Genomic DNA, 57,671 nt, shown 5'->3' with positions numbered 1-57,671 from the left:
TCGGTCATCTTCTTGGCCGCGGCTGCGAAGGCGGACCGATCGGTCGGGACCGCGTCGACGCCCGCCTGGTGGGCGATGTCGAGGTTGACGAACAGCGGGTAGACGAATGTGGCCAACGGAAGCATGACGGCGTGGCCGTCGACCTTCACGATATCGGCGATCTGGCTGCGGTCATAGTGGGTCTGGTCCATCAGAGCGTCGAGGGACGTGATGGCGCCCTGCTTGGCGAGCCCGTTCACCCACGATCCGTCAAGGCCCACGACGTCGCTCAGCGTGCCGGACGCGGCGCCGACCACGATCTGGTCATGCGTCGTGGCGTAGGGGCCGCTCACGAGCGTCACCTTGATGTCGGGGTTCGCTTTTTCGAAATCGTCCATGATGCGGCGCAGCGATCCCGCCAGCATCTCGGGTTCCCACCACTGTATGAACTCGATGGTCGTTTGGGCGAAGGCCACGCCGGAGCAAAGAGCCCACATCGCTGCGGCCGCCGCCGCGGCCCGAAGCTGCGTCAGAGCTGACATCGTCTCTCCCTATCGAATTTTGTTGTCTTTGATGCATCCTGTCGGACGCTCATTGCAGTAGGCTGAACCGTTTGAAGACTGTCAATCCGCAATCGCTGAAAGGAGAACGAAGGTGTGAGGCTTTAAATTTTTGCACTCGCAACGCGTTGTTAAGTTTGGACAAAAGGCTGAATGGCCGAGACGCCCAGCCTTCGATGTCCCGTTTGGGGCTTCCGCATTCGCAAGAGTTCGAAATACCCGTTCCGAGTCCGGCGACGCGCCAAGCGGAAAGGCCGTGCACTCACCGCGGATGGCCGCTCGTTCCGGCCCCGACGGCGCGCCGGAGCGGTGTCGGGACCGGCGCGTCCGGACCGGCCATCAAAGCCAGGCATTGCGCCCGATCGGGCAGCGGCTTGCGGCCGCCGCGGCCTGTCACGGCGATAGCTGACGCCGTGCTCGCGAAAAGGGCGGCCTCGAGAGGCGCCGCCGAGGCTGCGAGGCAGACCGCGTAGGCACCGTGGAAACAATCGCCTGCACCGGTCGTGTCCACCGTGTTTACGGCGTGCGCGGGGATGTGCCAGTCCGTATCGTCGCCCTTCTGCCTGACATAGGCGCCTCGCCCTCCGTCGGTCAGCACGACGGCGCCCCGGCTGTCGGACCACAGGTGGTCGAGCATCGCGGGCACGCCAGGGGCGCCCGTGACCTCCTCGGCGAAGCGCATGGGCAGCACGAGATGATCCGCGAGGCTCAGAAGCCGGTCTGTGGCGGCACCAGTGCTCCATTCCACGTCGGCCACGACGGCCAGCCCGAGGCGGCGCGCCTGCGCGACGACGTCGAGGGCGTGTACAGCGTAACCGTCGACGAGGAGCACCCGGGCGGACGCGAGGGTCGCGTCGGGCATCGCATCCGACGTCCCTTGGGGCACGTCGTCATCGTAGGCGATGAAGCGGTTGCCGTCCTGGTCGACAATGATCGTGGAGCGGATGGGCGAGGCATCCGGGCGGCAGGGCGCGAAGGCGACGTCGACGCCGTGCCGCCGCAGTTCGGCGGCGCTGAGATCCCGGTCGTCGGGGTTCCTCAACCAACCGATGAAGCCGGCTCGGCCGCCCAGCCTCGCCGCGGCGACGAGCGCCGTCGCGACGTTGCCGCCGTGGTCCTGCTCTCGGCGGACGACCTTGCCCTTTCCAGCGTCCAGACCGCGATCAACGTAGATGATGTCGTCGACCGCGATGGCCCCAAAGCCGAGGATCTGCAGATCGTGCGCCACTCGTTCAAAGCCCGGCCGACTTCAACGCCTCTTCGGGAGGCATGAGGTCGTGGATCACGTTGCGGAAGGCCAGCGCCGCCTTCGTCGTGTCGCCGTGGCCCCACAGGTTGCGTCCCACGACCGCGCCCCGGGCACCCGCCCGCAACGCTTCGGCCGTCTGGCTGAGCGCGCCGAGCAGGTTCTCCGTCTTCGGGCCGCCCGCGATCACCACCGGGATGGGGCAACTGGCCACCGTGTCCCTGAAAGAGGCGAAATCGCCCGTGTAGCCGACCTTGATGACGTCGACGCCGGCCTCGAAGCCGATGCGCACCGCATAAGCGATCTCGTCGGGCGTGAAAACGATCTTGGGAACGCCGGAAACGTCGCGCGGATAGACGTGGGCGATGACCGGCATCTCGAAGCGGGCGGCAGCATTGACGCTGTCGGTGAGCCAGCGGATGTAGCCTCCCTCGGTGGCCCCCCTGACCGGGATGGCGACCGCGAGCGCGTCGGCGCCGTAGCGCACCGCGTCCTCCGGCGTGGCGATGAGCTCGCGGATGCGGTCATCGGCCGTGAAGCAGCCGGCCTGGATGACCAGGGCTGCCTTGCCGGCGTAGTCCGCCCAAAGGTGGCGCGCCGCGCCGGGCTGGATGCTGACGTAATCCGGCCTGCCCGCCATGACCCGCTTCAGCGCATCGGGCAGATCGGCCAAGCCGCCTTCCCGCACGTTGCCGTAGCCGACGAAGTGGTCCACGGCGCCGCCGAACAACCGCCCCGACGGATGCGAGAAGAGGCGCGACAAGCGCACTTTCGTTCCAAGACTCATGACACCTATGCCTCATCAGCTCCACTCTCCAGAGCTAACGCAAGTCCGCGGAAGCTACAACGTTTCGATCTCTTTCGTTTCGGACTCGTCTATGACAGGATACCCACCGCAGGAGACCCGAGGGGAGGGCAAGCCCACGCTTCGCGGTCGCGTTTCCGATGACCTCGGGGCTCCGGCGGGTCCTGTATCCAACTGTGCGGAGGTGTGCGTGCTCGCAGATCAACGGCGTCACAACATCCTCATGACATTGCAGCGGACGGGCCAAGCCCGCACCAAGGAGTTGGCCCGGACGTTCGGGGTGTCCGAGGTGACCATCCGGTCCGATCTCGAGATCTTGACGGCCAAGAAGCGGCTTATGAAGACGCATGGCGGTGCCGTCGCCTTGCCGCCGGACTCCGCCGCTGCCGCGTTCGAGGAGCGCATGAGCCGGAACTTCGAAGCCAAGCGCCGCATCGCGCAGGCGGCCGCTGCCGAGATCGTCGACAACCAGTCCATCGTGTTCGACGGTGGCTCGACGTTGCTGCAGTTGGCCATGCAGATGCATCCCGTCAGCAACGTGGTCGTGGCGACAAACAGCATGAACGTGGCGCAGCACATCATGTATAGGCCTGGGCTCGACGTCCACATGATCGGCGGCCGCGTGTTCGCCAACACGGTCACGACCATCGTGTCGGACACCGATCGGGCCGTCGGCGGTCTCGTCGCACACCAAGCCTTCCTGGGCGCGCACGGGATCGACCAGGCCTTCGACGTCGTCGACACATCGGAAGACGTCGCGCGCGCCAAGCGGAATCTCGTCCGCATGGCGCGGCGCGTCGTCATGCTGGCGGATTCGAGCAAGTGGGACTTCGAAGCGCCTTCGAAGGCGTTCGCGCTGTCCCGAGTCGACCTGATCATCACCGACAGCGGCCTGCCGCAGCCGATCCGCGCCCGACTGAAGAAGCTCGGCGTCGAGGTCCGCTATGTTTGACAGCGAAACCGCGACGAGATCGAACTCAACCGATCCAGGCTGCTCGGTCCGGCTGTTGCGGCTTAGGCAGCTTCGATTCTGCCAGTTGCACCCTTCGCTGACGCGAACGTGGCGTGAGCAGCGGCCTCGAACGCGCGCGGCGTCATCGCCACCCGCTTTTGCCCGCGGGGCAGTCGCTATGGCCGCCGGGGTCCAGAGCCGCCTGCGACGCGGCGCGGCAACGAAGACCTTTTGCAAAGCGACCGATCTGGCTCAGACTGCGGTCAGCCGAAACCGGTGCCAGCGAAAGAAGGCTTCCGATGGCCCGCAGGCTCTCGGTGGAAGGAGGACGTTATGTCGATCGCGCTCGGGGATGCTAAAAGCGTCGGCGTCGATGCGAAGCGCTTGGGCCGGCTTGACGCTCTCATGCAGGGTTACATCGACCGTGGCGTCTACGCGGGCATCGCCACGATGGTGGCGCGGCGCGGCACCGTGGTTCAGGCCGGTATCTACGGCTGGAGCGACCGCGAGGCCGGGACGCCGATGGCGGCCGACACGATATTCCGCCTCTATTCGATGACGAAGCCGATCGTCTGCACGGCACTGATGACGCTGGTCGAGGAAGGCCGGCTCACCCTCGCCGATCCGGTGGCGAAGTACCTCCCCGCCTTCGCGGCCGTGAAGGTGCGCGCGGATGACGGGAACCTCGTCGCCCCGGCCCGGCCGATGACCGTCGGCGACCTCATGGCCCATACGAGCGGCCTGACCTACCACTTCCTCGGCGACTCGCCCGTGTCGGAGATGTACAAAGACGCCCTGATCCTACGCGCCGACGTGCCACTGTCGGAGGCCATCGACGATCTCGCGCGTTTCCCGCTCGCGGCCCATCCCGGCTCGCGCTGGATCTACAGCCTGGGCATCGACGTCGCAGCCCGCGTAGTCGAGGTCGTCTCGGGCCAGCCGCTCGGGGACCTACTGAACGAACGCCTGTTCGAGCCACTCGGTATGCTCGACACCGGCTTCGGCGTGGCGGATGACGCGCGCGGGCGCTTGGCCGCCATGTACGGTCGCCCGGACCTCTTCCGCGCCGGCGTCACCTCGCCCAGTTGTCTCGCGGCCTGGGCCGAGGGCGAAAACCGGAGGGTCGACGTGTCCCGGACCTACCCGAGCGATCAGGCCAGACTTTTCCAACGCGGCGGCCACAGCCTGTTCGGCACGACCGGCGATTACTTCCGTTTCGCGCAGATGCTGTGCAACAGTGGCATCTTCGAGGGTCGGCGCGTCATCGGCCGCAAGACGCTGGCGCTGATGCATGCGAACCGCATCCCTGCCTCGCTGCTTCCGCTCGAAATCGGTGGCCTCCCGCTCTCGGGCTACGGCTTCGGGCTGGGCTCGCGGGTGGCGCTGGACGTCGCCGCCACGGCGGCGCCGGGATCCATCGGCGAGTTCGGCTGGGCGGGCGCGGCCAAGACCCACTATTGGGTGGATCCAGAGGAGGAAGTCGTTGGCCTTTTCATGACGCAGTCGCTCATGAGCTTCGACGCGCCCGAACTCGCGATGCGCGCAGTCGTCTATGCGGCGCTGGAGTGACCCCGGATCTGTCGCTGGAACTGCTCAGGGACGCATTCGGGCTGTCGCGGGCGAGCGTCCACAGGCTTTTCGCGCCCTACGGCGGGATCACGTTGTGGATGAGGAGCCGCCGCTTCCGCCGCGCCTTCTTCGATCTGGCGAACCCCGATCTGAGCGTCAAGGAGATCTTCCGGCGCTGGCAGTTCAGCGCAAAGGACCGCCTCGCCCTCACCTCCGAATCCGCCGACGGCCTGCGCCCGACGGTCGCCAACCACGACGCAGGGTCAGGGGCGTGCCGCCCCGTCGGCCGGTGGGTCGAACGCGGCCGTCGCGACGGCCGAGGCCATCTCCGGCGAGCGCAGGTATGTGATCGTCCCGCGCGCCGCCTCGGGTTGCGCCGCGTGGACCGCCACCGCGGCTGCGCAGACAGTGCGGAGCTGGAGCGCGTCGGGGAGCGGGCCGACGAGCACCGCGCCGACGACCGGCCCGATCTCGCTGATTTGCCCCATCGCGACCGCGACTTCGCCTCGCGCCAAGGCTTCCACGGCGGCCGTCCCGTCGGGGAACAGCCTGACACGCGGTCGCAAGCGTTCGGCCAGACCCATGTCGCCGAGAAGTTTGGCGAAGAAGATCCCCGTGGTGGCACCTGAGGCGGGGTCGGCGAGCCCGATGGCGGGAGCGGCCAGGAGCGCCGCCCGGGTATCGGCCTCCGTGGCGATCGCGGGCCGCGGCGCGCCGATCCTGACGGCGAAGCCGAGCCGCAGCGTGCCGAGCGTTCTCCGTCCCTGCGCCTCGACCAGCTTCTGGTTGACGAACTCGTCGAGGCGCGCCGGCGCCAGCACGACGAGGTCGACGGGGCACTCACCCATCACGCGGTCGTGGACGGCGCCGGCCGTGCCGAACGTCGCCGACGGGTGTTCGCCGACCGCGGTCTCCGACAGGGCGACCGCGGCATCGAGCGGGGCCTTGATCGGTCAGGGACGGCGCAGCGTGTCGTGGGCTAAGCCGGCGACGGATGCGCTCGCCAAGTCGGCGCCCGGAGCGCTGCCGTCCCGCAACGTCTCGAGGCGGCGGTTGCGGCTCTCGATCCCAAAGAACAGCACGACGACGCTCTGGATCACGAGAAGCCCGATCATCAAGTCGAGCACGCCGGCGACGCCGTAGGCGTTGAACAGCCACACCACGAGGAAGGGGGTCACTACGGTGGCGCCGCGGCCGAGCGTGTTGCAGAGCCCCGACGCACGGAGGCGGACCTCGGTGGGGAACAATTCGGGGATGTAGATGCCGAACAGCAGCGCCACGAGCACGTAGATCGGGATCGTCAGCGCGAAGCCGACCAGGGTCAACGCGACCGGATCGGACACCGCCGGGTAGACGACGGCCAGCGCGGCGGCGATGAGCGAGGCGCCGATGATGGTCGGCTTGCGCCCCCAGCGGTCGGCGGTCAGCGCCCCGATGCCGGACCCGACCGGGGCACCCAAGCCCATCAGCAGCGCGAAGCCGGACGACTGGGCGACGCTCAGCCCCTGCTTGACGAAGAAGGTTGGAAGCCAGGCGACGAAGCCGTAGAGCACCGTGTTGATAACGACGAGGCACAGGCACCCGACCAGCAGCCGCGACAGCAGCGGCGGCGCGAACAGGGCGCCGAGACCCACAGGCGCCGCGGGCGGCGGGACGGGGGCGGGCTGCGGCAGCGGGCCCGTCGCCGCCTCGGCCTCGCGCTCGATGGTGGCGAGCAGGGCTTCGGCCTCGGCGTCGCGGCCGACGGACTCGAGCCAGCGGGGCGACTCGGGCAGGCTCTTCCGGGCGTACCAGACGAGCAGGCCGCCGAGCCCGCCGATGACGAACATGGCGCGCCAGCCGAAGGCCGGGATGACGAGCCAGCCGACGAGCGAGGCGATGGGCAAGCCCGTCACCACGAACACCGCCATCAGGCCGAGCCAGCGGCCGCGCGACTGGGCCGGCACGAACTCGGTCAGCGTCGAGTAACCGACCACGTTCTCGGCCCCGAGCCCGATGCCGATGACGAAGCGCAGCGCGATCAGCACTTCCATGTTGGGCGCGAAGGCGGCCGCCAGCGAGGCGAGGCCGAAGACGAGCAGGTTGGCCTGATAGGTGAAGCGACGACCGTACCGGTCACCGAGGAAGCCGGTCAGGAAGGAGCCGGCCATCATGCCCACGAAGGTGGCCGACACGAACAGGGCGTTCTGCCCCATGGTCGAGAACCCACCCTTCAACGTGGCGCCCAGCACGGTGCCGGCCGTGTAGATGTCGAAGCCGTCGAAGAACATGCCGACGCCGATGAGCCAGATGATCCTGTAGTGGAACCGGCCGATGGGCAGCCTGTCCAGGCGGCCGCCCGCGTTCACCGCGTCCGTCATGACGCTGTCCTCCCGTTGAGATGATGTGGAGGAACCCCGTCTTGGCGCGGGTCGTCCGTCCGGTCGGCGTGCCGAGCGGCGCGGGAGAATGGCCCCGCGCCGCGATGGATCAGTTCAAGCGGCCCTGTCCCGCCGTGTCGCGGTACCAGTCGAAGTCGCGGCGGTCGGCGGTGCCGAGCATCACGCTCTTGACCTCGAAGTGGTCGTCGAAGCTTTCCGTGCCGAACTCCCGACCGATGCCGCTGTCGCCGACACCGCCCCAGGGGGAGGCGGGGTCGAGGCGATGGTGGTCGTTGATCCACACGATGCCGGCCTTGACCGCGCCGGCGACGCGATGGGCCCGGGCGACGTCGCGTGTCCGCACCGCGGCGGCCAGGCCGAAGGGCGAGTCGTTGGCGAGGCGCAGCGCTTCCTCCTCGGTCTCGAAGCGCGTCACCGAGGTGAAGGGCCCGAACACCTCCTCCTGGAAGATGCGCATGGTCGCCGACACGTCGGCGAAGACCGTGGGCTCGACGAAGTAGCCGCCCTCGTTGCCCGGGACGGTCGCGGCGACGCCGCCGGCCACCAGCCGCGCGCCCTCCCCGTTGCCGATGCCCGCGTAGCTCAGCACGCGGTCGCGCTGCTTGGCCGAGATGACGGGGCCGAGCTGGGTGGCGGGGTCGAAGGGATCGCCGATGCGGATCGACTTGGCCTTGGCTGCGAGCTTCTCGACGAACTCGTCGTAGACCGAGGCCTGGACGATGTGGCGGCTCGCGCAGACGCAGGTCTGGCCCGCCCCGATGAAGGCGCCGAAGGCCGCGTAGTTCACCGCTTGGTCGACGTCGAAGTCGTCGAAGACCATGACCGGGGTCTTGCCGCCGAGTTCCATCGTCTGGTGGGCGAAGACGCGCGCCGCCGCAGCGCCGGCGATGCGCCCCGCCTCGGTGCCACCGGTCAGCACGAGCTTATTGATGTCGGGGTGCTCGGCCAGGTGCTTGCCGGTGGTGGGCCCGAGCCCCAACACCACGTTGAACACGCCCTTCGGCAGGCCCGCCTCGCTGAAGATCTCCGCGAGCTTGAGCGTGGTCAGCGGCGTGTACTCGGACGGCTTCACCACGGTGGTGCAGCCCGAGGCCAGCACGGCCGCCAGCGACTTGCACATGATCATCAGCGGGTGGTTGAACGGCGTGCAGTTCGCCACGACGCCGATGGGCTTGCGCAACGTGTAGTTCAGGTAGGGCCCCTCGACCGGGATGACGCTGTCGCGGCGCGCGAGGGCGAGACCGGCGAAGTAGCGGAAGAAGTCGGGCAGGCGGGCGAGTTGGGCGCGGGTCTCGTTGACGGGCCGGCCGTTGTTGAGCGTTTCCAGCCGGTAGAGCGCGTCGAGGTTGGCCTCGAAGGCATCAGCCATACGGTTTACCAGGCGGGCGCGGGCGCGGATGTCCATGCCGCCCCACTCGCGCCCCTCGAAGGCGGCCCGCGCGCTCTTCATCGCGCGGTCGACGTCGGCCGGCCCGCTGTTCGGAATCCTGGCGATGACGACGCCGGTCGCCGGGTTGCAGACGTCGATCATCTCGCCCGTGCCGGCCTCGACCTCGGCTCCATCCACGAAGTTGCCGTGCTCCTCGACCCGTCCGGCCGCTTTGTCGAGCGCGTTCATGCTGTCCTCCCTGGTCTTCTTCGAGCGTCCCGCGGCTGCGCGGGACGCAGTTGTCTCAGTTCACGATGGCGGCGCGCGACAGCGCCGCCAGAATCCGCTTCTCCGCCTTGGCGACGTGCTCGCGCACGAGGCGGGCGGCGGTGCGGGCGTCGCGCGCCTGCACGGCGTCGATGATGGCGACGTGCTCGGCGACGAGTTGGGCCGGGTCGCGGCCCCGGATGCCAGACAGGCTCGCCCGCGTCAGCCGGTCCGATTGCTCGATGAGCTCGCGCGCCGCGCGGGCCATCCGGCGGTTTCCGCTCGCGGCGGCAAGGGCGGCGTGGAAATCCCGGTTGTAAGCGATGAAGGCGTCGTGTTCGCTGTCGTCCGTGAAGCTCCGGAAGGCGTCGAGCCCGTCGAGCATCTCCGCCGAGGCAGCCTCGCAGGCTTCGGCGACGCAAGCGGGCTCCAGCGCCTGGCGGAAGCGCAGCAGGTCGCGCGCATCCGAAACCGACACGGCGTTCACCCGGTAGCCCTGCCGCGGCAGCACCGTGACGAGCCGCTCCTGTTCGAGCCGCAGCAGCGCTTCGCGGACGGGTTGGCGGCTGACCTCGAAGCGTGCCGCGAGATCGGCCTCCCGCATGTCCTCCCCCGGCGCCAAGCGGCAGAGCAGGATTTCGGACCGGATGGCGGCATAGACGTTGTCGCGGAGGGAGGCTGGCTTGTCGTTCATGCACGCCAAAAATGCCATCTCTGAAATATCACGTCAACCGAAATGCGCGCCTATCGCATCGTATGTTTCCGTCCTATCGTCGGTGAAGCGACGGTTCCCTGTCGATCAGGAGAGTGGAATGGACGAGGTTCTTGCGCGGGGCACGGTGTCGGTGTCGATCACCGGCGAGGGACCGCCGCTGTGGCTGTTCCACTCGCTCCTCGCGGATCGGGACAGCTTCGCCGCCGTGTGCGGCCCCCTGTCCGAGCGGTTCGCCGTCCACCTGCCCGAGTTGCCCGGCTTCGGCGCCTCCTCACCCGTTCCGGGCGGCCTGGCCGCCGTCGCCGACCGCATGGCCGAGGCGTTGCGGGACCGGGGCGGCGAAGCGCCCCTCGTGCTGGGGAACGGCTACGGGGGATTCGTGGCGTTGCAGATGGCCATCCGGCATCCCGGCCTCGTGCGTGGCCTCGTGCTGGCCGACTGTGGAGCCTGCTTCTCCGAACCCGGGCGTCAGGCCTTCCGCGCGATGGCGGCCGGCGTCGATGCGGGGGGGCCGGCGAAGATTGCCGACATCGCCATGCGCCGGCTCTTCGCGCCGGAGTTCCAGCAGGCGCACCCGGAGCTGAGGGCGGAGCGGCACGCCGCCTTCCTCCGCACGGCCCCGGACGTGCTCACCGCCGCCTGCCACGCCTTGGCGACGCTCGACCTCAGGGCGGATGTCGGGCAGGTCCGCGTCCCTGTCCTCGTCCTGGTCGGCGAGCAGGACGAGGCGACGCCGCCGGCCATGTCCCGGGAGCTCGCCGCGTTGCTGCCGGACGCCCGGCTGGTTGTGCTCGACGGCTGTGCCCACGTGCCCCAACTCCAGGACCCGGCAGCTTTCCTCGCCACGGTCGAGCCCTTTCTTGCGGGGCTTTGAGCGGGCCCGACGCCGGTCGCGTCCTGATGCGAGTAGAGGCAGCGAGAAACGGCCGCTCAGGAGATCTGCACGACGGGCTGACTGCGGCGAAGTTGGGTCGACAGCGGTGCGGCGAGTGCCAAACTGGCCCAGGTCTGCGGGCAAGGGCGCTTCAGCAGCGGTCCGTCGGATAGGATGTCGGATCCGAAACGCGGAGTCGAGGACGGCGGCCGTCCTCCGGTTCCGGTCGAGGGTCGGTTTTCAGCGACAATGTCGAGACAGTCGGTCGGACGCTTCGATCAGTCGTCGGAGCAGTTCGAGCCGCCGGGCTTCGGGCTGGTCGGCCGGGACGACGAAACAGAGCGTCGCGACCGCTTCGCCTCGCGGGTTGCGGACCGGAGCCGCCAAGCAGCATGTGAACCGATCCGACAGGCCGAGGGTGACGCAGTAGCCATCGTCGCGGGACTTCGCGACATCGGTCAGGAAGTCTTGCGGGTCGATCACGCGGCCGTCGGGTAGCGTATAGTCGTCGGCCGGAATGAGTGCGGAGATCTGCTCCGGGGAGCTGTGGCCGAGCAGCAGGCGGCCGGAAGCCGTCCAGGGCAGCGGCACCGGCACACCGATGTCCGTCGTGATGCGGAAGAGGCTGGGGCCGCTGCGGCTGTCCAGCACGACGTATTTGTCGTGCCGCAGCGCACAAAGCTGCGCCGTCGCGTCTGATCCGGCGGCGAGTGTTTCCAGCAGAGGGCGGGCATGTCGCTGCAGCGGGTTCGTTTCGGCATAGGCGGTGCCGTAGAGCTGCATCGCGCGGCCGAAGAACACCGATCCGTCGTCGTCCATGACCTCCAGCAGGTCCGCGGCGACGAGCCGGTTGACGAGGTTGTAGAGCGTCGAGCGCGGCGCCTCCAGCCGCCGTGCCAGCTCGCCGATGCGGATCGGCTCGCGGCTCCGCAACAGCTCCTCGAAGATGTCGACGACGCGGTCGACGCCGCTCTGGCGCTCACCGGAGGACACCGCCGCCTTCGGCGCGAGCTTGCTCAATCCGTCACCCGTGCGCGCAACATTGATGCTTGACCGGCCGAACCGACACGACCTAAGCTGGGTTTGTCCAATATATGGGACGCCCGTCCGGTCAGCAAGACAGGTCGGGCGCGTTCCGCCTGAGGGAGTCGAACGATGCGCGGAGCCTCCAAGACCTTGTCCACCATGGCGGGCGCTTTCGCCCTGTCCCTGTCCTTCATCGCGAGCGCGCAGGCCGATGGCAAGCTCCAGGAGGTGCTGTCGCGCGGCAGGCTCATCGTCGGAACGGGCAGCACCAACCCGCCCTGGGGGTTTCAGGACAAGAGCGGCAAGCTCGCCGGCTTCGACATCGACCTCGCCCGCATCATCGCCAAGGGCCTGTTCAACGACCCCAGCAAGGTGGAGTTCGTGACGCAGTCGTCCGACGCCCGCATCCCCAACATCACGACGGGCCAGGTCGACATGACCTGCCAGGCGATGACCGTGACGGCGCCACGGGCTCAGCAGGTGGCCTTCACCGTCCCTTATTACCGCGAAGGCGTCGGCCTGCTCCTCAAGAAGGGCGGCAAGTACGCGGACTACGCCGCCCTCAAGGCGGCGGGGTCCGCCGTCACGGTGTCGGTGCTGCAGAACGTGTATGCCGAGGAGATGGTGCATCAGGCGCTGCCGGACGCCAAGGTCGACCAGTTCGACAACGTCGGGCTGATGTACCAGGCGCTCAATTCCGGCCGCTCCGACGCCGCCGCCACCGATGCGTCGTCGCTGCGCTGGTTCATGAAGCAGAACCCCGACAAATACGCCGATGCCGGCTACGGCTGGAATCCCCAGAACTATTCCTGCGCGGTGAAGCAGGGGGACGCCGACTGGCTGCGGTTCGTCGACACCGCCATCGAGCAGGCGCTGACCGGTGTCGACTTCGGGGACTACGGGACCGCCTACGAGACCTGGTTCGGCGTCACGCCGCCCGCGCCGGCGATCGGCTTCCCGCGGTAGGCCTGGCGAGGCCGGGGCCGACCCGATGGGCTACACCCTGAACTTCGCGGTGGTCTGGACCAACCTGCCCAGGCTCCTCGGTGGACTGCTCCTCGGCCTCGAACTCGCCGTGGCGTCGCTCGCGATCGGCACCCTGATCGGGGTGGCGGGAGGTTTCCTCAGCGTCGGCCCGTCCCGCGCCGGCCGCCTGCTCGCCTCCTTCTACGTGGCCGTGGTGCGCAACACGCCCATCCTCGTCATCGTGCTGATGCTCTACTTCGCGCTGCCGGACCTCGGCGTGCGGCTCGACAAGGAGCCGAGCTTCGTCACCGCCCTGTCGCTCTACGCGGGCGCCTACCTCACCGAGGTGTTCCGGGCGGGGCTGGTCTCGGTGCCACCGGGCCTTTCGGAGGCCGGCAAGGCCATCGGGCTGACGCGCCTGGGGATCGCCGTGCACGTCGTCGGCCCGGTGATGCTGCGCAACGTGCTGCCGGCGCTCGGCAGCACCTTCATCTCGCTGTTCAAGGACACTTCGATCGCCGCCGCCATCGCGGTGCCGGAGCTCACCTTCCAGGCGCGTCGCATCAACGTCGAAAGCTTCCGCGTCGTCGAGGCCTGGACGGTGGCGAGCGCCCTCTACATCGCGACCTGCTTCGCCATCGCGGCCGCGTTGCGCGGCCTCGAACGCCGCTTTCCCAAGTTCTGACGGCCGCCATGGACGAGTTCCTCACCGAAGCCTGGGACGCCCGCGACGTCATCGTCGGCGGCCTTCTGCAGACGCTGTCGATCTCCGCGCTCTCCATCCTGCTGGGAACGGCGCTGGGCACCGCGGTGGGGGTCGGCCTCGTCTATGGCGGTTTGCCGCTGCGCCTCGTCGCGCGCGCCTATGCCGACGTGATGCGAGGCACGCCGGTCCTCGTGCTCGTGCTGGCGGCCTTCTACATGCCGTCCGTGCTCGGCCTGCACCTCCAGCCCTTTTCGGCCGGCGTGCTGGCGCTGACGCTCTTCTGCGGCGCCCACATCGGGGAGATCGTGCGCGGCGCCCTTCAGGCGATCCCGCGCGGTCAGAGCGAAGCCGCCAAGGCGGTCGGCCTGACCTTCTACGGCGTGCTCCTCCACGTGCTGCTGCCGCAGGCGCTTCGCAGCCTGCTGCCGCCCTGGATCAATACCTGCGTCGAGATGGTGAAGGCCTCGACGCTTCTGTCGGTCATCGGCGTCGGGGAGCTGCTGCTGCGGACGCAGGAGATCATCGGCCGCAACTTCCTGACCCTGCAGTTCTACCTCCTCGCCGGCGCCGTCTACCTGGTGGTCAACTTCGCCATCGAGCGGGCCGGCAAAGCCTTGGAGCGCCGCGTTGCCTTCCGCTGACACCCCGGCCGCGGCCCGGCCCCTCCTTCGGATCCAGGGCCTGCACAAGCGCTTCGGCGCCACCGAGATCCTCAAGGGCGTCGACCTCGACGTCCACCGCGGCGAGGTCGTCTCGATCATCGGTTCGAGCGGTTCGGGCAAGACCACCCTGCTGCGCTGCGTGAACCTCCTCGAGGAGTTCGAAGGCGGCGAGGTGGTGCTCGACGGCGAGGCGGTCGGCTATCGCCGCAGCGGCGACAAGCGGATCCGCCTCAAGGACCGTGAACTCGCCCGCCAGCGCGCCATGACCGGCATGGTCTTCCAAAGCTTCAACCTGTTCCCGCACCTGTCGGCGGCCGGCAACGTCATGCTGGGCCTGCGCAAGGTGCGGGGGATGGGACGAGCCGAGGCCCGTGCCGTCGCGGAGCGCTGGCTCGGGCGCGTGGGCCTGGCCGAGCGCGCCGACCACGCCCCGAGCCAGCTCTCGGGCGGCCAGCAGCAGCGCGTCGCCATCGCCCGGGCCCTCGCCATGGAGCCCAAGCTCGTGCTGCTCGACGAGATCACCTCGGCGCTCGACCCCGAACTCGTCGGCGAGGTGCTGGCGACCGTGAAGGCCCTCGCGGTCGAAGGCGCCACCCTTCTGCTCGTCACCCACGAGATGCGCTTCGCCCGCGACGTGTCGAACACCGTCGTCTTCATGGAGAAGGGCCTCGTGGCCGAGCAGGGGCCGCCGAAAGCGGTCTTCGGCGCGCCGAAGCACCCGCGCCTCGTCGAATTCCTGCGCGGCACGCGGGACCGTTGAACGGACGTCGCGCATCTTCGCCCGGCACCGAGATCGAAAGTGAGACAGAAGATGATGATCCAGCGTTACCAGGCGGGCAGCCGCATGTCGCAGGCGGTGTCGGCGAACGGCTTCGTCTTCGTGGCGGGCCAGGTCGCCGACGACCGCAAGGCCGGCATCGCGGGCCAGACCCGCGACGTGCTGGCAAAGATCGACGCCCTGCTGGCCGAAGCCGGGACGACGCGGGCGAAGCTCGTCGCCGTCAACGTCTTCCTGCCGCACATCACCGACTTCGACGCCATGAACGAGGTCTACGATGCCTGGCTGGATCCGGCCAACCCGCCGGCCCGCGCCTGCGTCGAGGCCCGCCTCGCCGATCCCGACCTCCGCGTCGAGATGACGGCCGTGGCGGTGCTCTGACACGGCCGAAACGGCGGCTCGACGACGGCGCGAGCCGTCCCGAGCCGCATCAGGGGCCGCGTCGCCCCGCGACACCGACACCGACACCTTGGGGGAAACCACCATGACAAGGCTGACCGAGATTTCGCGCCGGGCATTCGGGACCGGCCTCGTCGGGGCGGCGACCCTGGCGGCCGCCGGCCGCGCCTGGGCGCAGGCGCCCGCCGGCGGCGTGTTGCAGGTGGCCACGATCGGCGAGCCGGGCACCCTCGACCCCACGGTGGCGACGTCGGACCTCGTCAGCATCATCACCCAACACGTCTTCGAAACGCTGTTCTGCTTCGACGACGCCTGGCAGGTCCGCCCGCTCCTGGCCGATGGCCTGCCGACGGTATCGCCCGACGCCCGGCGCTACGCCGTCAGGCTGCGGTCGGGCGTCCGCTTCCACGACGGCACCCCGATGACGTCGGACGATGCCGTGGCGTCGCTGGAGCGCTGGCTGAAGCTGTCGCCGCGCGGCAAGCAGGCGGCCCCGTCCATCGCCGGGATCGCGGCCGACGGGCCGCTCGGCCTCACGATCACGCTGAGCCGCCCCTATGCGCCGCTGCTCGCCCTGCTGGCGATGAACAACGGCGCCGCCGCCATCCTGCCGAAGGCAGTGGCGAGTGCGGCGGCGATGGGCGACCCCGTCGGCACCGGCCCCTACCGCTTCGTGGAGCACAAGCCCGATCAGTATATCCGCCTCGCCCGCTTCGACGGCTACGCGTCGCCGCCCGGCACCCCGAGCGGCTACGCGGGCGAGCGCCGCGCGATCGTCGGCGAGATCCGTTTCGTGCCGGTGCCGAACCCGACGACCCGCGTCGACGGCATGTTGTCCGGCCAATACCAGTTCGCCGATTCGCTGGCACCCGAGATGCTGCCGCGCTTCGAGGGGCAGGCCGCCGTCGCCCCCATCACGGTGAAGCCCTTCGGCTTCCCGCTCATGATCTTCAACGAGCGCGCCGGGCCGATGACGGACCCGACCGTGCGCCGCGCCGCCCAGGCGGCCCTGTCCTGCTCGGACATGCTGGCGGCCGGCTTCGGCGACCCGGCCTTCTTCGACGCCCAGGGCTCCCTTTACCCCAAGGGCACGCCCTATCACGACGAGGCGGGTGTCACGGCCTACAACCTGAACGACCCGGCCAAGGCGGGCGACCTCCTGAAGCAGGCGGGCTACAAGAAGCAGCCCATCCGCATCATGACGTCGCAGCAATACGACTTCCTGTACAAGATGAGCCTCGTGGCCCAGCAGAACCTGCAGGACGCCGGGTTCGAGGTCGACCTTCAGGTGCTCGACTGGGCGACGCTGCTCAGCCGCCGCGGCGACGAGAAGAGCTGGGACGCCTTCTTCACCTACCACACCTTCGTGCCGGAGCCGTCGCTGATCACGGTGCTGAACCCGAGCTACCCCGGCTGGTGGGACACGCCGGCGAAGCATGCCGCACTCGACGCCTTCAACGGCGAGACCGATCCCGCGAAGCGCGTCGCGGACTGGAAGACGATCCAGGCACTGTTCTACGCCGAGGCGCCGTCGATCAAGGTCGGCGACTTCTACAATCTCGCGGCCCGGTCGACGCGCGTGACGGGCTATACGACGGTGCCCTGGCCGTTCTTCTGGAACGTCGGCCTCGCGGCCTGAAGCGGGGCGCGCCCGTGCACTCCTTCCTGCTGCGCCGCGCCGGGGGCCTCCTGGTGGTGATGGTGCTGGTCGCCCTCATCGTGTTCGTGATCGTCCGCGTCGTGCCCGGCGACCCCGCATCCGTGATGCTGGGCTCGGCGGCGACGCCGGACGACGTCGCGGCGCTGCGCACGCGGCTCGGGCTCGACCAGCCGCTGCTCGTGCAGTTCCTGCTGTACTGCAAGCAGATCGCCAGCCTGGACCTCGGGCAGTCGATCTTCCTGAACCGTCCGGTCTCGCAGGCCATCGCCGAGCGGGCCGGATTGACGAGCCTCCTCACCCTCATGTCGGCCGCCATCGCCATCGCGATCGGGGTGCCGGTGGGCGTGATCTCGGCCGTGCGGCGCGGCCGGCCCACGGACCACGTCGCCACCGCGGGGGCGATGCTCTTCGCATCGCTGCCGAGCTTCTGGGTGGGGCTGACGCTGATCGAAGCGCTGGCCGTGCGTCACGCCTGGTTCCCGGTCGCCGGCTGGGGCGACCCCGGCGACGGGCTCGGCGCCCACGTCTATCACCTCGTCCTGCCCGCGGTGGCGCTCGGCCTGCCGAACTCGGCCCTCATCATCCGCTTCACCCGCACCAGCATGCTCGACGTGCTGGGCGAGGACTATGTCCGCACCGCGCGGGCCAAGGGCGTGCGGCCCTGGCACGTCGTCACCCGCCACGCGCTGCGCAACGCCCTGATCCCGGTGCTGACCGTGATCGGCCTGATGGTCGCGACGCTGATCGGCGGCGCGATCGTGACCGAAACGGTGTTCGGCCTTCCGGGCGTGGGCAACCTCATCGTGTCGGCCGTGCTGCGCCGCGATTATCCCGTAATCCAGGGCGCGCTGCTGGTGATCTCCGGCCTCTACGTGCTCATCAACCTCGCCGTCGACCTCCTCTACACCCTCGTCGACCCGCGGGTGCGCCCATGACGGACGATCCTTCGATGCGCGTCGAGCCCGCGGTGCCGGCCGACCCGCCCGTCCTTTCGGGGCCGCGCCCGCGATCCCCCCGCCGCCTGCTGCTCGGCCGCCTGCTGCGCCGCCCGACCGCGCTCTGTGCCATGGCGATCCTCGCGCTCGTGGTGCTGGCCGCCGCCTTCGCCCAGACGCTCGCCCCCTATGCGCCGTCGCGGATGGACATCGCCCACCGCCTCGCGGCCCCCGATGCCCGCCACCTCCTCGGCTCCGACGATTTCGGCCGCGACGTGTTGAGCCGGTTGCTGTTCGGCGCCCGGCTGTCCCTCGCCGTCGGCGCCCTGGTGGTGATGCTGGCGACCGCGCTCGGCCTCGCCATCGGGATCACGGCCGGCTTCGTGCGGCGCCTCGACGCCGCGCTGATGCGCTTCACCGACGCCCTGATGGCCTTCCCCGACATCCTGCTCGCCATCGCGCTCGTGGCCGGGCTCGGTCCCTCGCTCTTCGACGTCGTTCTGGCGCTCGGCATCGTGTACACGCCGCGCGTCGCCCGCATCGTGCGCGGCGCCACGCTGGTGCTGCGCGAACTGCCCTTCATCGAGGCGGCCCGGTCGATGGGCGCTTCCACGCCCCGCATCATGGCGACCCACCTCCTGCCGAACCTGACGTCGGCGCTGATCGTGCAGGGGACGTTCATCTTCGGTTACGCCATCCTGACCGAGGCGGCGCTGTCCTTTCTCGGCACCGGCGTCCCGCCCACCACGCCCACCTGGGGCAACATGATGGCGGGCGCGCAGGCCTACATGGGCCGCGCCGACTGGCTCATCTTCGTGCCCGGCGCCGCCATCGTGCTCACGGTTCTGTCGCTGCAGATCCTCGGCGACGGGCTGCGCGACGCCCTCGACCCCAAGCTGCAGAGGCTGATGTGACCGAGAGCCTGATCCGCCGCGCCCGCGTCATCGACGGCACCGGCGCACCCTGGTTCCGCGCCGACGTGCGGATCGCCGCGGGGCGCATCGCCGCCGTCGGTCCCGACCTGCCGGTGGCAGGCGCGCGGGTGGTCGAGGCCGGGGACCGTTATCTCGCGCCCGGCTTCATCGACGCGCATTGCCACGACGACGCGGCCTTCCTGCGCGAGCCGACGCGGCCCGAGAAAGTGCTGCAGGGCGTGACCACGGTCGTGGTGGGCAACTGCTCCTTCTCGCTCTATCCGGCGCGGCCCGCCTCGGCCGAGGCGCTGCGCCTCCACTTCTCGGGCCTGCTCGGCGAAACCGCGCCCGACGAGGTCTTCGACAGCCTCGACGCCTACCGGTCCACCCTGCACGGGCGCGGCATCGGCCCGAACCTCGTGTCTCTCGTCGGCCACGCTGCCCTGCGCCTCGCCGCCATGGGATACGACGACCGGCCCGCGACACCGGCCGAGGTCGCCGCCATGGTGGCGCTGCTCGACGCCCAGCTCGCCGCCGGTGCCGCCGGCCTGTCGCTCGGGCTCGTCTACCCGCCGAGCGCCTATGCGGAGGCGCCCGAGATGACGGCGCTAGCCGAAACCGTCCGGCGGCACGGCCGCGTGCTCGCCGCCCATGTCCGCTCCTATGAGGCGGGTCTGGTCGGCGCCGTGGACGAGTTCCTGGGCCTGCTGCGCGCGTCCGGCGCCGCGGGCCTGCTGAGCCACCTGCAGTCGGCCGGGCGCCCCAACTGGGGCGGCGTGCCGAAGGCGATCGCACGCCTGGAAGCGGCGCGCGCCGAGGGGCTCGACGTGTCTTTCGACATGTACCCTTATCCGGCGGGCAGCTCCTACATGCTGCAACTGCTGCCGCCGGAAGCTCAGGCCGGCGGGCTCGCGCCGCTCCTGGCCCGCCTGCACGATCCAGCGGAGCGGGCGGCCTTGCGCGACTGGGTGGAGCGCGGCCCCGCCGACCCTCACGCGGCGCAGTCGAAGATCTCGCTCATCGGCTGGGCCAACGTGCTGGTTTCGGGGGTGGGCGCCCCCGGCCTGAAGCGCTTCGAAGGCCTGCGGATGGATGCCGCGGCGGCCGAGGCGGGCCTCGACCCCTTCGACCTCATGGTGCGGTTCGTCGAGGACGATGCCGGGCAGACCGCCATCGTGATGTTCCAGCTCGACGAGGCCGACCTCCGCGCCGCCTGCACCCATTGCCTCCACATGTTCGGCTCGGACGGGCTGCCGCGGCCCGGCACGCGGCCCCATCCCCGCGCCTACGGCACCTTTCCGCGCGTGATCGGCAAGCTCGCCCGCGCCGACGGCTGGTTCGGCCTGGAAGAAGGCGTGCGGCGCATGACGTCGATGCCGGCCGGGCGCTTCGGCCTCGCGGACCGCGGGGTGCTGCGCCCCGGCCTCGCGGCCGACCTCGTGCTCTTCGCCGACGACACGATCGACCGCGCCACCTTCGCCGACCCGGTGCAGATGCCCCACGGCATCACCGACGTCTGGGTGGCGGGTGAGGCCGTCGTGGAGGACGGCGCCGTCACGGGCCGGCTGCCGGGACGCGTGCTCTGCGGCCCCCCCTCCATCACCGGCTGAGGAGCCGCCCCATGCAGATCGCCGACCTCGAAACGCCCGTCCCCGTGATCGACCTCGACCGGGTCGACCGCAACCTCGAAGCCATGCAGGACTATTGCGACCGGCACGGGTTGAGGCTCCGGCCCCACATCAAGACCCACAAGCTGCCGCATCTGGCGCGCCGTCAGGTGGAACTCGGCGCCGTCGGCATCACCTGCCAGAAGCTCGGCGAGGCCGAGGTGATGGCCGACGCCGGCCTCGACGATATCCTCATCTCCTACCCGCTGATCGGCCCAGCCAAGGCGCTGCGCTTGGCGGGGCTGGCCCGGCGGGCACGCATGAGCGTCGCCGTCGACAGCGGGATGGCGCTCGACACGGCCGCGGCCGCAGCGGCGGCTTCGGGTGCCGAGATCGGCGTGCTCGTCGAGTTCGAGAGCGGCGCGAACCGCGTGGGTGTGGGCACGGTTGCGGAAGCGCTGGACCTCGCGCGCCGGGCCGCCGCGCCCCCGGGCCTGCGCTTCGACGGGCTGATGACCTATCCGCTCGGAGCCGCCGCGGCGGGCTTCATCGCCGAAAGCCACGCGGCCTTCGCGCTCGCCGGCATCGAGATCCGCACCGTGTCGGGCGGCGGCACGCCGACGGCCTGGACCGCGCACGAGACGCTGGGCCTGACGGAGCTCAGGGTGGGCACCTATGTGTACCACGATCGCGCGACGGTCGCGGCCGGAGCGGCCGCGCTCGACGACTGCGCACTCCAGCTGATCGCCACCGTGGTGAGCCGCCCGACGCCCGACCGGGCTGTCATCGACGCAGGCTCGAAGAGCCTATCGAGCGACCTCCTGGCGCCGGAAGCGGGCCGTGGCTACGGGCTACTTCTGGACTATCCTGATGCCGTCATCGTCCGGCTCAACGAGGAGCACGGCACCGTGGACCTGTCGGGGTCTGCGCGGAAGCCTGCCCTCGGCGAGCGACTGCGTATCCTCCCAAATCACGTCTGCGTCGTTTCGAATCTGCATGATGCCGTCGCGACAGCGCGGAACGGTCGCGTGGTGGGCGCCGTACCGATCGCCGCACGGGGGCGGACGACGTGACGGGACGGATGTCGCGCCCCTGTCGGCGCCTGTCGCCGTCGTGTTCCGACCTGCCGGGCCGACGTTGAAAACGGTCGGGAAGCGGAACAGCTGCTTCGGATTTCTTCGGTCACGATTGCAAACGTCTGACAGCCCCATCGGGAGTTCCTGCGAGCGAGCCGGCACTACTCACAGCGTGCAATCGAGGCCGGCCATCTCTTGAAGGGCGTCGTAGGCGGCCAGAACCGTTTCCATCTGGGCTCGATGAGCCGCCTGGAATGGCTCGCCCTGAATGGTTTCGTCAGGGTATTCGGTGATCAGGGTCAAAGGCACTGCCTGCCTTTCGTCGACGGTGAACAGGCAGGGAAAGCCGTTGACCGCCTCGAAGCCGGGCTCGCCGGACTGCGCACGGTAGAGCGAGAGCTGCCGCTCGGTGAAGGACAGGAGGTTTGGCACGCGGGCGAGGCGCCTGGTCACGCGCTCGACCAGATCGCGGGCTCGGCCCTCCCAGCCGACATGGTAGCGCAGGATGAGGAAAAAGCCCTTCGGCAGGGTCCACAGGGCGAAGCCGTGCGGCACGTAGCCCGACAGCGGCCGCGTCCACTCGTGCGCCGGATAGCCGTGGAGATTGACGTGAAGGAGCGCCTTCGTCCGCCGCATGGCCTCCACGCGGACGGCCCGCTCGCCGGGATCGTCGTCGGGCCGGTATTCCAGGTCATCGCCGAGCGCCGTGTAGCGGGCGGCGTGGTGCATGTGCGACGGGTTGCTCCGGCACAGGCGCAGGTGCAGCGCCTGCCCGTCCGGGTTTTCCAGGGGCGAGAGCGTGAAATGAGCCTCGCTCCGTCCAGCGAGCAGGGCCCCCGCCCGCAGCGCGCCGACGATGCCGCTCGGCTCGTTCGCGTGCTGACCGCCCGAGATCATCATCCCGCGATCTCGCCCGCGCCGGTGGCGGGCTGAAACGGGGCGCCCGGCGAGAGAGCGCGCTTCGAAGGCCTCGCCGCCGATGGCCTCCAACGCCCGGTGGACGGCAGCGGCCGAGAGCGGCGCCTGCGCTTCCTCGACCGCGCCGTCCCACCCCTCGAGCTCCTCGACCGACAACGGCCGCGTCTCGATGCGCAGGTGGGAATCGCCCGGCGCGTGGCGGATGTCGGGCACGATCTGCCCGGGACGCATGCCGCGCGCGCCCCGTTCCAGCCCCGCCTCGGCGCCGAAGACCTCAAGCAGCGTGAAGTATAGGTCCTCGTGCAGCGCTTCCAGCAGGCTCAGTGTTTCTTCGCCGACGGGGAGCCGCTGCTCGGCGAAGGGCAGCGTCGCCGAAAGGCTCAACTCGCCGAAGAACGGGCCGTTCCCGTGCCAGCCCTGCGCGCCCACGGCTTCGACCGCGGCGGCAAAGACCGCCTCGAAGTCCGTCTCGAGCCTGTCGCCGTCCTCCGGCGCGCCCGCTCCCACGCGGAGCCAGCCGGTGGGCGACAGGACGGGCTCGTCGACCGCATCGGCGTGGAGCCGGTTCGGCGCGAACACATCGAGTTCCCGTCGCCGCCCGTCCTTCCAGGCGAGATCGACGTGATAGGAGAGAACCGCGGTCGCGACAGGCTCGAAGGCGATCTCGGCGTCCGCGACCAGGGCGGCGAGCGGATAGGTTTCCAGGCGGAAGCGGTTCGGCGCGACCGCCGCCGGATGAACGGGATAGCGCACCCGCACGCTCGCCAACCCGTCCCGGTCGACCTCTTCGAGGAAGGCATGCAGGAGCGGCTTGTAGGCGCTGCGCAGCCGCGCCCTGATGCCGAACCCGGCGAGGCGTGCCTCGGCGGCGCGGCGGGCGGGCGCGTCGTCGAAGGTCCAGGCCTGGAGTTCGGTGCCGCGCGCCTCGTCCCGGCAGAAGCGGAGCAGGAGCGCGTCCAGCGTGCGGGGGAAGCGCTTGTCGAGGATGAGCGTCATCGCGCGGTTCTTCCGATGTCGGGATCGTCCCTCGGGTCGTCGTCGAGGGGGGCGAGCTTGAGCACGATGGACGGGAGGCCGGCGTGGGGCTGTCGGATGCCTCACGGCCGGGCAAGCCGCCGGGAGGCGCTCAGAACACGACGTAGGTCATGAGGACGATGTTGAAGGCCAGGATCAGCACGCCCGTCAGGGCCTGCACCTTGATGACCGCCCAGCGGTCGGGCAACTCCAGCAGCGCGACCGGCACGATGTTGAAGTTGGCCGCCATCGGCGTCATCAGCGTGCCGCAGAATCCCGACAGCATGCCGAGCGCCGACATGGTGACCGGGTTGCCGCCGAACTGGTGCACGATCAGCGGCAGGCCGACGCCCGCCGTCATCACCGGGAAGGCCGCGAAAGCGTTGCCCATGACGATCGTGAACAGCGCCATGCCGACCGCGTAGGCGACGACCGCAGCGGTGCCGCTCGTCATGGGTACGGTGCTGGTCACGAGACTCGCGACGACCTTGCCCACCCCCGACAGGACGAAGACGGCCCCGAGCGCGGCCAGCATCTGGGGCAGCGCGGCGGCCCAGCTCACCGCGTCGATCAGTCGGCGTCCTTCCCGGAGCGGGGTTCCGACAGGCGGCCGCAGCAGGGCGAAGGCGACCGCGAGGGCTGCCAGCACGCCGAGGGCGAGCGAGATCAGCGTCACCTGCGCGGGATCGACCAGCGGCCGTCCCGCCACGATGACGCCCTTCAGCGCCAACGTGCCGATGACCGTCACGGCGGGGATGACCAGCGCCGGGACGAACAGCAGGTTGCCGAAGCGCCTCGACCCGTCGAGCCGCTGTTCGGGCGTCGAGGTCCGCGTGGCGCCCGGCTTCAGGCCTCCGAAGCCTGCCAGGATCACCATGGCGAGCACCAGAATGCCGTTCACGACGTCGGGCAGGTAGGAGCCGGCGATGAACGTCACCGCATAGGCGCCCCAGAAGGACGCGCTGCGCCACCGCCGAGGGTTGGAGCGGTCGAACAGGTGCTGGAGCGCGTAGGCCCCGAACATCAGGCCGGTCAGGATGTAGACGGATTCGAGGCCGATCACGCTTGTTTCCCCCTGCAACGGGCGAGGCGACGGTCGAGCAGCATCAGACGCGCGCCGTGCACCAGGAAGGCGAAGACCGCGGTCGGGATGGCCCAGACCGACAGGTCGAGCGGCTGCACCTGGATGCCGTTGTCGGCCAGCACGGCCTTGATCAGCAGCAGCGAGCCGATGGCGATGAAGATGTCCTCGCCGAAGAACACCCCGATGTTGTCGACCGCCGCCGCATGGGCGCGGATGAGGTGTGCGGTGTCCTCCGGCAGGGGGCCGTGCCGTTCCTCGGCTGCTTCCGCCATGGGGGCGATCAGCGGGCGCACCATCTGGGCCTGGCCGCCGAGCGAGGTCAGGCCTAAAGCGGCGGTGGATTGGCGCACCAGCAGGTAGGCCAGGAGCAGGCGGCCCGCCGTGGCGGCGTGCATCCGTCCGATCAGCGCTTGTGCGCGCTCGCGCAGGCCGGTGTGCTCCAGCACGCCGATCACCGGCAGCACGAGCCACACGATGCCGACGAAGCGGTTGGCCACGAAGGCCTTGCCGAAGGCGGACAGGATCGCGATCGGGTCGAGGCCGGCGGCGAGGCCGGTCACGAGGCCCGCGACGGTCACGACGAGCAGCGGGTTCAGCCCTATGAGGAACCCGACGATGATGACGAGGACACCGGATAAGACGAGCATGCGGCGGTTCTCCCGAACGGGCCGGTGGGGTGCGGTTCAGACGGTGGCGGCGGCCCTGGCCGCCTGTCCGTAAGTTCCCGAAAGCTGCCGGAGCAGGGCCGCGACCCTCGACAGGTCGGCCTCGGACGCGGTGGTGGCCTTGACGGCCTCGACGAGGATGGCTTCGCGGACCTCGCCGTAGCGGGCGCACAGGTCGATGCCGGTTTGCGTGATCGAGACCACCTTCTCCTTGCCGCTACGCCTGGTCGCGACGAGGCCGAGACCCTCGAGTTTGCGCACCGAGTAGGTCGCGAGGTGTGTCTCCTCGATGTCGAGCACGAGGGCGATGTCGGCGAGGCGCTTGGGCCGGTCCCGATGTCTGACGGTGTGCAGGATCAGGACGTCGGTCGGGGAAAGCTGCGACATTCCGGCGGCCGCCATGCAGCGGGCCATCCAGCGATGGTAGGCCGCGACGAACAGCGTGACGCTGAACTCGACCTCCGACAGCGCCGGAAGGCTCCCGCTCGCCAGATGCGCCGACGAGACGAGCAGCGGCGCGACTTCGGCGGCGGCGGTCGGCTTCTTGGACATGCGTGCCCTCCGTCATTGCGATGGATCGTAGCCGACACGCAAAGGCAGTGCCAACATTTGATTGACGATTCATCGATGTTTTGTTGACGTGGCGCGCCGGAAACGGGCGTCTCCCCTTCCGGCACTGAAACGACGTGGGAGCGTGTCGATGGGTGAGTCTGCTTGGCAGTTCTGGATCGACCGGGGCGGTACCTTCACCGACGTGGTCGCACGGGCGCCGGACGGCGCGCTGTCCACCCACAAGCTCCTGAGCGAGAACCCCGAGCGCTACCGAGACGCGGCGGTCGCGGGCATTCGTCGGGTGCTCGGGCTGACCCCGGGCGCGCCCATCCCTCCCGGCACGATCGACGCGGTGCGGATGGGCACGACGGTGGCCACCAACGCCCTGCTGGAGCGCAAGGGCGAGCGCACGCTGCTCGTCGTCAACCGCGGCTTCGCCGATGCGCTGCGCATCGGGCCGCAGAGCCGGCCGCGCCTGTTCGACCTCGACATCCGGCTGTCGACCCTGCTCCACGAGCGCGTGGTGGAAGTTTCAGGCCGCGTCGGCGTCGGCGGTGACGAGGTCGAGCCGCTCGACGAGGATGGGGCCCGGGACGCCTTCGCGCGCGCCGTCGCCGACGGCATCTCGTCCTGCGCGATCGCCCTGATCCACAGCTGGCGCCACCCGGAGCACGAGCGGAGGCTCGTCGCCATCGCCCGCGAGGCCGGCTTCGCCCAGGTGTCGGCGAGCCACGAGGTCAGCCCGCTCCTGCGCCTCGTCCCTCGCGCCGACACGGCGGTGGTGGACGCTTACCTGTCGCCCATCCTGCGCCGCTACGTCGAGCAGGTCGCCTCGGAACTCGGCGACACGCGCCTCTACTTCATGCAGTCGCACGGCGGCCTCGCCGAGGCCCGCGCCTTCGGCGGCAAGGACGCCATCCTGTCCGGCCCGGCGGGGGGCATCGTCGGCGCGGCCCGCACGGCCGCCATGGCCGGCATCGACCACGTGGTCGGCTTCGACATGGGCGGCACCTCGACCGACGTGGCGCTCTACGCCGGCGCCTACGAGCGAAGCTTCGAGACCGAGGTGGCGGGGGTGCGCGTCCGGGCGCCCATGATGGACATCAACACGGTGGCGGCGGGGGGCGGCTCGGTGCTGCACTTCGACGGCGCGCGTTTCCGCGTCGGCCCGGACAGCGCCGGTGCCAACCCCGGCCCCTCCGCCTACCGTCGCGGCGGCCCGCTCACCGTCACCGACGCCAACATCTGCCTCGGCAAGATCCAGCCGCGGCACTTCCCGGCCATCTTCGGGCAGAACGGCGACCTGCCGCTCGACGCCGAGGTCGTGAGCACCCGCTTCGCCGCGCTGGCCGAAAAAGTGGGTGCGGCGAGCGGCCGCGACCCGGATCCCCGCGAGGTCGCCGAAGGCTTCGTGCGCATCGCCGTCGCCAACATGGCATCGGCGGTCAAACAGGTGTCGACCCGGAAGGGGCACGACCTGTCGCGCTTCGCCCTGCAGTGCTTCGGCGGCGCCGGTGGGCAACACGCCTGCCAGGTGGCCGATGAACTCGGCATGGATCGCGTGCTGCTCCATCCCTTCGCGGGCGTGCTGTCGGCCTACGGCATGGGCCTCGCCGACCAGACGGTGCTGCGCGAGCGCTCCGTCGAGTTCCCCTTCACCGGCGACGTCCTGCCCATGCTGCGACGCGAGGCCGTCCGGCTCGGGGACGAGGCGGTATCCTCCCTCGTCGCTCAGGGCGCGCGGCAGGACGACATCGTCACCTCCACCTCCGTGCACCTGCGCTATGCCGGCACGGAAGCGGCCTTGCCGATCGCCCTCGCCCCCTTCGACGACATGGTGGACGCTTTCACCCGCGCCCACCGCTCGCGCTTCGGCTTCGCCACGCCGGGCCGCGACCTCGTGGCCGACACCGTCGCGGTCGAGGCGACCTCGGCGGGAGAGGCCGTCAGCGAAGCGGAACTGCCGGTCCGCTCCGGCGCTCCGCTCGCACCGGTCGACGAGGTCGACCTGTGGACGGCCGGGCGGGCTTGGCGGGCGCCGGTGTTCGATCGAGGCGCGTTGCTCGCCGGCGACCGGATCGCGGGGCCGGCGCTCGTGCTTGAAAGCATCGGCACCATCGTGGTGGAGCCGGGTTGGACAGCGGAGACGACGAGGCTCGGCCACGTCGTCCTGAACCGCACATCGCCCCGCGCCGCGCAGGCGGTGGCCGGCGCCGAGGCCGCCGACCCGGTGCTGCTCGAAGTTTTCAACAACCTCTTCATGCATGTCGCCGAACAGACCGGGCTCGTGCTGCAGAACACCTCGCAGAGCGTCAACATCAAGGAACGGCTCGACTTCTCCTGCGCGATCTTCGACGCCGAGGGCGGCCTCGTCGCGAACGCGCCCCACGTGCCCGTCCACCTCGGCGCCATGGGCGAAAGCGTGCAAACGGTGCTCCGCAAACGGGGCGGACGCCTGCGCCCCGGCGACGTCGTGGCGCTGAACGACCCCTACGCGGGCGGCACGCACCTGCCCGACATCACCGTGATCACCCCCGTGTTCGACCCCGACGGGCGGGACGTCCGTTTCTTTGTCGGCTCACGTGGGCATCATGCCGACGTCGGCGGGCTCACGCCCGGCTCCACCCCGCCCGAGTCGCGAACGTTGGAAGACGAGGGCGTCGTCATCGACGACTTCCTGCTGTGTTCCGAGGGAGAGTTCCGCGAGGACGCGTTCCGCGCCTTGCTGGCCTCTGCCCGCCATCCGGCCCGCTCGCCCGACGTCAACATCGCGGACATCAAGGCGCAGGTGGCCGCCAACGAGAAGGGGGTCACCGAACTCGGCCTCGTGGTGAAGCGCTACGGCTGGGAAACCGTGCAGGCCTACATGGGTCACGTGATGGACAATGCGGAGGAAGGCGTCCGCCGCGTAATCGACCGCTTGGCGGGCGGCAGCTTCGCCTACCGGATGGACGACGGCGCGACCCTGAGCGTCGACGTGTCGGTGGACAGGGCCGCCCGCACCGCGACCGTGGATTTCACCGGCACGTCGCCGCAGGACGCCGGCAACTTCAACGCGCCCCCCGCCGTCGTCCGCGCCGTCGTGCTCTACTGCTTTCGCTGCCTCGTCGGGGCCGACATCCCGCTCAACGACGGTTGCCTGAAGCCGATCCGCATCGTGATCCCGGAGGGCACGTTCCTGTCTCCACGGCCCGGGGCTGCCGTGGTGGCGGGAAACACCGAGGTGAGCCAGGCCGTGTGCAACGCGCTGTTCGGCGCCCTCGGGACGCTCGCCTGCAGCCAGGGGACCATGAACAACTTCCTGTTCGGCGACGCCACCTGCCAATATTACGAGACGATCTGCGGTGGCGCTGGGGCGGGACCGGACTTTGACGGTCAGTCGGCTGTGCACACGCACATGACCAACACCCGCATGACCGACCCCGAGGTGCTGGAGTTGCGCTACCCTGTCCGATTGGAAGAATTCTCCATCCGCCGCGGCTCGGGCGGCGCGGGCCGGCACCGGGGCGGGGACGGCGCGGTACGCCGGCTGCGCTTTCTCGAACCGATGACGGCCGTGATCGTGTCGTCCCGGCGCTCGGTCGCGCCCTTCGGTCTCGACGGTGGCGCGGACGGCGCCCCCGGCCTGCAATGGGTCGAGCGGGCGGACGGGACGCGCGAGGACGTGGCGGGCCGCTCGCGCGCCGACCTCGCCTCCGGGGACGTCTTCGCCATCGCCACGCCAGGCGCCGGCGGCTTCGGTCGACCCTGAAGGTGCAGTTTGGCGGTTCGCCGGCATAAGCTGGCGTCCCTGCCTGGGAAGTCTGCCTACCGCTGGCGGCGTGCGCGAACGTTTGAGCATTCCGCCGCCGATCGATCGAAGCGCGGCAGGTCTTCTCTGGCCCGACCCGCCATCAGAGTCGTGTCCTCCCACGGAGTCGACTCAGCCCATCGTCTCCTAACGGCGAGGCAGGGTGGGGAGCGGAACGGCTATTTTCGATCAGGAGCGGGCGAAAGGAAACCTTGCCACCGGCGCTATCAGGTCGCTTCTGTCATAAAAGCTTTCGCACAATGATCCCCTTCGGCGACAGACCTTGGCGACGCCGACCTGCCCCGACGGCAACAAGCCCGCCGGTCCGGCAGCATAAAGTCAGAGACCAAGCGAGATAACGAGGCCGCCTCACAGCGGATCCATGGCCAGAGCAGGATGGCGAAGAAGCCGCCTCTGCCTGCCGCGAAAGTGCTTTGGAGATTGCGAGGCCGCAAAGCCACAGGGCATACGCTCCTGGACTTCAGGCTCTTGTCCGATGTATCGCTGCGCTCCGCCGGCAACGTCCGGATGGAAGCAGAAGACCAGACACACAGGGGAAGCGCTCCATGGACCGTCGTTCGTTCGTCATCGCCGGCTTCGGTGCCGGCATGCTTGCGGCATTCCCGGGCTTCGCCCGCGCCGCCGGAGGGACCCCAAAAATCGGGCTGGTGATGAAGTCGCTCGCCAACGAGTTCTTCAAGGACATGCAGGAGGGCGCCGTCGCCTACGCCAAGAAGCGCGGCGGCTTCGAGCTGATCCCCGTCGGCATCCAGTCCGAGACCGACATCGACGGTCAGATCGCCGCCGTCGAGAACTTGCTCACCCGCGGCGTCGACGCCATCGTGATTGCCCCGGCGGACAGCCGCGCCCTGCTGCCCCCCGTGGCCCGCGCGGTGAAGAGCGGCGTCAAGGTCATCAACATCGACGTCGCGTTCGACCCCGAAAGCATGAAGAAGCGCGGCGTCGACATCGCCTTCGTGGGACCGGACAACCGCGCCGGCGCCAAGATGTCGGGCGAGGTGCTGGCTCAGGCCCTCGGCCGGGGCGGCAAGGTCGTCATCGTCGAGGGCAACCCCGGCGCCGAGAACGCCACCCAGCGCAAGCTGGGATATCAAGACGCCATCACGGCGGGCGGCCTCACCCTCATCGACAGCCGCACCGCCCATTGGGAAACCGAGGAGGCCAACAGCGTCTTCACCGACATGCTGACCGCCCACCCGGACATCCAGGGCGTGATGGCAGCCAATGACTCCATGGCTCTCGGTATCGTCAAGGCCATCCAGGCGCGCGGCAAGACGGGCGCCATCAAAGTCGTGTCCTTCGACGACATCCCGGCCGTGAAGCCCCTGCTGGAAAGCGGCGCCCTGCTGGCCACCGTCGACCAGTTCGGCTCGCAGCTCGCCGCCGACGGCATCGACGAGGCCCTGAAGGAGATCGGCGGCCAGAACCTCACGGGTTGGATCAAGACGGAGCTGAAGCTGGTGAAGGGCAAGGGCGCGGCCTGACGCGTCCCATGACCCCGATGCTGTCCCTACGGGGGATCGGCAAACGCTTCCCCGGCGTGGTGGCGCTGGACGGCGTCGACCTCGACATCGCGCAGGGTGAGACCCACGCGCTGGCAGGGGAGAACGGCGCCGGCAAGTCGAGCGTCATCCGGCTGCTCGCCGGCATCCATCGCCCGGACGCCGGGACGATGGCGCTCGCCGGCGAGCCCTACACGCCCGCCTCGCCCACGGACGCGATCCGCGCCGGCATCCGCGTGGTGCACCAGGAGCTGAACCTGCTGCCGGCGCTCAGCGTCGCGGAGAACCTGTTGTTCGAGCGCCTGCCGCGCCGTGCGCTCGGGTTCCTCGACCGGCGGCGGATGGACGAGGAGGCGCGCGCGCTGCTCGACCGCGTCGGCCTGGCTGATCTGTCACCGCGCGCGCCCGTGGAGGGGCTCGGCGTCGCGCAATGCCAGCTGATCGAGATTGCCAAGGCGCTGCGCAGCGACGGCGGCCGCGTGCTGGTGCTCGACGAGCCCACCGCGACCCTGACGCCGCGCGAGTCGGGCCGCCTGTTCGAGCAGATCGAGGCGCTGAAGGCCCGCGGCCTGACGATGATCTACGTGTCCCACCACCTCGCCGAGATCTTCGCGCTCTGCAACCGGGTCACGGTGCTGCGCAACGGCCGCATCGTGTCGACGGAGCGCACCGCTGACACCAGCCCGCCGGAGTTGGTGCGCGCCATGATCGGCCGGTCGTTGGCCACTCAGGCGCCTGTGTCAGGCGGCCCAGTCGGCGCTGAGGCGCTGGCCGTTCGGCGCCTGCGCCCCAAGGGTGCTCCCCCTGGCCCCGGGCTGGACTTTGCGGTGCGGTACGGCGAGATCGTCGGCATCGCGGGCCTCGTCGGCGCTGGCCGAACCGAAGTGCTGCGCGCGATCTACGGCGCCGACGGGCCACCCCGCGGCGAGGTGTTCCGAGACGGCAAAGCCGTCGCCATCCGCTCGCCGCGTGACGCTACGGCGGCCGGCATCGGCCTGCTCACCGAAGACCGCAAGGCGGAAGGACTGGTGCTGTCCATGTCCTCCGCCATCAACACCAGCCTCGCCGCCCTCCCCCGAGTGACGCGTGCCGGGTTCATGCGCGCCGACGCCGAGCGGGCTGCCTGCGTGCGATACGCGGGGGAACTCGCCACACGGCTCAGCGGGCCCGGGCAGCCGGCCGGGCAGCTTTCCGGCGGCAACCAGCAGAAAGTGGTGCTGGCGAAGTGGCTCTTCGCCGAAGCCCGCGTGCTGATGCTCGACGAGCCGACGCGCGGCATCGACGTCGGCGCCAAGGCCGAGATCTATGCCTTGCTGGGCCGCCTCGCCGCAGGAGGCCGCGCGCTGCTGGTCGTGTCGTCCGAATTGCCGGAACTGATCCATCTCTGCGATCGCATCCTGGTGCTGTCGCGCGGCCGTTTCGCCGGCGAGGTGGCGCGCGCCGATTTTTCCGAGGAGCGCATCCTCGGCCTCGCCTACAGCGGCTACATGGGGGAGACCGCGTCATGAGTGCCGCCACGCCTGATACGGCTCTACCCCTGCGCTTCCGCCGCTCGCGCCTGCTGCTGCGCGACGCCGGCATCGGGGTGGCGCTGCTGGCCTTGGTGGCGTTCTTCGCCCTCGCGGCGCCGGACTTCCTGTCCGGCACCAACATGTCCAACATCCTGACCCAGATCACCATCAACCTGATCCTGGCGACGGGCATGACCTTCGCCATCCTGATCGGTGGCATCGACCTGTCGGTCGGCGCCGTGATGGCTCTCTGCGCGGTCGTGGCCGGCACGGTGATGAAGCTGGACGCCTTGCCCGAGGTGGTGGCGGTAGGCTTGGGCATCGCGGCGAGCCTCGGTGTCGGCATTGCGGCTGGTGCGCTGAACGGCTTCGTGTCGGCCTTCTGGGGCGTGCCCTCCTTCATCGTCACGTTGGGCATGCTGAACGTCGCCCGCGGCCTCGCGCTGGAGGTCACCAACGCCCGCACGATCTACGACTTCCCGGACAGCTTCATCGCCTTCGGCACCGCCAGCCTGTTCGGCCTGCCGGTGATGTTCCTGCTCGCCTTGGCGCTCTTGGCGCTCGGCTGGGTCGTGCTGACCCGCACGGTGTTCGGGCGGATGATCTACGCCATCGGCAACAACGAGGAAGCGGTGCGCCTGTCGGGCCACCGCCCCTTTGACACCAAGGTGCTGGCCTTCGCCGTCACGGGGGCCTGCGTGGGCATAGCCGCGATCGTCTATGTGACGCGGCTGTCCATCGCCAACCCGATCCTCGGCGTCGGCTTCGAACTCAACGCCATTGCGGCGGTGATCATCGGTGGCACGTCGCTGTCGGGCGGGCGAGGCTCGCTGGTCGGGACCTTGCTCGGCGCCATCATCATCGGCGTGCTCGGCAACGGCCTGATCCTGATGGGTGTGACGGACTTCATCCGTCAGATCATCACGGGGCTGGTCATCATCCTGGCGGTGGTTCTCGACAGCTACCGTGCCCGGCTGTCGCGCTCCTTGGGGTGAAAGCGTCCCGCGGTCCCTGCCTTGGGCGACGGTGATCGACAACGTCGTGGTGGGGCTCGGCCCGGAAGCCGGCAGCCGGATGCGGGCCCAAGCCGTGGTCGGTCCGGCCTCCCCGCTGAGCTGCCACGCTACGCCCATGGCCACACAAACGGAATCCGTGCCGTGCCGAGTCCATTCACCGGAAACCGTATCACTCCTTCGGCATGTCGGCCGGCAGGTCCGCCTCGTGCCATCGCTTGAAGCTCGTCCGCAGCTTGCCGTCGGCGAGGTCCTTCTCGATCCAGGCGTTCACGGCCTTCTGGAGATCGCCGTCGCCCTTGCGCAGACCGACGGCATAGCCGTTCGTGCGGATCACGAACTTCTGCTCGATCGGGCGCGACGCACGTTTGTTGATGTCGCGCAATTGAGCGGGGGCGGAGATCATGATGTCCTGCTGACCCGATGACAGCGCCGTGATCAGGGTCGCGTCGTCGTCGAATCGCACGAGGCTGATCTTGTCGTCCGCCTTGGCGAGTCTGGTGGCGTCGGCATCGGCGCCGGTGCCGCGTGTGACCGCCACCGTCTTGCCTTCGAGATCCTTGGCGTCTTTGACAGCGACGTCGGCCGGGGCCGCGCAGATGATCGAGATCACGCCGTAGGGAACTGAGAAGTCGATGACCTTCTTGCGCGCTTCCGTGATGGAAAAGGACGCCATCACGGCGTCGATCTTGTGGGTTTGCAGGAAGGGGATCCGGTTGGCGCCCGTCGTGGGTACGATTTCCAGCTCCACCCCGAGATCGGCGGCGAGCAAGCGCGCCGCCTCGACGTCCGAGCCCGTCGGCTGCATGGCGGCGTCGACGGTGCCGTAGGGCGGCAGGCCGAGGTCGATTCCGACGAGGAGCTTGTGGCGGGCCTTGATGTCGGAGAGCGTGTCGGCCCGCGCCGGTGCCGCCGCCAGCAGGACCGTCAGGCAGGTCAAGCCCAGAAACGCCGTGGTCTTCATCGTGTCCTCCCGTGGTGTCACCGTCGTATCGAAGCTTATCCAACGGCTGGAGCAGGCCTGCTCCAGAGGTCGAGCAGCTTTCAAAGACCCGTGCCGACGAACTGCCTCAGTTCCGGCGTTTCGGGCCGGGACAGCAGGTCGCGCGGGCCAGTCTCGTGGACGCGGCCCTTGTGCATGAAGATGATCTTGTCAGCGACGCGGCTGGCGAAGGCCATCTCGTGGGTCACCAGCACCATCGTCATGCCGCCCCGGGCGAGGTCCTCCATCACCTTCAGCACCTCGCCGGTGAGTTCCGGGTCGAGTGCCGAGGTCACCTCGTCGAAGAGCATCACTTCCGGCTGCATGGCGAGGGCGCGCGCGATCGCGACGCGCTGCTGCTGGCCGCCCGACAGCTGTTCGGGATAGCTCGCGATCTTGTCGGACAGCCCCACCTTGGCCAGCACGTCGGCCGCGAGGGCACGGGCCTCGGTGGGCGCGGTCTTCTTCACCCGGCGCGGCGCCAGTGTGATGTTCTGCTCGACGGTGAGGTGCGGGAACAGGTTGTAGCTCTGGAACACGATCCCGACCCGCTTGCGCACCGCGTGGAGGTCGGCCTTGCCGTCGGGCGTCACGGCATGCCCGCAGACGTCGATCGAGCCCGTGGTGATGCGCTCCAGCCCGTTGATGCAGCGCAATGCCGTGCTCTTGCCCGAGCCGCTGCGGCCGATCAGGCACACGACCTCGCCGCGCCCGACCGCGAAGGAGATGCCCTTCAGCACCTCCACGATGCCGAAGCTTTTATGCACGTCGTTGAAGCGCACCATCGGGGTGGCCTGTGCCGGCTCCGCGGTCGACGCCGGGGCGATGGCATGGAGGGTCATGGTCAGGCTCCCCGGGCTCGTAGCCGCGCTTCGAGGCGTCGGCTAGCGTTCGACAATGGCGAACACAGCATGAAGTATATCAGCCCGACGATGCTGAAAATCAGGAAGGGCTCGTAGAGAGCGTTGTTGATGATCTTGCCCGACTGCGTCAGCTCGATGAAGCCGATGACCACCGCGTAGGACGTGTTCTTGATGATCTGCACCGAGAAGCCGATGGTCGAGGGGATCGCCAGGCGCAGGGCTTGCGGCAGCACCACGTCCACCATGCGCTGGAGGCCGTTCAGCGCCAGGCTGTCGGCCGCCTCCCATTGCGTCTTGGCGACGGCCTGGATGCAGCCTCGCCAGGTATCGCCGAGAAAGGCCGAGGAGTTGATGGCGATCGACAAGGCGACCGCGATCAGGGCCGGCACGTCGAAACCCGTCACCCCGAGCCCAAAGTAGGAGAGGAAGATCAGCACCGGCAACGGGATGCCCTGGACCACCTGGATCCAGGTACCGGCAGCGAGGCGCAACACGGCGAAGCGCGACACGCGCATCAGGGCCACGGCGAGCCCGAGGGCGCCCCCGCCGGCGAAGCCGAGCAGTGCCAGCGCGACCGTCCAGAGCGTTCCCTGGAGCAGGTAGACGATGTTGGCGAGCGAGAGGGTCATCGGGCGCCTCAGACCGGGGTGCCGAGGCGCCGGCGGCGCGGAAAGGCCGCCCAGGCCAGGAACGCGAAGGACAGGCGCAGGGCCATCGCCAGGGCGAGGTAGACCACCGCCACCACGATGTAGATCTCGAAGCCCCGAAAGGTTTCGGATTGGATGCGGCTCGCCGCCGCCATCAGCTCCTCGGTGGAGATCTGCGCCATGATGGAGGTGGCGAGCATCATCAGGACGAACTGCCCGGCGAGCGACGGCAGCACGCGTTCGATGGCCGGGGGCAGCACGACGTCGAAGAGGAGCTGCATCCGGCTGAGGCCGAGGCTCTCGGCGGCCTCGATCTGCCCCTTGCGGACGGACTCGATGCCCGAGCGGATGATCTCGCTGGTATAAGCGGCGATGTTGATCGTCAAAGCCAGCACGGCCGCCGAGAAGGCGGAGAACTTGAACCCGAGGCTGGCGAGACCGAAGAACAACCAGAAGACCTGAACCAGGAGCGGCGTGTTGCGAATGATCTCGACGTAGACCGCGATGGCGCGGCGCAGGGACGGGATGCGGCTCGTGCTGCCGATCGCACAGGCGGCGCCCAGCGCGAAGCCGAGCACGATGGCCAACACCGTCAGCTGCACGGTGAGCCAAGTGCCGTGCAGGATGTCGCGCCAGTAGGCGTTGTCGGGATCCCAAAGAAAGCTGAAGTCGAACTGGTAATTCACCGTTCTGCCTCCGCGACCACGGAAAGCCGGCGCGTGCCGATGCGGGGTACCGCCATGTCGCCATCCTCCCTGTGAAGTCCCTCGCGGGACGGCATGCCGGGCGCCGCCGTTCGGCTGGTCTGCCCGGGGTCGAGGTCGTCAGTGCGCCGTGGCTGCCTCGCGGGCACGACGGCCCATCTCGGCCGCCAGCAGCAGGGCTTGACGCGTCGCCCCGACGTTGGCGACGCCCTTGCCGGCGATCTCGTAAGCTGTGCCGTGCGCCGGGGTGGCGATCGGCACCGGATAGCCGCCGAGCAGCGTCACCCCGGTATCGAAGCCGATGAGCTTCATCGCGATCTGACCCTGGTCGTGGTACATGGTCAACACAGCATCGAAGGCGCCAGCCTTGGCGCGCAGAAACACGGTGTCGGACGGGAAGGGCCCCTCGACGCTGTAGCCCTTGGCCTTGGCGGCCTCGACCGCCGGGCCGATGACCTCGATCTCCTCGCTCCCGAAATTGCCCCCGTCGCCGGCGTGCGGGTTCAGCGCCGCGACCGCGATGCGGGGCTCGACGAAGCCTGCCGTGATCATGTTGGTGCGGGTGCGGGCGATGGCGCGGTCGATGTTGGCCCGCGTGATCAAATCGGCCACGCCCTTCAGCGGCACATGCGAGGTGACGCGGGCGTTCCAGATGCCGTTCATGATGTTGTATTCGCTGGCCGTGCCCTCGATGCCGAGAACCTCGTCGAGGAACACGATCTCGTCGGTATAGGTCGGGTGTGCGAGGCGCATGGCGCCCTTGTTGAAGGGGGTGAAGCAGAGCGCATCGATCTTGCCCGCACCCGCGAGGCCGATGCCGGCTCGGAAGTTCGCCACCGCGGAGGCGCCTCCGTCGCGGCTCACCTCGCCCACCGCGATGCTGGCGGGATCGCAGTTGCGCATGTCGACGAAGACCGGTCCGTCCGTCGGCTCCAACGCCTCGTCGAGCGAGCCTACGGTGGGGATGTCGGGCGTGAGGCCCGCCGTGCGGGCGCCGACGTCGAACAGGCGGCGGTCGCCGATGACGATGAAGCGCGCGGCAGCCCGCACGTCGGGGAGCGCGATGACCTTGGCGGTCAGTTCCGGGCTTATGCCCGCGGGGTCGCCCATGGCCAGCGCGATGGTGGGCAAGGATCGGTCCATGGTGTCCCCCGAGACGATGTTCTGTGTTGAACAGACATTGGCACGGAAAAATTCGACACGCAACATGCTGTATGCAGCATTCAGAGATGTCATGCTGCGTGGAAGGTCAGACGCTGTCGCGCACGCGCTCCCAGGTACGATGAAGGTGGAGCCGGACGATGGCGGCCAAGCGGTGCTCGTCGCGGGCTTCCAAGGCCACTATCATCTCGGCATGTTCGGTGACGGCGCTGTCCCATTTCGACTGCTCCTCGTTGCCGATGAAGCGGATGCGCTTCAGCCGCATCTGAATGCCGGCGTGGGTCTCGGCGAGGCAGGCGTTGTCCGCCAGCGCCACGAGGCCAGAATGGATCGCCTGGTTGAGCTTGTAGTATTCGAGCCGGTCGCGGGCGGTGTAGAACCCCATCATGGCGTCGTGGAGAGCCCGGATGCGGGCGATCCCGGCGTCGCTGGCCCCGCGGCAGGCGAGCCGGGCCGCGAGATCCTCCAACGCCACGAGGACGTCGAGCATGCCTTCCACGTCGCGGCTCGTCAGCCTCCTGACAACGGCGCCACGGCCGGGCTGAAGCTCGATCAGCCCTTCGCTGGCCAGAAATTTCAGGGCCTCGCGCAGGGGCGTGCGCGAGACGCCGAGCGCCGCGCCGATCTGTCCCTCGTGGACGCGGGTGCCAGGCGGCAGGGTACCGGCGATGATCATGTCCCGCAGGCGCTCCACGAGATCGTCGTGCAGGCTGCGCCGCTGCATCGGCGGCCCCGCGTCGAAGTCCGTGGCGATAGTCATGAGCTGCCTCCCCGGCGCCAGAGGGGACCGGCAGCCGTGCCGCCTGTTCTACAATATACAGGACGCCGTGGCCCGTCGTTTCAGCGGGCCGCAGTGGCGCGGGCCGGGAAGGCGATGACCAGCGTGCCGAGCACGTAGAAGCCGGCACACACGGCGAAGAAGCCCAGCACCGCCCCGTAGGCGCCCGTGGTTTGGAGGATGGCGCCCGTCACGATCGGGACCGCGATGCCGCCGACGCTACCGGCACAGTTCATCACACCGCCGACGAGGCCGATTGTATCGCGCGGGGCGAGCAGGGCCGGCAGGCTCCAATAGAGGCTCCCCCAATAAAGGAAGAACAGCGTGGCCGACAGCACCGCGATGGCGGCCACGGGATCCGAGACCTGCGGCAGGACCAGGAAGCTGATCAGGGTGGCGAAGCCCGACAGTGCCAGCATCAGCTTGTAGACCGCAGCGCGCGCGAAGCCGCGGGTGATGAGGGCGTCGGCCGAGAAGCCGGCGAAGAGCGAGCCTGCCGTGCCGGAAAGGAAGATGACGAAGGTGGAATACCCGATCTGCTTCAGGTCGAAGTGCCGGGCCTGGACAAGGTAGCTCGGCCCCCAGGTCAGCAGGCCGAAGTTGATCATGGCCCAGCCCATGCGGCCGACCAGCAGTCCCGCCATCGAGCGGGGCGCGATACGGGGTGGGAGGAGGACGGCATCGGCGGCTTGCACCGCGGCATCGCCGCCGCGGATGTGGGCCAGTTCGGCTGCATTGACGCCGGGGTGGACGGCCGGGTCGTCGCGCAGGTATCGCCAGGCCACGACGCCGACCGCAACGGTGGCGAGGCCCGCCACCAGGAAGGCGGTTCGCCAGGAGTCGAAGACGAGGATCAAAGACGCGATCACGACGCCGCCGAAGGCCGCGCCGAGCGGCGCACCGCTGTCCATCAGCACAGCGCCACGGCCGCGCTCGCCCGGTGCCAGCCAGTTCGCGCTGAGCTTGGCGCCCGAGGGAAACAGCGGCGCCTCGGCGGCCCCGAGCCCGACGCGGGTGAGCAGCAGCGTCACGCCGCCCGTCGCCAAGGCGGCCAGGGTCTGGAACAGGCCCCAGAGCACGGTGGCGCCGGTCACGAGCCGGCGCGGCCCGAAGCGGTCGATCAGCCACCCGCCCGGAATCTGCAGCGCCGCGTAGCTCCAGAAGAAGGCGCTGAGCAGCACACCTTGGAGGGTGGGCGAGAGCTGGAACTCGCCAGCGATCGTCGGCATCGCGATGGACAGCGCCGTGCGATCCACGAGGTTCAGGGCGACGAGCAGGAACACGATGCCGAAGATGCGCCAGCGTACGCCGGAGCGCGGGGCCGTTCCTGACACCGCGGCGGCGACGAGCGGACGGGTTGAGGACGACATGGCCTGGGCCTCCCTTGTCGGGCCGTGGCGGCCCTCGATCGTCGCTGGTTTTGGCCGCCCCTCTCTCGGGGGCGTTCGGCACTGTGTCAGGCTCGAGGGCCGGTGCGGTAGATGCGGCGGGCTGTGCCGCAGAAGAGGGCCGCCTGTTCGGCGGCGGGTCGGCCCGCCACGATGCGCTTGAAGCCGGTCATGATGGCGTCGTAGGTGCCGCAGAGGCGGTCGACCGGGAAGTTGCTGGCGAACATCGCTCGCGCGGGGCCGAAAGCCACGATCGCCTCTTCGACGACGCGGCGATTCTCATCGACGCTCCAGGGGCGGCCTTGCAGACCAAGGCCGGAGATCTTGATCGCCGTGTTGGGCCGCGCCGCGAAACGCTCGATGTGGGCGCGCCAAGCCAGGAGGGCCGCGTCGCTGCGGTCAGCCGGCAGGCCGGCGTGGTTCAGCACGATGGTGGTTCGCGGGAAATCGTCCGCGAGGCGCGCCGCCTCGTCGAGATTCCACCAGGGCGTCTGCAGGTCGAAGTGGAGGCCGTGGCGCTCCAGCAGGGCGTAGCCGCGGCGCCAGATTTCATCCGACATGAGTGTCCAGGTGGCCCCGACCTTGTCCGGCCGTTCCGGTCCGCCGGGCTTGTGGCGGACGCTGCGGACCAGGGGCTCGGCGGCCTGCCCCGCCAACACCTCGGCGACATCGTCGCGGTCGAGCCAAGCCTGGGCCACGATGGCATGAGGCCAGCCGTGGCGCGCCGCCAGCGATGCCGCGTAGCGGGTCTCGCCGAGCGGGTCGGCCGAATCCCATTCTGTCTCGACGTAGACGCTCTCGCTCAGGTGGTGGCCGGCGCTGTCGCGTCGAAGGTCGTCCGGCAGGTACGGGTCCTTGATGCTGTCGTAGTTCCCGTAGCGGAATGGGATGCTGACGCCCGGGGCGAGCCAGGGGTGGAGGTTGCGGGTCGGGTCCCAGAAGTGGTGGTGAGCGTCCACCATCGGGCCGTCGTAGAGCGGCTGCGTCGAGGCTCCGTCGCTCGTCTCGCCCTCGGCCAGACCTTCATGCCCGTCGGGATGCCGCGTGAGCGCCATGTCGCCTCTCCCTGTCGCCCGCCCCTCAGGTGTCGCGTCCCGCGTTTCCCGAAAGTCTCTCCCCGTCTGGGTGCGCCGGCCAGATGGCATTTCGGGTCGCCGGTTAGAATCTTCTGTCCCCCCACCCGCCCGGCGGTCCGGAGCCGGCTCCTGTCCAGATCGATCCTGAGCCGCTTGAGAACCCGACACCTCGATTTCCTCGTCACCCTCGGCCGTCACGGCATCCTGCGAAGGGCCGCGCTCGGCATCGGAAGGCCGGCTGCTACCAAGCTGCCGCTGGGGCTCGGGGCGGCGATGGTTCGTTCACTCCTCGTGCGCGTACATTGAGAACTATAGTCCAACGGTTTCGGCGAGGTCCTGTTGCGCCATACCCGCAATGTGTCTGACGTGCTTGAGCGGGCTCAGCGGGGCTTGGACGAGCTCGCCGAAGGCGGGCCACAGCGGGTGCGCGTCGGAGCGGTGTACAGCGCCGCTCCCTGTCTGATGGCGCGGGCCATCGCACGGCTCAAGCGGGACCGACCGACTGCGGTGGTTCAGCCGGTTCGCAGCAGAAACAGGATCGCGCTCATCGCCGACCGCATGTCGGCCCTGCATGGCCTGCCATCCGGGATCAGCCGCCCCGATACAGCCTACCCCATGCCCGTGGCGTCGCTCGTGAAGCCGCCACCCGAGCGCTTGTCAGTTTCCCGCTGCTCGTCGATCCACATGATGATCCCGCTAGCTCGGTCGCCAGCTCCGAATCGCACAACCAGGACGGCCCCACTTTGGGTCAGGCTCTCATTCGAACCGACATCCCATAATCAAATGAGATTGAAATATGAATCCGTGGTGATTTTATCACCGCATTGTGTTTTGGAAACCAAATAATACTATCATTTTTAATGTTTCAACATCACACCGTATACCCTCATCGCTCACGCTGCATGCTTCCGCGTCGCTCTGACGAGGAAGATGCGCGATGCATGCAGAATGCCCATGGGCGAGGCAGCCCGGCCGGTTCGATCCTGGCATCCGACGGTGGTGCTCCGGTCACATCACGACCCCGCTCCGGTCCTCGGCGATGACCGGAATGACGTTTTTGTGGGACTCACTTCCCCCCTCCACGGACATCTCCCACCCCCTCACGACGACATCGCGTCCGTGCAGGCGACGGAAGGGGCCCGGATGCCGGATGTGTCCTTTGTGGGAAATGTTGGCATTGCGCTTGCAGCGCCGTCGCCGACAGCCGGGCGATCCTCGTCCGTGCCGGACCCAGCCCCCTCCGACGGAGCCGCCTCCCATGACCCAGGACACGATCAGCCGGCGCAGGGCACTGAAGCTCGGAGGCGCTGTCGCGGCCGGCACGGTCGCGATGCCGTTCTATGCGCGCCGGGCCTTCGCGGCGGAGCCCATCAAGCTCGGCAGCCTGCTCGACGGCACGGGGGCGCTCGGCCTCGAAGGCCGGCGAATGATCCAGACGACGCAATATGCCGTCGACAAGCTGAACGCCGCCGGCGGCCTGCTCGGCCGTCCGATCCAGCTCATCGCCTACGACACCCAGTCGACGATGCAGCTCTATTCGCAGTTCGCCCAGAAGCTCGCGCTCGAAGACAAAGTCGACGTCATCCAGGGCGGCATCACCTCCGCGTCGCGCGAGGCCATCCGCCCGATCTTCGACCGAGACAAGACGCTCTACTTCTACAACACCCAGTATGAAGGCGGGGTCTGCGACCGCAACGTGTTCTGCACCGGCTCGACGCCCGCCCAGACCGTCGATCACATCGTCGACTACGCATTGAAGACCTGGGGCAAGAAGGCCTATATCGTCGCCGCCGACTACAATTACGGGCACATCACGGCGAGCTGGATGACGAAGTTCATGAAGGACGGCGGCGGTTCCGTCGTCGGCACCGACTTCTTCCCGCTCGACGTCACCAACTTCTCCTCGGCGATCAGCCGCATCCAGCAGGCGGCCCCCGACATCGTGCTCTCGGCGCTGGTAGGCGCCAACCATTCGGGCTTCTACCGGCAGTGGGATGCGGCCGGCATGAAGGGCAAGATCCCGATGGGGTCGAGCGTGTTCGGCCTCGGCGACGAGCTCACCACCATGGACCCGTCCACGACCAACGGCATCGTCACCTGCTACGGCTGGTACAATTCGCTCACGACCCCGGCCAGCGTCGACTTCGTGAAGGGCATGCAGGCCAAGTACGGTGCGGACGTCACCGACCTCGGCGAACTCGACACCGCCACCTTCGACGGCATCATGCTCTGGGCGGACGCGGTCAAGAAGGCCGGCTCGGTCGACCGCGACAAGGTGATCGACGCCTTGGAATCCGGCATCACGGTCGAAACGCCCTCGGGCAAGGTCACCATGGACCCCAAGACCCACCACACGATCCGCACCGCCTACCTGGCGACGCCGAAGGATCGCAAGTGGGACATCCTGCAAACCTTTCCCGACCAGTATCCCGCCGACACCGCCGGTGCCTGCGACCTCATCAAGAACCCGAAGACCAACAAGCAGTTCGTCCCGACGCTGTGATGGCCGGGCCCCGGCGGGCCACTTCGCCGCCGGGGACGATCGATCCGGTGCGCCCGCCAGGGCCACCGCCCCTTCGGAGTTCACCGCATGGACCTCACCGGCCTCGTCGCGTTCAACGTGGTGACGGGCATCGCCACGCTGTTCCTGATCACGATCGGCCTCGGCGTGATCTACGGCATGATGCGCATCATCAACCTCGCCCACGGCGAGTTCATGATGCTCGGCGCCTACACGGCCGTCACCGCGGTCGATCACGGCGTCAACATCTGGGTGGCCCTGCTGGTGCTGCCGCCCCTCGTCGTGGGCCTCATCGGCCTCGCGGTCGAGCGCACGGTCATCCGTTTCCTGTACGGGCGCATGATGGACACGATGCTGGCCACCTGGGGCATCAGCCTCGGCCTGATCGGCCTCGTGACGACGCTCTTCGGCAACGTCGTCAAGGCCGTGCCGACGCCCGTCGGCAGCTTCGAGATCGGCCGTTACGGGGCGAGCCTGTTCAACCTCGTGCTGATCGGCACCGCCCTCGTGGCGATCGTCGCCCTGCTGGGCCTGTTGCGCTTCACGAAGTTCGGCCTCGTCCTGCGCGCCACCATGCAGAACGCCCGCATGGCCGCCGCCCTGGGCGTGTCGCCCGGCACGATCTACATGGCCACCTTCGCGCTCGGCTCGGCCCTCGCCGGCCTCGCCGGCGGCGTGCTGGCTCCCATCTCGGGCGTCTCGCCCGACATGGGCGCGGCCTATATCGCGCGGGCCTTCATCACGGTTCTGGGCGGCGGCCCCGCCATCGTGACGGGCACCGGCCTGGCGTCGGGGCTGTTCGGCTTCATCGACGAACTCGTGTCCTTCCAGACTTCCCCCGTCATCGGCGACGTCGCCCTGCTCTGCGCCGCCGTCCTTCTCATCCGCGTGCTGCCGCAGGGCATCACCGGCCGGTTCCTGAGGCGCAGCCTATGACGCCCGTCCACCTTTCCGCGCGCCGCCGGTCGGGCTTGAGCTTCCTCGCCGTCGTCGGCGCGGGTCTCGCGATCCTGTTCGGCGCCCCGCACCTCGTCGGCACCTACGGCCTGGTGCAACTCACGCTGTTCGCCGCCGTGGCGATCTTCGCGCTGAGCCAGGGCTTCGTGTGGGGCTTCGCCGGGATCATGTCCTTCGGCCAAGCCGCCTTCCTCGGCCTCGGCGCCTACGCCTATGCGGTCGCCGCCATCGACATGGGGGACAGCACCGTGCCGGTGCTGATCAGCGTGGCGGTGCCCATGCTGTTCGCCGCGGCCCTGGGCTACTTCATGTTCTACGGCCGCATCTCGGACGCCTACATCGGGGTCATCACCCTGACGGTCTCGGTGATCCTGTTCCAGCTCACCAACGCCACCTCGGGCAGCCAGTACCACATCGGCCAAGCGGAGCTCGGCGGCTTCAACGGCATGCCCTCCGTGCCGCCCATCAACGTCCCCGGCATGCCGGACGACCAGCTCGACCAGACGGGGATCTGGTACGTCGCCATGGGCAGCCTCGTCGTCGTCTACGCCTTCCTGCGAGCGCTCCTCGCGAGCCGCTTCGGGCGCGTGGTCGTGGCGATCCGCGAGAACGAGACCCGGGCGCAGCTCATCGGCTACGATCCGCGCCTCTACAAGCTCCTGTCCTTCACCGTCTCGGCCGGCATCGCCGGGCTCGCCGGCTGCATCTACGTCAACTGGGGTGGCTTCATCAGCCCCACGGTGTTCGCCCTGTCGATGTCGGCCCAGGTGATCATCTTCGTGCTCGTCGGGGGGCTCGGCACGCTGCTCGGGCCCATCCTGGGCGCCGTGCTGATCCAGGGACTGATCAACGCCGCCGGCGGCCAGTCGGCCGTGGACCCGAACCTCGGGCTCGGCATCATCCTCGTGGCCTTCGTGCTGCTGATCCCGCAGGGCCTGCTGCCCACGGCCCGCGCCCTCCTGGCCCGGGCCGGGTCGCGGAAGGAGCCGGCCCGGGCCGCGGCCGAGACCGCCCGCCCCCTCGCCGCCCAGCCCCTCGCGCCGGAGACACGCCGATGACCGCGACCCGCCCCGGGGCCGCCCCCCTCCGCCCGCTGCTCCAGGCCACCGACGTGTCGATGCGCTTCGGCGGGGTGAAGGCCGTCGACAGCGTGAACTTCACGCTGGGCGAGGTCGAGCTGCGCTGCCTCATCGGCCCCAACGGCGCCGGCAAGAGCACCTTCTTCAAGATGCTGACGGGCCAGCTGAAGCCGAGCTCCGGGCAGATCCGGCTCCGCGACGCCGACATCACGGGCGCCCACCCCCACGAGATCGCCAGGGCCGGCGTCGGCATCAAGACGCAGGTGCCCAACGTCTTCAACGCGCTCACGGTGCGGGAGAACGTCTTCATCGGGGCGGCACGCCGGACGTCGGTGAAGCGCGCCGATGCCATCGTGGACGAGATGCTGGTGCGGCTTCGCCTCACCTCCATCGCCTCGCTCGCCGTCGGCCAGCTGGCGCACGGCCAGCGCCAATGGGTGGAGATCGCCACCGTCCTGGCGGGCGAGCCCGAACTCGTGCTGCTCGACGAGCCCGCGGCCGGCATGACGCAGGACGAGGTCCACCGCACGGCCGAGCTGATCGGCGAGATCAACAAGACCCACGCCCTCATCGTGGTGGAGCACGACATGCCCTTCATCCGCCTGATCGCCAAGACCGTCACGGTCTTCAACCAGGGGCGCATCCTCATGGAGGACGATGTCGGCCGCGTCCTCGCCGACCAGCGCGTGCGCGACGTCTACCTCGGCAAGCAGGCGGCGTGATGAACGGCACCGCGAGCCCTCCCCCACCCTCCGTTCCGCTTCTGTCGGTCGAGGGCCTCCACTCCGGCTACGGCCGCATCCCGATCCTCGGCGGCGTGTCGCTCGCCGTCGGCGAGGGCGAGTTCGTCGGCATCCTCGGCCACAACGGCATGGGCAAGAGCACCCTGCTCCGCACCTTGATGGGCTACCTGCCGGCCACGGCCGGCAGCGTGTCGCTTTCCGGCCGCGCCATAGCGGGGCTGTCACCCACCGCCAGGGCCCGCGCCGGCATGGGCTACGTGCCCCAGGGGCGCGAAATCTTCCCCGGCCTCAGCGTCCACGAGAACCTGCGCATGGGTTGCCTGCTCGGCGGAGCCCCGGAGGCGGGGCGGATCGAGGAGATCCTGGGGCTTTTCCCGCGCCTCAAGGCCTATCTCGACCGGCCGGGGGGCGCCCTGTCGGGCGGCGAGCAGCAGCTCCTGGCGTTGGCGCGATGCCTCTGCGGCGCGCCCCGCATCGTCCTGCTCGACGAGCCGACGGAGGGCATCCAGCCTTCCATCATCGAGGAGATCATCGAAACGCTCCAGCTCATCGGCCGGGAGCGGGGCCTCACCGTGCTGCTCGTCGAGCAGAACCTCAACTTCATCGCCTCGCTGTCCCGCCGCATCCTCATCCTGAAGAAGGGCGCCATCACGGGCGAAGTGCCGCCGGAGGTCGCCCGCGACCGGGCCATGATCGACGAATTCGTCGGCATGGACTGACCTCGCCTCACCCCTTCCCAGACCGAGACCCGCCCCATGGACGCCATCCCCGCGAACCCCATCCCCGCGAATCCCACCGCCGTCGACCCCGTCGAGATGACGGTGGCCGACGCCCAGGCCGCCTTCGCGGCCGGCACGACGTCGGAAACCCTGACGCGGCTCTTCCTCGAGCGGATCGCGCTCCACAACCCGCACTACAACGCCCTGATCGTGATGAACCCCGACGCGCTGGCGGACGCGCGCGCCATCGACCGGCGCCGCGCCGCGGGCGAAGAGCTCGGGCCGCTGGCCGGCGTGCCGGTGGTCATCAAGGACACCATGGACGTCGCCGGCCTGCCCAGCACCGGGGGGTGGCGTTTCCTCAGCGCGAAGGCGGGCGGCACCGACCTGATCCCCGAAACGGACTCCCCCGTCGTGGCCCGCATGCGGGCGGCGGGCTGCGTCATGCTGGGCAAGACCAACGTGCCCGTGCTCAGCGCCACCGGCAGCCACGCCAACGACAGCTGGGCGGGGCCGACCATCAATGTCGCCGCTCCCGACTGCATCCCCGGCGGCAGCAGCGCCGGCACGGCTGCCGCCGTGGCGGCCAGCATGGCGGTGCTCGGCCTGGCCGAGGAAACGGGCGGCTCGATCCAGAACCCGGCCTCCGCCCATGGGCTCGTCGGGCTGAAGCCCACCTTCGGCCTCGTGCCGAACGCCGGCGTCATGCCGCTCGCCGGCAGCACCCGCGACGTCGTCGGGCCGATCGCCCGCTGCGTGCGCGACGCGGCACTGACGCTCGACGTTCTGGCCGGGTACACGGCGGCCGACCCCAAGACGGTGGCGGGCATCGGCAAGCGGCCGGCGGGCGGCTACGCGTCCGGGCTCGACCCTTCGGCTCTGCGCGGCAAGCGCCTCGGCCTCTACGGGCCCGGCTGGCGGGACCGGCCCTTGTCGGCCGAGACGGCCGAGCTGTACCGCGGCGCCCAGGCCGAGATCGCGGCCCGCGGCGCGGTGCTCGTCGAAGATCCGCTGGCCGGCTCGGGCTTCGCCGACATCGGCCGGCCCGTCGAGGGCTCGGACCACTACGACGCGCGCGGCATGGAATCGGTCGCCTTCGACCTGCATCAGTATCTCGGGCGCATGGGGCCGTCGGCGGCGCTGCGCTCCTTCGCGGATTTCGCCGCCGCCACCGCCGAGGAGGACTGCTTCGCCCCCGGCGGCGTGCTGCACATGATGCACCAGCTGCCGCAGTTCGGCCCCGCCCTCGCCGACCCGCTGACGCCGCCCGACCTGTCGGACTTCCTCGCCGCCCGGGAAAGCTACCTCGCCATCCTCGACCGCGTGATGGCGCGGGAGCGGCTCGACGGATTCGTGTTTCCCCAGATGCGGGACGCGCTGCCGCCGCTGCACGGCACCGAAACGCTGCACGAGACCACGGTCTGCGAGATCAACATCGCCGGCCTGCCGGGGTTGACGGTGCCGGCCGGGCGCTACGCTTCGGGCGCGCCCTTCAACCTCATCTTCGTCGGCCCGCTGTGGAGCGAGGCCGCCCTGCTCGGCATGGCCTACGATTACGAGACGGCCACCCGGTATCGCTGCGCCCCGACACTCCACGGCGCCTGAGATGTCTCGCCACGCGCCGCCGATCCGTTCCAAGCTGAACCCGCCGCGGCTCGGGCCGAACCGCGACGCGGCGATGGGGGGGCGCGACCACGATGCTGACGGACCATCGCCACGGGGAGATCCTGACGCGCCTGCGCAGCGCCGGGAGGGTCGGGGTGGCGGAGGTCGCGGCCGTCCTCCAGGTGTCCGACGAGACGATCCGGCGCGACCTCAAGCAGCTGGAGGAACGGGGCCTGCTCCGGCGCATCCACGGCGGCGCCGTGCCCCAGCGCCTCGACCGGGACCGGCCGCTGACGGAGCGCGGCCGCATCGCCCCGCGCGAGAAGGCTCGCGTCGCCGTTCTGGCGGAGCGCCTGGTGCAGGACGGCATGTCGGTCTTCATCGACACCGGCACCTCGACGCTGGCGCTGGCGCGGCAGATCAAGGGGCGGCACCTCGCCGTGACGACGAACTCGATCGACGTCGCCCTGATGCTCGCCGATGGCCCCGCGACGGTGTCCATGACGCCCGGCACCGTGAGGGCCAAGGACCACGCCCTCGTGGGCTACGAGACCCTGGCCTATGCGCAGCGCTACTTCTTCGACATCGCCTTCATGGGCATCTCGGCCTGCGACATAGACCATGGCTGGATGGACTACGAGGAACACGAGAGCGTGCTGCGCCGCGCCCTGAAGAAGCAGGCGCGGCGGGCGGTGATCCTGGCCGATTCCGGCAAGTTCGGCCGCCAGGCCAACATCAACACGTTCGCGCTCGACGTCCCGGTGACGCTGGTCACCGACCGACCGCCCCCGAAGCCCTTCCTGGACGCGTTTGACCGGCATGACATCGAGATCATCTCAACCTGAGGGACGCAGCGACGGGGGCCATGACATCCACGGCCTGCTCGACCGCTTCGCGCGGCTCGGCGCGACGCCGGGAGGCGGCATCACCCGCCTCTGCGCCTCGCCGGCCGACGGCGAAGCGCGCGACCTCTTCGCGGCCCTGCTCGGCGAGGCCGGTGCCATCGTCACCACGGACGGCGTCGGCAACCAGTTCGGCCGCTTCCCGCTCGCCGGCGTCGAGGGCGCGCCGCTGGTGATGGCTGGATCGCATCTCGACAGCCAGATGCGCGCCGGCCGGCTCGACGGTACGCTCGGCGTCGTGGCCGCCCTCGAGGTGGGCCGCACGCTGATGGGGCGGAAACGGGATGGCGCGCCCTTCGACGCGGACTTCTGCGCCGTCAACTGGACCAACGAGGAGGGCGCGCGATTCCGTCCGAGCCTGCTGGGCAGCGGCGCCTATGCGGGCCACCACGACGCCGCCTTCGCGCTGTCCCGCCGGGACGACGACGGGGTGAGCCTCGGCGACGCGCTGGAAGCCATCGAGTATCGGGGCCGTGACGCCGCACCCGCCGTGCCGGCCTGCTATCTCGAACTGCATGTCGAGCAGGGATCGGTGCTGGAGGAGGAGGGCGCCACCATCGGCGTGGTGGCGCGGAACTGGGGCGCGCTGAAGGTCGAAGCCGTCTTCGAAGGCGAGCAGGCCCATACGGGGCCGACCCGCATGGACCGGCGGCGGGACGCGCTGCTGGCGGCGGCCCATGCCATCACGGCGGCGCGCGCCCTGGCCGATCGCTGGCCCGGCCGGCTGCACACCTCCGTCGGGCGCCTTCTGGTCGAGCCCAACTCGCCCAACGTCGTGCCGGCCCGCGTCGCGCTGTCCCTGGAGGTCCGCTCCGCCGACGACGCCGTGCTGGCCGAAGCGGGGCGTTTCGCCGACGCGCTCCTCGCCACGGCCGCCGCGGAAGCGGGCGTCGGCCTGACGATCGCGACCCGGTCCGAACGCCCGATCCGGTCGTTGCCGCAGGCCGTCGGGGACCTCGTCTCCTTCTGCGCCGAAACGTCGGGCCACCGCACGCTCCGGATGGACACGGTGGCGGGTCACGACGCGCTCAGCCTGCTCGGCCGCTGCCCCTTGGGGCTGATCTTCGTGCCGAGCGTCGGCGGCGTCGCCCACAACGAGCGCGAGGCGACGCATGCGGCCGACCTCGACGCGGGACGCGACGTGCTCCTCGACGCCGCCGATCGGCTGTGCCGCGCAGGCGGCTCGCCGGAGCGCGCCACGAGGTCGCCGGGAAGCGCGCCGGAGCGAACCGAGCGCCGGCCGGGATCGGCGCCGTGACGGCGGTCGGGAACGCCGACCCCGCGGCGCTCCCCATCCCGGAGGCGCTCGGCCGCCTGCCCGGCGGGACAGCCGCGTGGGGGACGACAGGCGCACTGGCGGCGGCGCCCATCGCCTCTCCCATGCACCGTGCGGTCGCGTCGGACTGCGTCCGCGTCGAGCGGGCGGGGGGGGCGGCGGCCTTCCTCAAGATCCGCCATCCCGACATGGCGGCCGACGTCGTCCCCTGGGCGGCGGACGCCGCCCGCAAGGCGGCGGCGCTCGGTGTCGGCCCGGACGTCCTGGGGGAAGCCGAGGGCGTGCTGGCCCTGGCCTGCCTCGACCCGCCCTGGCGCACGGCGACCGTCGGCGACCTCCAGGACGCCGACACGCTGGGCCGCGTGCTGGACGCCAAGCGCCGGCTCCACGCGGACGCCCCGCTCGGGCGCCGCTTCTGCCCCTTCGACCGGATCCGCGCCCTGGCCGTGGAAGCCGCCGCCACCGAGGCGCCCCTGCCTCGCGACGCCACGTCCCTTCTCGCTGCCGTGGACCTCGTCCGCGAGGCGATCGCGGCCGCGGGCTTCGACCTGCGCTTCTGCCACAACGACGGCACGGCCTCGAACGTCATGCTGGACGGCACCGCCCTGCGCCTCGTCGACTTCGACGCGGCCGGCGACAACGATCCCTGGTTCGACGTCGCCACCACGATCAACGAGGCCTGCGAGTTCGACGCCGAGCGGCGTGCCGCCGTCGAGCGCTACGCCGGGCGCTGCGACGAGCGCCTGTTCAATCGCTGCCGCCTTTACGGCGCCGTCGACGATCTCATGTGGGGCCTGTGGGGCGTGACCCGCGCGGTGACGACGCGGAGGAGCGGCATCGAATTCTTCAAATACGGGCAATGGCGCCTGTTGCACGCCCGCACGGCGCTCGCGGCGCGGGATTTCGAGACGTGGCTGCGGCGCCTGTGAGCGCCTGCGCGGGGAACGGATCCGTCATGGCTTGGAAGCGATGGGGCGAGGGCATCGACGAGTCCGACTGGGCGATCGAGGCGGTCCTGACCGAGGTGCCGGCGTGGTCCGGGCGCCTCGCGCGCTACCGCCCGGTCGCTGGCGGCCTGTCGAACAGCAATTGGCGCGTGTCCATCGACGGCGACCGCGATTACTTCGTGAAGTTGCCGGGCCGCGGCACCGAGATGTTCATCGCGCGCGACGCCGCCCACGAGGCCAGCCGTCGGGCCGAGGCCTGCGGCTTCGGCGTGGAGGTGGTGGACTTCCTGCCCGAACGGGGCGTCGAGATCTTCGCCTTCGTCGAAGGCTTCCGGGCCTCGTCCAACCTCGACTTCCTGCGCGGCTCCGTCCGCCGCAACGCCGTGGCGGCTTTGAAGGCCTTCAACGATTCCGCTCCCCTGTCGCTGACCAAGACGATCTTCGACCAGATCTCGGAGCATGTCGCCCAGGTCGCGGCGGTGGGAGGCCGCGTGCCGTCCGACCACGCCTTCCTGATGCGCCGCTTCGAGGAAGCGAAGGCGGCCTTCCTCGCCGCCGGCCTCGATCTCGTCCCCTGCATGAACGACACGCTGGCGGGCAACTTCATGCTCGACACCGACGACCGCATCATGCTGGTCGACTTCGAATACGCGGCCAACAACGAGCGCAGCTACGAACTCGCGCTCTGGTTCGACGAGATGGGTTTCGAGCCCGACGTCGAGCGCGACATGATCGAGGCCTATTGGGGGCGGGTCGACCCCGGGCTGGAAGCGCGCATCGCCGTGCTGAAGGCGCTCGCCGATCTGAAATGGGCCACCTGGGCCATGATCCAGGAGGCCGTCTCCGCCCTCGACTTCGATTATCGCAAGTACGGCACCTGGAAACACCGCCGGGCCCGCACCCTGTTCCACCATCCCGACTGGCATCGATGGCTACACCGCCTTTGATGACCTGAGGACGCTTCCACCCCGATCAGGAGCCCGCCATGGCCGTCGCCCGCCCCACGCTCGACCAGATGACCGCGATCGTCGAGAGCCTCGGCATGAGCCTCGCGCCCGAGCGCGTCGCGGAGTTCATGGCCCACATGGGCGGCAGCTTCGCCGCCTACGACGCCGTCGAGGCGCTGCCGGACTTCGTGCCGGAGGTGAAGTATCCCCGCACCCCCGGCCACTTCCCGAGCCCGGCCGAGAACCCGCTGAACGCCTGGTACGTGAAGAGCGAGGTGAAGGGCGCGCCGGAGGGGCCGCTCAAGGGCCGCACCGTGGCGCTGAAGGACAACGTGTGCCTGGCCGGCGTGCCGATGATGAACGGCTCCGCGACGCTCGAAGGCTACGTGCCGAACCTCGACGCCACGATCGTGACCCGGCTGCTCGACGCCGGCGCCACGATCCTCGGCAAGGCCCATTGCGAGCATTTCTGCTTTTCGGGCGGCAGCCACACCAACTCGTCGGGGCCGGTGGTCAACCCGCTGAAGCCGGGATACTCGGCCGGGGGATCGTCGTCGGGCAGCGCCGCCCTGGTGGCGTCGGGCGAGGTCGACATGGCGGTCGGCGGCGACCAGGGCGGCTCCATCCGCATCCCGGCCGCCTATTGCGGCATCTACGGCATGAAGGCCACCCACGGCCTCGTCCCCTACACGGGCGTGATGCCGATCGAGTCGACGATCGACCACACCGGCCCGATGACGCGGACCGTGGCCGACAACGCCCTGATGCTGGAGGTGCTGGCCGGCGAGGACGGGCTCGACCCGCGCCAATACGCGCCGCGCGTCGCCCCCTACACGCAGGCGCTGGGCCGCGGCGTGAAGGGCCTGAAGGTCGCGATCGTGCGCGAAGGCTTCGGCTTCGCCCAGAGCGAGGCGGACGTGGACGCGAAGGTGAGGGCCGCCGCCGAGGAACTCCGCAAGCTCGGCGCCGAGGTCGACGAGATCTCGATCCCGATGCACCTCCTCGGCCCCGCCATCTGGACCCCGGTGGCGAGCGAGGGCGCGCAGGCGCAGATGATGCTCGGCAACGGCATGGGCTTCAACTGGAAGGGCCTCTACACCGTGTCGCTGCTCGACGCCCACGCGGCCTGGCGCGAGCGCGCCGACGCATTGAGCGACACGCTGAAGATCACCATGATGGTGGGCCAGTATTTCACGCAGGCCTACCGCGGCCGCTTCTACGCCAAGGCGCAGAACCTCGCGCGCCAGCTGAAAGCCGCCTACGACGCCGCGCTCGCCACCCACGACCTCCTGCTGATGCCGACGCTGCCCTTGAAGGCGACCCCGCTGCCGCCGCCGGACGCGCCGCTCGGCCTCGTGCTGCAGCGCGCCTTCGAGATGCTGCCCAACACCGCCCCCTTCGACGTCACCGGCCACCCCGCCATGGCGGTGCCCTGCGGCATGACGGACGGGCTGCCGGTCAGCATGATGCTGGTGGGCCGGCACTTCGACGAGATGTCGATCTACGCCGCAGCTGCGGCCTTCGAGGGCGCGACCGACTGGAGGGCGCTGTGAGCGCCCTGTCCGACGACCTGGCCTTCGCGGGACTGGTCGAGATCGGTGGGCGGATCGCCGCGCGCGAGCTGTCCCCCACGGAGCTGACCCGCGGCCTGCTGGAGCGCATCGCGGAGCGCGACGGCGCGCTGCACGGCTACGAGACCGTGATGGCGAAGAGCGCCGTCGCCGAAGCGGAAGCGGCGACGCGCGAGATCGCGGCCGGCCGGCGCCGCGGCCCGCTCCACGGCGTGCCGCTCGCCGTGAAGGACCTCTTGTGGACCCACGACGCGCCGACGGCCGCCGGCATGGCGATCCACCGCGGCTTCCGCGCCGCCGAGGACGCGACCGTGGTGGCCCGGCTGCGCGCCGCCGGCGCCGTGATCCTCGGCAAGCTCGCCATGACGGAGGGCGCCTACGCGGGCTACCACCCCGACATGACCGTGCCGGTCAACCCGTGGGACGCCGAGGCCTGGCCCGGCACCTCCTCGTCGGGCTCGGGCGTCGCCACCGCGGCGGGCCTCTGCTACGGCTCCATCGGCTCGGACACCGGCGGCTCGATCCGCTTTCCGTCCGCCGCCAACGGCCTCACCGGCATCAAGCCCACCTGGGGCCGCGTCAGCCGCCACGGCGCATTCGAGCTCGGCGCGACGCTCGACACCCTCGGCCCGATGTGCCGCTCGGCTGAGGACGCCGCCGCCATGCTGGGCGCCATCGTGGGCGCCGACCCGAAGGACCCGACGGCGCTCCGGGCCCCGGCGCCCGACTGTCTCGCCGGGATCGGCGGCGGCGTGCGGGGGCTGCGCATCGGCGTCGCGCCCGCCTTCGTCGCCCTCGGCTGCGATGCCGACGCGGTCGCGGCGGTGGACGGCGCGCGCGACGCGCTGTCGGGTCTCGGCGCCGAGATCGTCGAGATCGCCTTTCCGGATGCGTCGCAGGTCCTGCGCGACTGGTTCACGCTGTGCGCCGTCGAGGCGGCCTCGTTCCACGCGGACAGCTATCCGTCCCGACGCTCCGACTACGGCTCGATCCTGGCGACCTTCCTCGACATGGCCGGCGGCGCGAGCGCCGTCGACCTGCACCGCATCGGGGTGAGGAGGCTGGAGTTCCGCGGCCGGGTCGAGGCCGCCTTCGACGGCATCGACCTCCTGCTCCTGCCCGTGCAGGGGCTGAGCGGCCCCACCATGGCGGGGGTGCTGGAGGCGGCCGAGTCCGAGCGCGGCATCGAGAACCTGCTGCGCTATTCCTGCCCCTTCAACATGACGGGGCAGCCCACGATCACCCTGCCGGCGGGTGCGACCGCGGCGGGCCGCCCCGTGGGCGTCCAGCTCGTCGGCCGTCCCCTCGACGAGGCGCTGCTGTGCCGCGCCGGGCACGCCTTCCAGACGGCCACGGACTGGCACCGGCGGCGTCCGGCGCCGGCATCGTGACGGGCGCCCCCCTCGCCGCCGCGTGAGGCTGCACCGGATCCTCGCGCGAATGGCGCCGGTATGCGCTCATTCGTCGATGACCTGAGGCGAGGCTATGCCCGAGGCGAAGATCAAGAACGCCCGCTTTCGCGCGAGCCGAATCAGCCATGAAGTGCCCGGCTGGGTTGTCAGCGGACTGACCGTCATGGACGGAAGCGTGGGCGGAAGCGGGACGTGACGCCGGTGCGTTCAGTGTGCCTCGATCGGCCCAGCCGCCTTCTGCGGTTTCTTCAGGAGCGGGATCGCGGCGAGGCTGACGATCAGCCCGACCGCTATGATCCAGAAGGCGTCGCCGTAGGCCATGACATAGGCCTCCCGCCGCGCCTGCGACGCGATGAGCCCGAGCGCCTGGCCCTGCGCGGCGACCGGGTCGACGACATGGGCCCTCATCGCCTGCGCCATGGCGGCGAGGCGTGACTGGGTGAGGGTCGCGTTGCGCGTCATGGCCTCGGCCAGCACGGAGAAGTGCATGTGCTCGCGCCGGTCGATCATCGTCGACAGCATGGCGATGCCGATCGAGCCGCCGAGGTTGCGCATCATGTTGGACAGGGCCGAGGCGTCGGCGGTGTCGCGCGGCGCGAGGCCGGCCGTCGACATCTGCGACAGCGGCACGGTGAACAGCGGCTGGCCGGCGGCGCGCAGCAGCTGTGGCAGGATCAGCTGGTCCATGCCGACGTCGTGGGTGAGGCCGACGTTGATGAAGCAGCTCAGCGCGAAGAGCAACGTGCCGGCGACGACCAGGAGCCGCGGGTCGAAGCGCCTCATCAGGAATGGCATGGCGGGGAACAGCACGAGCTGCGGCAGCCCGCTCCACATCACCACGTAGCCGATCTGTTCGGCGTTGTAGCCCTGGATCTGCGCGCAATAGACCGGGATGACGTAGATGGAGCCGAAGGACACGGCCCCCAGCACCGTCATCAGCAGGCAGCCGCCGCCGACCGAGCGGTTCTTGAGGACGCGCAGGTTGATGAAGGGCCGCTCCGCCATGAGCTCGCGGAGGATGAAGCCGCCGATGCCGAGCACCGCCAGCGCCGTGCCCTCGACGATGATCGGCGAACCGAACCAGTCCTTGCGCTGCCCTTCCTCCAGCACGAAGGTCAGAGCCGGGAGGCCCGTCGCCATCAGGCCGATGCCGAACCAGTCCCCCTCGGCGAGGTCGCCGAGCTTCAGCGGCGCCGGGTCGAGGGCGTAAAGCTGCAGCGCCAAGGCGAGCGGCCCGGGCACGAGGTTGAGGTAGAAGATGTAGTGCCAGGACAGGTTGTCGGTCAGCCAGCCGCCGACCGTCGGGCCGATGGCGGGCGCGAAGGTGGCGGTGAGGCCGAACAGGGCGATGCCGACCGCCTGCTGCGACTTCGGCAGGCGCGTGCGCACGATGGTGATGGCGGTGGGGATGAGCACGCCACCGGTGAAGCCCTGGCCGGCGCGGAACAGGATCATCTCGGGCAGGCTCGTCGACAGCGCGCAGGCGACCGAGAAGCCGATGAAGAGGCCCGTGTTGACGGCGAGGTAGCGCCGCAGGCCGAAGATCGAGCCGAGCCAGCCCGTGAGCGGGATGACGATGATCTCGGCCATCAGGTAGGCGGTGGAGATCCAGCTCCCCTCGTCCGAGGACGCGCCGAGCGCGCCCTCGATGTCGCTGAGCGAGGAATTGGTGATCTGGATGTCCAGGATGGCCGTGAAGGCGCCGAGGATGGCGGCCGCGACGGCGAGCCACTGGCGCAGCGAGGCCTTCTCGGTGTCTGGATGCATGGTGAGGGGGACCCGGTCAGCGTGTCTCGGCCGAGCCGACGAGGGTGCGGCTCGGCCGCGCGTCGCCCCGCGTTTCGACCGTGGCCTCGACCGACAGGCCCGGCCGCAGG

General features: G+C 69.7%; 50 protein-coding genes (1 of these 50 running past the window's edge). 29 read left to right on the top strand and 21 right to left on the bottom strand.

From position 1 onward, the window contains the following. From D3273_RS19170 to D3273_RS19160, 3 genes are all read right to left on the bottom strand, one after another. Positions 1–521 carry the 5' end (the start) of an ABC transporter substrate-binding protein gene (locus D3273_RS19170; protein ID WP_129228501.1) on the bottom strand. 736 nt of this gene lie to the left of the window's left edge, so 521 of the gene's 1,257 nt are visible here — the first part of the coding sequence; its start codon is at positions 519–521; its stop codon lies off the left edge, out of view. A 280-nt stretch (positions 522–801) separates the two neighbouring features. Beyond that, on the bottom strand, positions 802–1,767 hold the full coding sequence (locus D3273_RS19165; protein WP_129228500.1) for a PfkB family carbohydrate kinase: 966 nt from the start codon (positions 1,765–1,767) through the stop codon (positions 802–804). 4 nt (positions 1,768–1,771) lie between these two features. Next, positions 1,772–2,572, bottom strand: coding sequence for a beta/alpha barrel domain-containing protein (locus D3273_RS19160; RefSeq protein WP_129228499.1), 801 nt, complete (start codon positions 2,570–2,572; stop codon positions 1,772–1,774). 208 nt (positions 2,573–2,780) lie between these two features. Between D3273_RS19160 and D3273_RS19155 the strand changes: the two genes are divergently transcribed. Both D3273_RS19155 and D3273_RS19150 read left to right on the top strand, forming a co-directional pair. Next, the gene (locus tag D3273_RS19155; protein ID WP_129228517.1) at positions 2,781–3,542 is read left to right on the top strand and encodes a DeoR/GlpR family DNA-binding transcription regulator; all 762 of its coding nucleotides are present in this window, start codon (positions 2,781–2,783) and stop codon (positions 3,540–3,542) included. A gap of 333 nt (positions 3,543–3,875) precedes the next feature. Beyond that, positions 3,876–5,111, top strand: coding sequence for a serine hydrolase domain-containing protein (locus D3273_RS19150; RefSeq protein ID WP_129228498.1), 1,236 nt, complete (start codon positions 3,876–3,878; stop codon positions 5,109–5,111). A gap of 263 nt (positions 5,112–5,374) precedes the next feature. On the opposite strand, the gene D3273_RS19145 is transcribed toward D3273_RS19150, so the two are convergent. The 4 genes from D3273_RS19145 to D3273_RS19130 all read right to left on the bottom strand — a co-directional run bounded on the left by D3273_RS19145 (position 5,375) and on the right by D3273_RS19130 (position 9,822). Then, positions 5,375–6,061: a substrate-binding domain-containing protein gene (locus D3273_RS19145; RefSeq protein WP_129228497.1), complete on the bottom strand. Its 687-nt coding sequence runs from the start codon at positions 6,059–6,061 to the stop codon at positions 5,375–5,377. Positions 6,062–6,064: 3 nt separating this feature from the next. Next, positions 6,065–7,471: an MFS transporter gene (locus tag D3273_RS19140; protein WP_129228496.1), complete on the bottom strand. Its 1,407-nt coding sequence runs from the start codon at positions 7,469–7,471 to the stop codon at positions 6,065–6,067. 109 nt (positions 7,472–7,580) lie between these two features. Further along, entirely contained in the window at positions 7,581–9,110 is a 1,530-nt protein-coding gene (locus tag D3273_RS19135; RefSeq protein ID WP_129228495.1) for an aldehyde dehydrogenase, read from the bottom strand. Positions 9,111–9,165: 55 nt separating this feature from the next. Beyond that, positions 9,166–9,822 (bottom strand): GntR family transcriptional regulator, encoded by a 657-nt coding sequence (locus D3273_RS19130; protein ID WP_129228516.1) that lies wholly within the window; start codon positions 9,820–9,822, stop codon positions 9,166–9,168. Positions 9,823–9,940: 118 nt separating this feature from the next. On the opposite strand from D3273_RS19130, the gene D3273_RS19125 reads away from it, so the two are divergent. After that, positions 9,941–10,717 carry an alpha/beta fold hydrolase gene (locus D3273_RS19125; RefSeq protein ID WP_129228494.1) on the top strand — a complete coding sequence of 259 codons (777 nt, stop codon included), beginning with the start codon at positions 9,941–9,943 and terminating at the stop codon, positions 10,715–10,717. Positions 10,718–10,957: 240 nt separating this feature from the next. Here the strand turns inward: D3273_RS19125 and D3273_RS19120 are convergent, their stop codons facing one another. Then, complete coding sequence (locus D3273_RS19120; protein WP_245501278.1) at positions 10,958–11,737, bottom strand: IclR family transcriptional regulator; 780 nt, start codon at positions 11,735–11,737, stop codon at positions 10,958–10,960. Between the two features lie 135 nt (positions 11,738–11,872). Here D3273_RS19120 and D3273_RS19115 point away from each other — a divergent pair, with 135 nt between their 5' ends. From D3273_RS19115 to D3273_RS19070, 10 genes are all read left to right on the top strand, one after another. Next, positions 11,873–12,709 carry a transporter substrate-binding protein gene (locus D3273_RS19115; RefSeq protein ID WP_129228493.1) on the top strand — a complete coding sequence of 279 codons (837 nt, stop codon included), beginning with the start codon at positions 11,873–11,875 and terminating at the stop codon, positions 12,707–12,709. Positions 12,710–12,734: 25 nt separating this feature from the next. Further along, on the top strand, positions 12,735–13,394 hold the full coding sequence (locus D3273_RS19110; protein ID WP_129228492.1) for an amino acid ABC transporter permease: 660 nt from the start codon (positions 12,735–12,737) through the stop codon (positions 13,392–13,394). An 8-nt stretch (positions 13,395–13,402) separates the two neighbouring features. Then, positions 13,403–14,056, top strand: a complete 654-nt coding sequence (locus tag D3273_RS19105) for an amino acid ABC transporter permease (protein WP_129228491.1) — start codon at positions 13,403–13,405, stop codon at positions 14,054–14,056. Beyond that, complete coding sequence (locus tag D3273_RS19100) at positions 14,043–14,837, top strand: amino acid ABC transporter ATP-binding protein (protein ID WP_129228490.1); 795 nt, start codon at positions 14,043–14,045, stop codon at positions 14,835–14,837. The genes D3273_RS19105 and D3273_RS19100 overlap by 14 nt, the downstream gene beginning before the upstream one ends. 54 nt (positions 14,838–14,891) lie before the next feature. Then, the gene (locus D3273_RS19095; protein WP_129228514.1) at positions 14,892–15,236 is read left to right on the top strand and encodes a RidA family protein; all 345 of its coding nucleotides are present in this window, start codon (positions 14,892–14,894) and stop codon (positions 15,234–15,236) included. A gap of 103 nt (positions 15,237–15,339) precedes the next feature. Beyond that, positions 15,340–16,893, top strand: coding sequence for an ABC transporter substrate-binding protein (locus tag D3273_RS19090; protein WP_129228489.1), 1,554 nt, complete (start codon positions 15,340–15,342; stop codon positions 16,891–16,893). A gap of 14 nt (positions 16,894–16,907) precedes the next feature. Beyond that, positions 16,908–17,849: an ABC transporter permease gene (locus tag D3273_RS19085; RefSeq protein WP_129228488.1), complete on the top strand. Its 942-nt coding sequence runs from the start codon at positions 16,908–16,910 to the stop codon at positions 17,847–17,849. Further along, positions 17,846–18,763, top strand: coding sequence for an ABC transporter permease (locus tag D3273_RS19080; RefSeq protein WP_428977791.1), 918 nt, complete (start codon positions 17,846–17,848; stop codon positions 18,761–18,763). Before D3273_RS19085 ends, D3273_RS19080 begins: the two co-directional genes overlap by 4 nt. After that, positions 18,760–20,373, top strand: a complete 1,614-nt coding sequence (locus D3273_RS19075; RefSeq protein WP_129228487.1) for an N-acyl-D-amino-acid deacylase family protein — start codon at positions 18,760–18,762, stop codon at positions 20,371–20,373. Before D3273_RS19080 ends, D3273_RS19075 begins: the two co-directional genes overlap by 4 nt. 11 nt (positions 20,374–20,384) lie before the next feature. Beyond that, positions 20,385–21,443, top strand: coding sequence for an alanine racemase (locus D3273_RS19070; protein ID WP_129228486.1), 1,059 nt, complete (start codon positions 20,385–20,387; stop codon positions 21,441–21,443). Between the two features lie 168 nt (positions 21,444–21,611). Here the strand turns inward: D3273_RS19070 and D3273_RS19065 are convergent, their stop codons facing one another. The 4 genes from D3273_RS19065 to D3273_RS19050 form a co-directional block, all read right to left on the bottom strand. After that, on the bottom strand, positions 21,612–23,360 hold the full coding sequence (locus tag D3273_RS19065) for a M14 family metallopeptidase (RefSeq protein WP_129228485.1): 1,749 nt from the start codon (positions 23,358–23,360) through the stop codon (positions 21,612–21,614). A gap of 130 nt (positions 23,361–23,490) precedes the next feature. Then, positions 23,491–24,441 (bottom strand): DUF979 domain-containing protein, encoded by a 951-nt coding sequence (locus tag D3273_RS19060; RefSeq protein ID WP_129228484.1) that lies wholly within the window; start codon positions 24,439–24,441, stop codon positions 23,491–23,493. Then, a complete protein-coding gene (locus D3273_RS19055; RefSeq protein ID WP_129228483.1) occupies positions 24,438–25,109 on the bottom strand; it encodes a DUF969 domain-containing protein in 672 nt (223 codons plus the stop codon). Before D3273_RS19055 ends, D3273_RS19060 begins: the two co-directional genes overlap by 4 nt. A gap of 36 nt (positions 25,110–25,145) precedes the next feature. After that, entirely contained in the window at positions 25,146–25,679 is a 534-nt protein-coding gene (locus D3273_RS19050; protein ID WP_129228482.1) for a winged helix DNA-binding protein, read from the bottom strand. A 148-nt stretch (positions 25,680–25,827) separates the two neighbouring features. On the opposite strand from D3273_RS19050, the gene D3273_RS19045 reads away from it, so the two are divergent. The 4 genes from D3273_RS19045 (at position 25,828) to D3273_RS19030 (ending at position 33,498) form a co-directional block, all read left to right on the top strand. Beyond that, positions 25,828–29,430: a hydantoinase B/oxoprolinase family protein gene (locus D3273_RS19045; protein ID WP_129228481.1), complete on the top strand. Its 3,603-nt coding sequence runs from the start codon at positions 25,828–25,830 to the stop codon at positions 29,428–29,430. 605 nt (positions 29,431–30,035) lie between these two features. Continuing rightward, the gene (locus tag D3273_RS19040; RefSeq protein ID WP_428977790.1) at positions 30,036–30,974 is read left to right on the top strand and encodes a sugar ABC transporter substrate-binding protein; all 939 of its coding nucleotides are present in this window, start codon (positions 30,036–30,038) and stop codon (positions 30,972–30,974) included. Between the two features lie 8 nt (positions 30,975–30,982). Beyond that, positions 30,983–32,500 (top strand): sugar ABC transporter ATP-binding protein, encoded by a 1,518-nt coding sequence (locus D3273_RS19035; protein WP_129228480.1) that lies wholly within the window; start codon positions 30,983–30,985, stop codon positions 32,498–32,500. Beyond that, positions 32,497–33,498: an ABC transporter permease gene (locus tag D3273_RS19030; RefSeq protein ID WP_129228479.1), complete on the top strand. Its 1,002-nt coding sequence runs from the start codon at positions 32,497–32,499 to the stop codon at positions 33,496–33,498. Before D3273_RS19035 ends, D3273_RS19030 begins: the two co-directional genes overlap by 4 nt. Positions 33,499–33,688: 190 nt before the next feature. Here the strand turns inward: D3273_RS19030 and D3273_RS19025 are convergent, their stop codons facing one another. From D3273_RS19025 to D3273_RS18990, 8 genes are all read right to left on the bottom strand, one after another. Continuing rightward, positions 33,689–34,480, bottom strand: a complete 792-nt coding sequence (locus D3273_RS19025; protein WP_129228478.1) for a transporter substrate-binding domain-containing protein — start codon at positions 34,478–34,480, stop codon at positions 33,689–33,691. An 80-nt stretch (positions 34,481–34,560) separates the two neighbouring features. Continuing rightward, positions 34,561–35,340, bottom strand: a complete 780-nt coding sequence (locus D3273_RS19020) for an amino acid ABC transporter ATP-binding protein (RefSeq protein ID WP_129228477.1) — start codon at positions 35,338–35,340, stop codon at positions 34,561–34,563. Positions 35,341–35,342: 2 nt separating this feature from the next. Continuing rightward, entirely contained in the window at positions 35,343–35,990 is a 648-nt protein-coding gene (locus D3273_RS19015) for an amino acid ABC transporter permease (RefSeq protein ID WP_129228476.1), read from the bottom strand. A gap of 8 nt (positions 35,991–35,998) precedes the next feature. Next, complete coding sequence (locus D3273_RS19010; protein ID WP_129228475.1) at positions 35,999–36,694, bottom strand: amino acid ABC transporter permease; 696 nt, start codon at positions 36,692–36,694, stop codon at positions 35,999–36,001. 138 nt (positions 36,695–36,832) lie between these two features. After that, positions 36,833–37,855: a 4-hydroxythreonine-4-phosphate dehydrogenase PdxA gene (locus D3273_RS19005; protein ID WP_129228474.1), complete on the bottom strand. Its 1,023-nt coding sequence runs from the start codon at positions 37,853–37,855 to the stop codon at positions 36,833–36,835. 106 nt (positions 37,856–37,961) lie between these two features. After that, entirely contained in the window at positions 37,962–38,633 is a 672-nt protein-coding gene (locus tag D3273_RS19000) for a GntR family transcriptional regulator (protein WP_129228473.1), read from the bottom strand. A gap of 80 nt (positions 38,634–38,713) precedes the next feature. Then, entirely contained in the window at positions 38,714–40,021 is a 1,308-nt protein-coding gene (locus D3273_RS18995) for an MFS transporter (RefSeq protein WP_129228472.1), read from the bottom strand. A gap of 86 nt (positions 40,022–40,107) precedes the next feature. Continuing rightward, complete coding sequence (locus tag D3273_RS18990) at positions 40,108–41,094, bottom strand: amidohydrolase family protein (RefSeq protein ID WP_129228471.1); 987 nt, start codon at positions 41,092–41,094, stop codon at positions 40,108–40,110. Positions 41,095–42,373: 1,279 nt separating this feature from the next. Here D3273_RS18990 and D3273_RS18985 point away from each other — a divergent pair. From D3273_RS18985 to D3273_RS18930, 12 genes are all read left to right on the top strand, one after another. Further along, on the top strand, positions 42,374–43,618 hold the full coding sequence (locus tag D3273_RS18985; protein ID WP_129228470.1) for an urea ABC transporter substrate-binding protein: 1,245 nt from the start codon (positions 42,374–42,376) through the stop codon (positions 43,616–43,618). An 87-nt stretch (positions 43,619–43,705) separates the two neighbouring features. Beyond that, the gene (locus tag D3273_RS18980; RefSeq protein WP_129228469.1) at positions 43,706–44,572 is read left to right on the top strand and encodes a branched-chain amino acid ABC transporter permease; all 867 of its coding nucleotides are present in this window, start codon (positions 43,706–43,708) and stop codon (positions 44,570–44,572) included. Then, entirely contained in the window at positions 44,569–45,651 is a 1,083-nt protein-coding gene (locus D3273_RS18975) for an ABC transporter permease subunit (protein WP_129228468.1), read from the top strand. Before D3273_RS18980 ends, D3273_RS18975 begins: the two co-directional genes overlap by 4 nt. Beyond that, the gene (locus D3273_RS18970; RefSeq protein ID WP_129228467.1) at positions 45,648–46,394 is read left to right on the top strand and encodes an ATP-binding cassette domain-containing protein; all 747 of its coding nucleotides are present in this window, start codon (positions 45,648–45,650) and stop codon (positions 46,392–46,394) included. The genes D3273_RS18975 and D3273_RS18970 overlap by 4 nt, the downstream gene beginning before the upstream one ends. Then, the gene (locus D3273_RS18965; protein WP_129228466.1) at positions 46,394–47,134 is read left to right on the top strand and encodes an ABC transporter ATP-binding protein; all 741 of its coding nucleotides are present in this window, start codon (positions 46,394–46,396) and stop codon (positions 47,132–47,134) included. Before D3273_RS18970 ends, D3273_RS18965 begins: the two co-directional genes overlap by 1 nt. A gap of 36 nt (positions 47,135–47,170) precedes the next feature. Next, the gene (locus tag D3273_RS18960) at positions 47,171–48,739 is read left to right on the top strand and encodes an amidase (RefSeq protein ID WP_129228465.1); all 1,569 of its coding nucleotides are present in this window, start codon (positions 47,171–47,173) and stop codon (positions 48,737–48,739) included. Positions 48,740–48,831: 92 nt separating this feature from the next. Next, on the top strand, positions 48,832–49,584 hold the full coding sequence (locus D3273_RS18955) for a DeoR/GlpR family DNA-binding transcription regulator (protein ID WP_129228464.1): 753 nt from the start codon (positions 48,832–48,834) through the stop codon (positions 49,582–49,584). Further along, positions 49,559–50,899 carry a Zn-dependent hydrolase gene (locus D3273_RS18950; protein ID WP_129228463.1) on the top strand — a complete coding sequence of 447 codons (1,341 nt, stop codon included), beginning with the start codon at positions 49,559–49,561 and terminating at the stop codon, positions 50,897–50,899. The genes D3273_RS18955 and D3273_RS18950 overlap by 26 nt, the downstream gene beginning before the upstream one ends. Then, entirely contained in the window at positions 50,896–51,846 is a 951-nt protein-coding gene (locus tag D3273_RS18945) for a phosphotransferase family protein (RefSeq protein WP_245501277.1), read from the top strand. Before D3273_RS18950 ends, D3273_RS18945 begins: the two co-directional genes overlap by 4 nt. Before the next feature lie 26 nt (positions 51,847–51,872). After that, positions 51,873–52,811: a phosphotransferase gene (locus tag D3273_RS18940; RefSeq protein ID WP_129228462.1), complete on the top strand. Its 939-nt coding sequence runs from the start codon at positions 51,873–51,875 to the stop codon at positions 52,809–52,811. A gap of 38 nt (positions 52,812–52,849) precedes the next feature. Next, positions 52,850–54,364 carry an amidase gene (locus D3273_RS18935; protein ID WP_129228461.1) on the top strand — a complete coding sequence of 505 codons (1,515 nt, stop codon included), beginning with the start codon at positions 52,850–52,852 and terminating at the stop codon, positions 54,362–54,364. Next, positions 54,361–55,773, top strand: coding sequence for an amidase (locus D3273_RS18930; protein ID WP_245501276.1), 1,413 nt, complete (start codon positions 54,361–54,363; stop codon positions 55,771–55,773). Before D3273_RS18935 ends, D3273_RS18930 begins: the two co-directional genes overlap by 4 nt. Positions 55,774–56,001: 228 nt before the next feature. Here D3273_RS18930 and D3273_RS18925 read toward each other — a convergent pair whose 3' ends face one another. Then, positions 56,002–57,561, bottom strand: a complete 1,560-nt coding sequence (locus D3273_RS18925; protein WP_129228460.1) for an MDR family MFS transporter — start codon at positions 57,559–57,561, stop codon at positions 56,002–56,004. Positions 57,562–57,671: the final 110 nt, after the last annotated feature.

The organism is Lichenibacterium minor (genome assembly GCF_004137685.1).
Lineage (GTDB): Bacteria > Pseudomonadota > Alphaproteobacteria > Rhizobiales > Beijerinckiaceae > Lichenihabitans > Lichenihabitans minor.
This window is presented reverse-complemented; position numbering and strand designations above follow the sequence as displayed.

What these genes read in the sequence shown, in the direction of transcription:
- D3273_RS19030 (WP_129228479.1), top strand. Translation starts at nt 32,497, where the DNA reads ATGAGTGCCGCCACGCCTGATACGGCTCTACCCCTGCGCTTCCGCCGC.
- D3273_RS18925 (WP_129228460.1), bottom strand. Translation starts at nt 57,561, where the DNA reads ATGCATCCAGACACCGAGAAGGCCTCGCTGCGCCAGTGGCTCGCCGTC.
- D3273_RS19080 (WP_428977791.1), top strand. Translation starts at nt 17,846, where the DNA reads ATGACGGACGATCCTTCGATGCGCGTCGAGCCCGCGGTGCCGGCCGAC.
- D3273_RS18990 (WP_129228471.1), bottom strand. Translation starts at nt 41,094, where the DNA reads ATGGCGCTCACGCGGCATCCCGACGGGCATGAAGGTCTGGCCGAGGGC.
- D3273_RS18950 (WP_129228463.1), top strand. Translation starts at nt 49,559, where the DNA reads ATGACATCGAGATCATCTCAACCTGAGGGACGCAGCGACGGGGGCCAT.
- D3273_RS19125 (WP_129228494.1), top strand. Translation starts at nt 9,941, where the DNA reads ATGGACGAGGTTCTTGCGCGGGGCACGGTGTCGGTGTCGATCACCGGC.
- D3273_RS19005 (WP_129228474.1), bottom strand. Translation starts at nt 37,855, where the DNA reads ATGGACCGATCCTTGCCCACCATCGCGCTGGCCATGGGCGACCCCGCG.
- D3273_RS19045 (WP_129228481.1), top strand. Translation starts at nt 25,828, where the DNA reads ATGGGTGAGTCTGCTTGGCAGTTCTGGATCGACCGGGGCGGTACCTTC.
- D3273_RS19105 (WP_129228491.1), top strand. Translation starts at nt 13,403, where the DNA reads ATGGACGAGTTCCTCACCGAAGCCTGGGACGCCCGCGACGTCATCGTC.
- D3273_RS19130 (WP_129228516.1), bottom strand. Translation starts at nt 9,822, where the DNA reads ATGAACGACAAGCCAGCCTCCCTCCGCGACAACGTCTATGCCGCCATC.
- D3273_RS19055 (WP_129228483.1), bottom strand. Translation starts at nt 25,109, where the DNA reads ATGCTCGTCTTATCCGGTGTCCTCGTCATCATCGTCGGGTTCCTCATA.
- D3273_RS19115 (WP_129228493.1), top strand. Translation starts at nt 11,873, where the DNA reads ATGCGCGGAGCCTCCAAGACCTTGTCCACCATGGCGGGCGCTTTCGCC.
- D3273_RS19015 (WP_129228476.1), bottom strand. Translation starts at nt 35,990, where the DNA reads ATGACCCTCTCGCTCGCCAACATCGTCTACCTGCTCCAGGGAACGCTC.
- D3273_RS19090 (WP_129228489.1), top strand. Translation starts at nt 15,340, where the DNA reads ATGACAAGGCTGACCGAGATTTCGCGCCGGGCATTCGGGACCGGCCTC.
- D3273_RS19160 (WP_129228499.1), bottom strand. Translation starts at nt 2,572, where the DNA reads ATGAGTCTTGGAACGAAAGTGCGCTTGTCGCGCCTCTTCTCGCATCCG.
- D3273_RS19025 (WP_129228478.1), bottom strand. Translation starts at nt 34,480, where the DNA reads ATGAAGACCACGGCGTTTCTGGGCTTGACCTGCCTGACGGTCCTGCTG.
- D3273_RS19110 (WP_129228492.1), top strand. Translation starts at nt 12,735, where the DNA reads ATGGGCTACACCCTGAACTTCGCGGTGGTCTGGACCAACCTGCCCAGG.
- D3273_RS18995 (WP_129228472.1), bottom strand. Translation starts at nt 40,021, where the DNA reads ATGTCGTCCTCAACCCGTCCGCTCGTCGCCGCCGCGGTGTCAGGAACG.
- D3273_RS19035 (WP_129228480.1), top strand. Translation starts at nt 30,983, where the DNA reads ATGACCCCGATGCTGTCCCTACGGGGGATCGGCAAACGCTTCCCCGGC.
- D3273_RS18955 (WP_129228464.1), top strand. Translation starts at nt 48,832, where the DNA reads ATGCTGACGGACCATCGCCACGGGGAGATCCTGACGCGCCTGCGCAGC.
- D3273_RS19150 (WP_129228498.1), top strand. Translation starts at nt 3,876, where the DNA reads ATGTCGATCGCGCTCGGGGATGCTAAAAGCGTCGGCGTCGATGCGAAG.
- D3273_RS19140 (WP_129228496.1), bottom strand. Translation starts at nt 7,471, where the DNA reads ATGACGGACGCGGTGAACGCGGGCGGCCGCCTGGACAGGCTGCCCATC.
- D3273_RS18940 (WP_129228462.1), top strand. Translation starts at nt 51,873, where the DNA reads ATGGCTTGGAAGCGATGGGGCGAGGGCATCGACGAGTCCGACTGGGCG.
- D3273_RS18985 (WP_129228470.1), top strand. Translation starts at nt 42,374, where the DNA reads ATGACCCAGGACACGATCAGCCGGCGCAGGGCACTGAAGCTCGGAGGC.
- D3273_RS18965 (WP_129228466.1), top strand. Translation starts at nt 46,394, where the DNA reads ATGAACGGCACCGCGAGCCCTCCCCCACCCTCCGTTCCGCTTCTGTCG.
- D3273_RS19050 (WP_129228482.1), bottom strand. Translation starts at nt 25,679, where the DNA reads ATGTCCAAGAAGCCGACCGCCGCCGCCGAAGTCGCGCCGCTGCTCGTC.
- D3273_RS18960 (WP_129228465.1), top strand. Translation starts at nt 47,171, where the DNA reads ATGGACGCCATCCCCGCGAACCCCATCCCCGCGAATCCCACCGCCGTC.
- D3273_RS19065 (WP_129228485.1), bottom strand. Translation starts at nt 23,360, where the DNA reads ATGACGCTCATCCTCGACAAGCGCTTCCCCCGCACGCTGGACGCGCTC.
- D3273_RS18970 (WP_129228467.1), top strand. Translation starts at nt 45,648, where the DNA reads ATGACCGCGACCCGCCCCGGGGCCGCCCCCCTCCGCCCGCTGCTCCAG.
- D3273_RS18980 (WP_129228469.1), top strand. Translation starts at nt 43,706, where the DNA reads ATGGACCTCACCGGCCTCGTCGCGTTCAACGTGGTGACGGGCATCGCC.
- D3273_RS19020 (WP_129228477.1), bottom strand. Translation starts at nt 35,340, where the DNA reads ATGACCCTCCATGCCATCGCCCCGGCGTCGACCGCGGAGCCGGCACAG.
- D3273_RS19135 (WP_129228495.1), bottom strand. Translation starts at nt 9,110, where the DNA reads ATGAACGCGCTCGACAAAGCGGCCGGACGGGTCGAGGAGCACGGCAAC.
- D3273_RS18935 (WP_129228461.1), top strand. Translation starts at nt 52,850, where the DNA reads ATGGCCGTCGCCCGCCCCACGCTCGACCAGATGACCGCGATCGTCGAG.
- D3273_RS19070 (WP_129228486.1), top strand. Translation starts at nt 20,385, where the DNA reads ATGCAGATCGCCGACCTCGAAACGCCCGTCCCCGTGATCGACCTCGAC.
- D3273_RS19095 (WP_129228514.1), top strand. Translation starts at nt 14,892, where the DNA reads ATGATCCAGCGTTACCAGGCGGGCAGCCGCATGTCGCAGGCGGTGTCG.
- D3273_RS19000 (WP_129228473.1), bottom strand. Translation starts at nt 38,633, where the DNA reads ATGACTATCGCCACGGACTTCGACGCGGGGCCGCCGATGCAGCGGCGC.
- D3273_RS18975 (WP_129228468.1), top strand. Translation starts at nt 44,569, where the DNA reads ATGACGCCCGTCCACCTTTCCGCGCGCCGCCGGTCGGGCTTGAGCTTC.
- D3273_RS19040 (WP_428977790.1), top strand. Translation starts at nt 30,036, where the DNA reads ATGGACCGTCGTTCGTTCGTCATCGCCGGCTTCGGTGCCGGCATGCTT.